Annotated in this window: 50 protein-coding genes and 5 tRNA genes (2 of these 55 only partly in view); 26 read left to right on the top strand and 29 right to left on the bottom strand. The window is 60.4% G+C overall.

The window, feature by feature from the left end:
• A protein-coding gene (locus AB5Y83_RS18275; RefSeq protein ID WP_005334898.1) for a DUF1090 domain-containing protein crosses the window boundary here: on the top strand, positions 1-354 show its 3' portion. The gene continues 39 nt to the left of window position 1, outside the view; only the last 354 of its 393 coding nucleotides appear in the window; its start codon lies beyond the left edge, outside the window; it ends in the stop codon at positions 352-354.
• 75 nt (positions 355-429) lie between these two features.
• On the opposite strand, the gene AB5Y83_RS18280 is transcribed toward AB5Y83_RS18275, so the two are convergent.
• The 7 genes from AB5Y83_RS18280 to astB form a co-directional block, all read right to left on the bottom strand.
• On the bottom strand, positions 430-678 hold the full coding sequence (locus AB5Y83_RS18280; protein WP_005334896.1) for a YfhL family 4Fe-4S dicluster ferredoxin: 249 nt from the start codon (positions 676-678) through the stop codon (positions 430-432).
• A 1-nt stretch (position 679) separates the two neighbouring features.
• Positions 680-2041, bottom strand: coding sequence for a tRNA 5-hydroxyuridine modification protein YegQ (gene yegQ / locus AB5Y83_RS18285; protein ID WP_368175706.1), 1362 nt, complete (start codon positions 2039-2041; stop codon positions 680-682).
• A gap of 278 nt (positions 2042-2319) precedes the next feature.
• The gene (locus tag AB5Y83_RS18290) at positions 2320-2610 is read right to left on the bottom strand and encodes a hypothetical protein (RefSeq protein ID WP_021229834.1); all 291 of its coding nucleotides are present in this window, start codon (positions 2608-2610) and stop codon (positions 2320-2322) included.
• A gap of 142 nt (positions 2611-2752) precedes the next feature.
• Positions 2753-2837 (bottom strand) — tRNA-Tyr (locus tag AB5Y83_RS18295).
• A gap of 44 nt (positions 2838-2881) precedes the next feature.
• Positions 2882-2966 (bottom strand) — tRNA-Tyr (locus AB5Y83_RS18300).
• Positions 2967-3005: 39 nt separating this feature from the next.
• A tRNA-Tyr gene (locus tag AB5Y83_RS18305) sits at positions 3006-3090 on the bottom strand.
• A gap of 241 nt (positions 3091-3331) precedes the next feature.
• Positions 3332-4669 (bottom strand): N-succinylarginine dihydrolase, encoded by a 1338-nt coding sequence (astB, locus tag AB5Y83_RS18310; protein ID WP_368175707.1) that lies wholly within the window; start codon positions 4667-4669, stop codon positions 3332-3334.
• A 355-nt stretch (positions 4670-5024) separates the two neighbouring features.
• On the opposite strand from astB, the gene topA reads away from it, so the two are divergent.
• Both topA and AB5Y83_RS18320 read left to right on the top strand, forming a co-directional pair.
• A complete protein-coding gene (gene topA, locus AB5Y83_RS18315) occupies positions 5025-7646 on the top strand; it encodes a type I DNA topoisomerase (protein ID WP_368175708.1) in 2622 nt (873 codons plus the stop codon).
• A 108-nt stretch (positions 7647-7754) separates the two neighbouring features.
• Positions 7755-7919, top strand: coding sequence for a hypothetical protein (locus tag AB5Y83_RS18320; protein ID WP_005334891.1), 165 nt, complete (start codon positions 7755-7757; stop codon positions 7917-7919).
• A gap of 16 nt (positions 7920-7935) precedes the next feature.
• On the opposite strand, the gene AB5Y83_RS18325 is transcribed toward AB5Y83_RS18320, so the two are convergent.
• The 11 genes from AB5Y83_RS18325 to AB5Y83_RS18375 form a co-directional block, all read right to left on the bottom strand.
• Positions 7936-8292: an MGMT family protein gene (locus tag AB5Y83_RS18325; RefSeq protein WP_368175709.1), complete on the bottom strand. Its 357-nt coding sequence runs from the start codon at positions 8290-8292 to the stop codon at positions 7936-7938.
• Between the two features lie 66 nt (positions 8293-8358).
• Positions 8359-9912 carry a methyl-accepting chemotaxis protein gene (locus tag AB5Y83_RS18330; RefSeq protein ID WP_368175710.1) on the bottom strand — a complete coding sequence of 518 codons (1554 nt, stop codon included), beginning with the start codon at positions 9910-9912 and terminating at the stop codon, positions 8359-8361.
• A 212-nt stretch (positions 9913-10124) separates the two neighbouring features.
• Positions 10125-11990, bottom strand: a complete 1866-nt coding sequence (locus tag AB5Y83_RS18335; RefSeq protein WP_113740427.1) for a beta-N-acetylhexosaminidase — start codon at positions 11988-11990, stop codon at positions 10125-10127.
• A complete protein-coding gene (locus AB5Y83_RS18340) occupies positions 11975-12847 on the bottom strand; it encodes a BadF/BadG/BcrA/BcrD ATPase family protein (protein ID WP_368175711.1) in 873 nt (290 codons plus the stop codon). Before AB5Y83_RS18340 ends, AB5Y83_RS18335 begins: the two co-directional genes overlap by 16 nt.
• Positions 12840-14573, bottom strand: a complete 1734-nt coding sequence (locus AB5Y83_RS18345; protein WP_368175712.1) for a glycoside hydrolase family 9 protein — start codon at positions 14571-14573, stop codon at positions 12840-12842. Before AB5Y83_RS18345 ends, AB5Y83_RS18340 begins: the two co-directional genes overlap by 8 nt.
• 114 nt (positions 14574-14687) lie before the next feature.
• Positions 14688-15680, bottom strand: coding sequence for an ABC transporter ATP-binding protein (locus AB5Y83_RS18350; RefSeq protein ID WP_005353824.1), 993 nt, complete (start codon positions 15678-15680; stop codon positions 14688-14690).
• Between the two features lie 11 nt (positions 15681-15691).
• Complete coding sequence (locus AB5Y83_RS18355) at positions 15692-16711, bottom strand: ABC transporter ATP-binding protein (protein ID WP_005334876.1); 1020 nt, start codon at positions 16709-16711, stop codon at positions 15692-15694.
• Positions 16708-17628, bottom strand: coding sequence for an ABC transporter permease (locus AB5Y83_RS18360; RefSeq protein ID WP_201933104.1), 921 nt, complete (start codon positions 17626-17628; stop codon positions 16708-16710). The genes AB5Y83_RS18355 and AB5Y83_RS18360 overlap by 4 nt, the downstream gene beginning before the upstream one ends.
• Position 17629: 1 nt before the next feature.
• Positions 17630-18613 carry an ABC transporter permease gene (locus AB5Y83_RS18365; protein WP_005334871.1) on the bottom strand — a complete coding sequence of 328 codons (984 nt, stop codon included), beginning with the start codon at positions 18611-18613 and terminating at the stop codon, positions 17630-17632.
• 118 nt (positions 18614-18731) lie between these two features.
• Positions 18732-20417, bottom strand: a complete 1686-nt coding sequence (locus tag AB5Y83_RS18370; RefSeq protein WP_005362139.1) for an ABC transporter substrate-binding protein — start codon at positions 20415-20417, stop codon at positions 18732-18734.
• A 415-nt stretch (positions 20418-20832) separates the two neighbouring features.
• Complete coding sequence (locus AB5Y83_RS18375) at positions 20833-24270, bottom strand: ATP-binding protein (protein WP_335864043.1); 3438 nt, start codon at positions 24268-24270, stop codon at positions 20833-20835.
• A gap of 249 nt (positions 24271-24519) precedes the next feature.
• On the opposite strand from AB5Y83_RS18375, the gene AB5Y83_RS18380 reads away from it, so the two are divergent.
• Positions 24520-24595 (top strand) — tRNA-Gly (locus AB5Y83_RS18380).
• Between the two features lie 57 nt (positions 24596-24652).
• Positions 24653-24726: transfer RNA gene (locus tag AB5Y83_RS18385), tRNA-Cys, on the top strand.
• Positions 24727-24774: 48 nt separating this feature from the next.
• Here AB5Y83_RS18385 and AB5Y83_RS18390 read toward each other — a convergent pair.
• Complete coding sequence (locus tag AB5Y83_RS18390) at positions 24775-25068, bottom strand: hypothetical protein (RefSeq protein WP_005347702.1); 294 nt, start codon at positions 25066-25068, stop codon at positions 24775-24777.
• A gap of 212 nt (positions 25069-25280) precedes the next feature.
• On the opposite strand from AB5Y83_RS18390, the gene AB5Y83_RS18395 reads away from it, so the two are divergent.
• From AB5Y83_RS18395 to AB5Y83_RS18435, 9 genes are all read left to right on the top strand, one after another.
• Positions 25281-25481: a YbfA family protein gene (locus tag AB5Y83_RS18395; protein WP_005334863.1), complete on the top strand. Its 201-nt coding sequence runs from the start codon at positions 25281-25283 to the stop codon at positions 25479-25481.
• Between the two features lie 432 nt (positions 25482-25913).
• On the top strand, positions 25914-26177 hold the full coding sequence (locus tag AB5Y83_RS18400; protein WP_005334862.1) for a DUF2282 domain-containing protein: 264 nt from the start codon (positions 25914-25916) through the stop codon (positions 26175-26177).
• Between the two features lie 72 nt (positions 26178-26249).
• Entirely contained in the window at positions 26250-27098 is an 849-nt protein-coding gene (locus tag AB5Y83_RS18405; protein ID WP_368175713.1) for a DUF692 domain-containing protein, read from the top strand.
• The gene (locus AB5Y83_RS18410) at positions 27091-27843 is read left to right on the top strand and encodes a putative DNA-binding domain-containing protein (RefSeq protein WP_368175714.1); all 753 of its coding nucleotides are present in this window, start codon (positions 27091-27093) and stop codon (positions 27841-27843) included. The genes AB5Y83_RS18405 and AB5Y83_RS18410 overlap by 8 nt, the downstream gene beginning before the upstream one ends.
• The gene (locus AB5Y83_RS18415) at positions 27840-28283 is read left to right on the top strand and encodes a DoxX family protein (protein ID WP_139741053.1); all 444 of its coding nucleotides are present in this window, start codon (positions 27840-27842) and stop codon (positions 28281-28283) included. The genes AB5Y83_RS18410 and AB5Y83_RS18415 overlap by 4 nt, the downstream gene beginning before the upstream one ends.
• 97 nt (positions 28284-28380) lie before the next feature.
• Positions 28381-28863, top strand: a complete 483-nt coding sequence (locus AB5Y83_RS18420) for a GNAT family N-acetyltransferase (RefSeq protein ID WP_268011163.1) — start codon at positions 28381-28383, stop codon at positions 28861-28863.
• Between the two features lie 179 nt (positions 28864-29042).
• Positions 29043-30338 carry a PAS domain-containing methyl-accepting chemotaxis protein gene (locus AB5Y83_RS18425; protein WP_216949059.1) on the top strand — a complete coding sequence of 432 codons (1296 nt, stop codon included), beginning with the start codon at positions 29043-29045 and terminating at the stop codon, positions 30336-30338.
• A 161-nt stretch (positions 30339-30499) separates the two neighbouring features.
• Positions 30500-31054, top strand: a complete 555-nt coding sequence (locus AB5Y83_RS18430; protein ID WP_005334841.1) for a DUF3332 domain-containing protein — start codon at positions 30500-30502, stop codon at positions 31052-31054.
• 87 nt (positions 31055-31141) lie between these two features.
• Positions 31142-32515 carry an HD-GYP domain-containing protein gene (locus tag AB5Y83_RS18435; RefSeq protein WP_139463454.1) on the top strand — a complete coding sequence of 458 codons (1374 nt, stop codon included), beginning with the start codon at positions 31142-31144 and terminating at the stop codon, positions 32513-32515.
• A gap of 77 nt (positions 32516-32592) precedes the next feature.
• Here AB5Y83_RS18435 and AB5Y83_RS18440 read toward each other — a convergent pair whose 3' ends face one another.
• The 6 genes from AB5Y83_RS18440 to AB5Y83_RS18465 form a co-directional block, all read right to left on the bottom strand.
• A complete protein-coding gene (locus AB5Y83_RS18440; RefSeq protein WP_021229852.1) occupies positions 32593-33651 on the bottom strand; it encodes an FUSC family protein in 1059 nt (352 codons plus the stop codon).
• Positions 33652-33713: 62 nt separating this feature from the next.
• On the bottom strand, positions 33714-35477 hold the full coding sequence (locus AB5Y83_RS18445) for a bifunctional molybdopterin-guanine dinucleotide biosynthesis adaptor protein MobB/molybdopterin molybdotransferase MoeA (RefSeq protein WP_368175715.1): 1764 nt from the start codon (positions 35475-35477) through the stop codon (positions 33714-33716).
• Positions 35474-36118 carry a molybdenum cofactor guanylyltransferase MobA gene (gene mobA, locus AB5Y83_RS18450; RefSeq protein WP_368175716.1) on the bottom strand — a complete coding sequence of 215 codons (645 nt, stop codon included), beginning with the start codon at positions 36116-36118 and terminating at the stop codon, positions 35474-35476. The genes AB5Y83_RS18445 and mobA overlap by 4 nt, the downstream gene beginning before the upstream one ends.
• On the bottom strand, positions 36090-36785 hold the full coding sequence (locus AB5Y83_RS18455; protein ID WP_368175717.1) for an ATP-binding cassette domain-containing protein: 696 nt from the start codon (positions 36783-36785) through the stop codon (positions 36090-36092). The genes mobA and AB5Y83_RS18455 overlap by 29 nt, the downstream gene beginning before the upstream one ends.
• 34 nt (positions 36786-36819) lie before the next feature.
• The gene (locus tag AB5Y83_RS18460) at positions 36820-37521 is read right to left on the bottom strand and encodes an ABC transporter permease (protein WP_005347674.1); all 702 of its coding nucleotides are present in this window, start codon (positions 37519-37521) and stop codon (positions 36820-36822) included.
• Between the two features lie 129 nt (positions 37522-37650).
• Entirely contained in the window at positions 37651-38493 is an 843-nt protein-coding gene (locus AB5Y83_RS18465; RefSeq protein WP_368175718.1) for a substrate-binding domain-containing protein, read from the bottom strand.
• A gap of 255 nt (positions 38494-38748) precedes the next feature.
• Here AB5Y83_RS18465 and AB5Y83_RS18470 point away from each other — a divergent pair, with 255 nt between their 5' ends.
• A complete protein-coding gene (locus tag AB5Y83_RS18470; RefSeq protein ID WP_123172582.1) occupies positions 38749-40104 on the top strand; it encodes a sigma-54 dependent transcriptional regulator in 1356 nt (451 codons plus the stop codon).
• A gap of 25 nt (positions 40105-40129) precedes the next feature.
• Entirely contained in the window at positions 40130-42232 is a 2103-nt protein-coding gene (locus tag AB5Y83_RS18475; RefSeq protein WP_270804101.1) for a HAMP domain-containing sensor histidine kinase, read from the top strand.
• Positions 42233-42312: 80 nt separating this feature from the next.
• Here AB5Y83_RS18475 and AB5Y83_RS18480 read toward each other — a convergent pair whose 3' ends face one another.
• The 3 genes from AB5Y83_RS18480 to AB5Y83_RS18490 all read right to left on the bottom strand — a co-directional run bounded on the left by AB5Y83_RS18480 (position 42313) and on the right by AB5Y83_RS18490 (position 45464).
• The gene (locus AB5Y83_RS18480; RefSeq protein WP_368175730.1) at positions 42313-43179 is read right to left on the bottom strand and encodes a substrate-binding domain-containing protein; all 867 of its coding nucleotides are present in this window, start codon (positions 43177-43179) and stop codon (positions 42313-42315) included.
• A 15-nt stretch (positions 43180-43194) separates the two neighbouring features.
• Positions 43195-44052 (bottom strand): formate dehydrogenase accessory sulfurtransferase FdhD, encoded by an 858-nt coding sequence (locus tag AB5Y83_RS18485; RefSeq protein ID WP_368175719.1) that lies wholly within the window; start codon positions 44050-44052, stop codon positions 43195-43197.
• A 215-nt stretch (positions 44053-44267) separates the two neighbouring features.
• A complete protein-coding gene (locus AB5Y83_RS18490; RefSeq protein ID WP_338772206.1) occupies positions 44268-45464 on the bottom strand; it encodes a RelA/SpoT domain-containing protein in 1197 nt (398 codons plus the stop codon).
• Positions 45465-45713: 249 nt separating this feature from the next.
• On the opposite strand from AB5Y83_RS18490, the gene AB5Y83_RS18495 reads away from it, so the two are divergent.
• From AB5Y83_RS18495 to AB5Y83_RS18535, 9 genes are all read left to right on the top strand, one after another.
• The gene (locus tag AB5Y83_RS18495) at positions 45714-46280 is read left to right on the top strand and encodes a DUF3305 domain-containing protein (RefSeq protein WP_368175720.1); all 567 of its coding nucleotides are present in this window, start codon (positions 45714-45716) and stop codon (positions 46278-46280) included.
• Positions 46273-46872 (top strand): DUF3306 domain-containing protein, encoded by a 600-nt coding sequence (locus AB5Y83_RS18500; RefSeq protein WP_368175721.1) that lies wholly within the window; start codon positions 46273-46275, stop codon positions 46870-46872. Before AB5Y83_RS18495 ends, AB5Y83_RS18500 begins: the two co-directional genes overlap by 8 nt.
• 103 nt (positions 46873-46975) lie before the next feature.
• Complete coding sequence (locus AB5Y83_RS18505; protein ID WP_368175722.1) at positions 46976-48748, top strand: 4Fe-4S binding protein; 1773 nt, start codon at positions 46976-46978, stop codon at positions 48746-48748.
• Between the two features lie 9 nt (positions 48749-48757).
• Positions 48758-49375 carry a molecular chaperone gene (locus AB5Y83_RS18510; RefSeq protein WP_368175723.1) on the top strand — a complete coding sequence of 206 codons (618 nt, stop codon included), beginning with the start codon at positions 48758-48760 and terminating at the stop codon, positions 49373-49375.
• 100 nt (positions 49376-49475) lie between these two features.
• On the top strand, positions 49476-49679 hold the full coding sequence (locus tag AB5Y83_RS18515) for a transcriptional initiation protein Tat (RefSeq protein WP_005303194.1): 204 nt from the start codon (positions 49476-49478) through the stop codon (positions 49677-49679).
• Between the two features lie 23 nt (positions 49680-49702).
• Positions 49703-52579 carry a formate dehydrogenase subunit alpha gene (locus tag AB5Y83_RS18520; RefSeq protein WP_368175724.1) on the top strand — a complete coding sequence of 959 codons (2877 nt, stop codon included), beginning with the start codon at positions 49703-49705 and terminating at the stop codon, positions 52577-52579.
• A 4-nt stretch (positions 52580-52583) separates the two neighbouring features.
• A complete protein-coding gene (gene fdh3B, locus AB5Y83_RS18525) occupies positions 52584-53243 on the top strand; it encodes a formate dehydrogenase FDH3 subunit beta (protein ID WP_005353752.1) in 660 nt (219 codons plus the stop codon).
• Positions 53240-54211: a formate dehydrogenase subunit gamma gene (locus AB5Y83_RS18530; RefSeq protein WP_368175725.1), complete on the top strand. Its 972-nt coding sequence runs from the start codon at positions 53240-53242 to the stop codon at positions 54209-54211. Before fdh3B ends, AB5Y83_RS18530 begins: the two co-directional genes overlap by 4 nt.
• A 159-nt stretch (positions 54212-54370) precedes the next feature.
• Entirely contained in the window at positions 54371-54781 is a 411-nt protein-coding gene (locus AB5Y83_RS18535) for a DNA breaking-rejoining protein (protein ID WP_236293357.1), read from the top strand.
• Positions 54782-54868: 87 nt separating this feature from the next.
• On the opposite strand, the gene AB5Y83_RS18540 is transcribed toward AB5Y83_RS18535, so the two are convergent.
• Positions 54869-55633 (bottom strand): ABC transporter substrate-binding protein, encoded by a 765-nt coding sequence (locus tag AB5Y83_RS18540; RefSeq protein ID WP_236293355.1) that lies wholly within the window; start codon positions 55631-55633, stop codon positions 54869-54871.
• Between the two features lie 274 nt (positions 55634-55907).
• On the opposite strand from AB5Y83_RS18540, the gene AB5Y83_RS18545 reads away from it, so the two are divergent.
• A protein-coding gene (locus tag AB5Y83_RS18545; protein WP_075114855.1) for an NAD-dependent malic enzyme crosses the window boundary here: on the top strand, positions 55908-56694 show its 5' end (the start). Its footprint extends 929 nt past the window's final position; the window shows 787 of its 1716 coding nt (coding positions 1-787); its start codon is at positions 55908-55910; its stop codon lies off the right edge, out of view.

Here is a 56694-nt window from a genome sequence, read left to right on the forward strand (position 1 = left end):
GGTCAGGCCTTTGGCAGTGAGGCGGTCGGTTGCAAGGCCCGTCTGCAGGCCGTCAACGACCAGCTGGTGTTTGCCAAAGCACACAACAACGCTGGGCAGATTGCCGGGCTCGAACAGGCAGCGCGCAATATCAAGGCCAACTGTACCGATGAAGGTCTGCTCAAGGAGCAGAAAGAGCGGGTTAACAAACTGCGCGGCGAGGTGGACGAGCGCCTGCTCGAGCTGCAGGAGGCGAGAGTCAGTGGCAAACCGGAGAAGATTGCCAAGCGGCAGGCCAGGCTGGAGGAGTCCCAGACCCGGATGCTGGAGGCCCAGCGGGAGCTGGACAAACTGATCCGGCTGGTCGGCAAGTGATAGCCAGCCGCTGCACGCAGGATCAAAAAAGGCCGATTACTCGGCCTTTTTTTCGTTTTACGGTCTGTGCATCAGCTACTGCCTGTGCATCCGCACAAACTTCTCCATCAGCTGATCTTCGGTCTCCACATGAGCGGGATCCCAGATGATGCAGTCGATAGGGCAGACACTGATGCAGGTCGGCTTCTCATAGTGACCGACGCACTCGGTGCAGCGACTGGGGTCGATCTCGTAGATCTCCTCACCCAGGCTGATGGCCTGGTTGGGGCACTCGGGATCGCACATGTCACAGTTGATGCACTTGTCGGTGATGAGCAGCGCCATCTCAGGCCGCCGTGTGCGGGTTGCGGGTATCCTGGCTGTCGCCCAGATTGCGCAGCAAAATGCCGTAGTTCACATCCAGATCTTTCGGGACCGGCACATAGACCACGTGACCGTTGCCCGGCGCGGTATCGATAAGCTCGCCCTTGCGGTTCTCCATCTGCTCCAGATTGAAACGGACGTTGCCCTGCGGGGTCATCAGCTCCAGATTGTTGCCCACCAGGAACTTGTTCTTCACCTCGACCTCGACCATGTCACCTTTGCGTCCGGTGATTTCGCCGACAAACTGCTGGGTGTCGGAGACGGAGTAGCCGTAGTCGTAGTTCTGGTATTCGCTGTGGTTGTGACGGCGCAGGAAGCCCTCGGTGTAGCCGCGGTGGGCCAGATTTTCGAGGGTGCCCATCAGGCTGCGGTCGAACGGACGACCCGCCACCGCATCGTCGATGGCCTTGCGGTAAACCTGCGCGGTACGGGCGCAGTAATAGAAAGACTTGGTGCGTCCTTCGATTTTCAGGGAGTGAACGCCCATCTTGGTCAGTCGCTCGACGTGCTCGACGGCGCGCAAGTCCTTGGAGTTCATGATGTAGGTGCCGTGCTCGTCCTCGAACGCGCTCATGTACTCGCCCGGGCGATTGGACTCTTCCAGCAGCACCAGGGCATCAGTCGGCTTGCCAAGGCCTAGCGTGTTGTCCGGACGCACTTTGATCGGCTCCTGACGGTGGACGATCTGGCCCACGTCATCTTCTTTACCCTCGTGCACCTTGTACTCCCAGCGGCAGGAGTTGGTGCAGGTGCCCTGGTTGGGGTCGCGCTTGTTGATGTAACCGGAGAGCAGGCAGCGGCCCGAGTAGGCCATGCACAGGGCGCCGTGGACGAAGACTTCCAGCTCCATCTCCGGCACCTGTATGCGGATCTCTTCGATCTCGTCAAGTGACAGCTCGCGCGACAGGATGGCGCGGGTCAGGCCCATCTGATGCCAAAACTTCACCGTCGCCCAGTTGACCGCGTTGGCCTGCACCGAGAGGTGAATGGGCATATCCGGGAAGGCTTCACGCATCATCATGATGAGACCTGGGTCAGACATGATCAGCGCATCCGGCTTCATCTCCACCACAGGGCGCATGTCGCGGATAAAGGTCTTGAGCTTGGAGTTGTGGGGCTGGATGTTGGCCACCACATAGAACTGCTTGCCCAGCGCATGGGCTTCGTTGATGCCCAGCTGCAGGTTTTCGTGATCGAATTCGTTGTTGCGCACCCGCAGGCTGTAGCGCGGCTGGCCCGCATAGACGGCATCGGCGCCATAGGCATAGGCGTAACGCATATTCTTGAGGGAACCTGCGGGGGAGAGCAATTCTGGTTTAAACATGGCGGACTCTTTATATCTGATTGCAAATCAGGACGATGCCACCTGATGGCATCGTAGTGGTTGAGTTGCGGTGCAAGATGCCCTCCGAGAGGAGGCTCAATGTAGCGCGACCCGATGACGGCATATCCGGGGCCTATCTACAGACGATGCGCCGGATATTCGGGGTGCGAGATTGTACTCGCACCCACGTCATCATGCAATTTGGCAGGAATATCCTGTGAATGGAAAATCAGTTTTTGGGTAATCTTTGATGGTGGGTTAGCGATAGTTGCTGATGCTCAATTATCCAGTGCGAGTTGAAAAGCGGGGAACTGTTCACTCATAAAATTGCGGGGGCTGTGGCCATTGCCTGCGCTGGCCAGCCATTCCCAATCCAGTTTTGGCGAGCCCGCTTTGAAGCGTTGATAGGCAACGCCCTGATGAATGGTCAGAAAGAGGGTCGTGGGGAGTCCCAGCTTGTTGCTGTAGCGCACCATCAGATCGCCCTGATAGTCGTTGCTGATTCTGACTTTGAGCGCCTGCAGTGTCAGACCGGTGGCGTGACCATGCTCGTCCCAGACTTCAAACATGATGTGAACACTCTGATGTCGATGATGCCACGATGAGCAAGATGGGATGCAATTGCAACTGTCAGATCTGACAAGTCCGAAAAAGTGTGAGGGGAATGGCAGAAAGCGAAAACCCGGCGCGAGGCCGGGTTTTCTTGAATGATGGTGGAGGGAGAAGGATTCGAACCTTCGAAGGCAGAGCCGTCAGATTTACAGTCTGATCCCTTTGGCCGCTCGGGAACCCCTCCACAGGGGCAAAGCAAATTGTATTCAGCCATTGCAATCAGGGAAATGGTGGAGGGAGAAGGATTCGAACCTTCGAAGGCAGAGCCGTCAGATTTACAGTCTGATCCCTTTGGCCGCTCGGGAACCCCTCCACGGGGTATTTCCTGATTTTCACTACTTTTGCACTTGAATGGTGGAGGGAGAAGGATTCGAACCTTCGAAGGCAGAGCCGTCAGATTTACAGTCTGATCCCTTTGGCCGCTCGGGAACCCCTCCCCAAGTGCGAGGCGCATACTATCAGATCCAGAGGCTTTGTGAACCCCTTGATGAGGCATCTGGCAGTAAAAAATGACTGTTCGTCGATTTTTTGATACATCCAGCTCAAAATTCAAGCTTATCAGCAAGTTGTGCGCTGCTTTTCTGCACAAAACAGCATCCGTGCAAGCTGGCGAGTGCGCTGAAGATGAGGCAGATAGCAGAAGACCGCCAGCGTTGGCGGTCTTGCCTGGCATCACATCTAGCGCTGGAACGGGTAGACCGAACCCAGTTTCAGGATCTGGGTCAGCTCGTCCAGTGCGCTGCGGGACTCCTGCACCAGTGCCGGATCCCGCAGGTCATCGAGGGTCAGGCGGTCGCGGTAGTGGCGATCGACCCAGCCATCGAGGCGGGCAAACTGGCTGTCGTTGATAAGGCAGGCCGGATTGACCGCAGCGAGTTCCTGATCGTTCATGGCGACCCGCAGTCGCAGGCAGGCCGGGCCGCCACCATTACGCATGCTCTGTTTCACATCCATATAGTGGACCGCCTTGATCGGAGTCTCCTGCGTCAGCAGCTTGCCAAGATAGGCCGACACCGCCGGATTATCGCGGCACTCGGTGGGGGCGATAATGGCCATCTCGCCGCTCGGCAGGGTGAGGATCTGGGTGTTGAACAGGTAGGATTTCACCGCATCCAGCACGGATACCTCGGCGGTTGGCACTTCGATAAAGTGCAAATTCCCCTCGCCAAACTTGCCGCGGATCTCGGTCAGTACCGCTTCGGTGTTGAGGAACGCTTGCTGGTGGAAGAAGAGCACGTTCTGGTTGCCCACCGCGATCACATCGTTATGGAATACCCCCTGATCGATCACCTCCGGGTTTTGCTGAATAAACACCACGCTCTCCTCGCCAAGGCCATGCAGGCGGGCGATGGCCTGGCTTGCTTCCAGAGTCTGGCGGGCCGGGTAGCGCTTCGGCGCCGGGCGGGAGTAGTCAAAGGCGCTGCGGCCATAGACAAACAGCTCGACCCCCGCCTCGCCATAGGCACGGCAGAGGCGGGTGTGGTTGGCCGCCCCCTCGTCGCCGAAGTGGTCATTCTCCGGCAGATGGAGGTGGTGGCTGAAGTGGCGATCGTTGTTGAACACTCCGCGCAGGATACGGCCCGTGACGTCGGGCTCCAGGGAGCGGTGAAACTTGTTGGTCAGGTTGGCGGGGGTGAAGTGAATGCGGCCATCCTGGGTATCGGCACTGGGAGAGACGGTGGCGGCGTTGGCTGTCCACATGCTGGAGGCTGAATAGCAGGCAGCCAGTACGGCGGGAGCCTGTTTGGCGGCCTGTTCCAGCGCCCGGGCATCGTTGCCGGTGAAGCCGAGGCGGCGCAGGGTAGCGAGGTCGGGACGCTCTTGTGGCGCCAGTACCCCCTGGGTCATGCCAAGCTCGGTCAGCGCCTTCATCTTGCGTAGCCCCTGCTTGGCGGCCTCTTTCGGATTGGAAGCCTCCTGGGCATTGCTCTGGGAGGCAACATTGCCGTAGGAGAGGCCGGCATAGTTATGAGTCGGGCCGACCAGACCGTCGAAATTGACCTCGAAGTGCTTCATTGAGTACATCCTTTCGATTTTTATGATGGGTAGCGGTTCCTTCCGCGCACAATGCGTCGGGGTTGGGCCATTATAAAGAGATTTTATGTTTTTGTAACAAGCCGGTAACCAGCAGACGTTTTTATGTCGTTTCAGATATAAAAAGAGGGGCGGTATGGCAGAAAATTGAAAAAGCGGTTGCGTCCGGCCTGTTGCCTTCGCATTAATAAATAAAGAAGCAATAAAAGAAGCCGTGTGGTTCGGGCTGGTCAGGCAAATTTGCTCACAAGATTGCTTTTTCGCGCCAAATCTCTTATACAGCCCCACAAAACCGCACACCAACCCCGTCGGGTGCAATGAGGATAATAGTTACAGCATGGGCAAATCACTGGTCATAGTGGAGTCTCCGGCCAAGGCCAAGACGATCAACAAATATCTGGGCAAGGACTACGTGGTGAAATCCAGCGTTGGTCATGTTCGCGATCTGCCCACCAGCGGCAGCGCCAGCACCGAGCCCAAGAAACCTGTCATTCGCGGCATCAAGTTAAGCGAATCCGAGAAGGCTGCCAAGGATCGCAAGGCCCTGTTTGCCCGGATGGGTATCAATCCGACCGCTGGCTGGCAGGCCAACTACCAGATTTTGCCCGGCAAGGAGAAGGTGGTCAGCGAGTTGCAAAGTCTGGCCGAGAAAGCCGACACCATCTATCTCGCAACCGACTTGGATAGAGAAGGAGAAGCGATCGCCTGGCACCTGCGCGAGATCATCGGTGGCGACGACAGCCGCTACAAGCGCGTGGTGTTCAACGAGATCACCAAGAGCGCCATCAAGGAGGCGTTTGCCCAGCCGTCCGAACTCAATATTGACCGCGTCAATGCCCAGCAGGCCCGTCGTTTCCTCGACCGCGTGGTGGGTTACATGGTTTCCCCGCTGCTGTGGAAAAAGCTGGCCCGTGGTCTCTCCGCCGGTCGGGTACAGTCCGTTGCGGTGCGTCTCATCGTCGATAAAGAGCGCGAAATCAAGGCGTTCGTTCCGGTCGAGTTCTGGGATCTCAATGCCGACCTGCTGACCGCCGACAAGAGCGATCTGCGGATGGAAGTGGTCAGCCGCAACGGGGCTGACTTCAAGCCCGTGACCCAGGCCGAGACCTTTGCCGCTGTCGCAGCCCTGGAAGGGGTCGACTACAAGGTGGTGAACCGGGAAGACAAGCCGACCGGCTCCAAGCCATCCGCGCCGTTTATCACCTCCACCCTGCAGCAGGCGGCCTCTACCCGTCTGAGCTTCGGGGTCAAGAAGACCATGATGATGGCCCAGCGTCTCTATGAAGCGGGTTACATCACCTATATGCGTACCGACTCCACCAACCTCAGCAAAGAGGCGGTTGAGGCGGTGCGTGAATATATCGGCGAGCAGTATGGCGCGGCCTATCTGCCAGCCGAGCCGAATCTGTATGGCGCCAAGGCCAATGCTCAGGAAGCGCACGAGGCGATCCGCCCCTCCAACGTACAGGTGACAGCCGAGATGCTGGAAGGGATGGAGCCGGATGCCATGCGTCTGTACGACCTCATCTGGCGTCAGTTTGTCGCCTGCCAGATGACCCCGGCTCAGTACGACTCTTCCACCCTGACCGTCAAGGCGGGTGAGTTCGAGCTCAAGGCCCGTGGCCGTACCCTGCGCTTCGCAGGTTGGACCAAGGCACTGCCGCCGATGGGTCGCAAGGGCGAAGATAGCCAGCTGCCTGCGGTCACCGTGGGCGAGGTGCTGAAACTGGTCAAGCTGGATCCGCGCCAGCACTTCACCAAGCCGCCTGCCCGTTTCACCGAAGCGGCGCTGGTGCGCGAGCTGGAAAAACGTGGCATCGGCCGTCCGTCAACCTATGCCTCCATCATCTCCACTATCGTCGATCGCGGTTATGTACGGGTCGAGAGCCGCCGTTTCTTCGCCGAGAAGATGGGCGAGATTGTCACCGATCGTCTGGTGGAGAACTTCGTCGAGCTGATGAACTACGAGTTCACCGCCAAGATGGAAGACAAGCTCGATGGCATCGCCGAAGGGAGCTTGGAGTGGAAGAAGGTGCTGGACGCTTTCTACGCCGAGTTTACCCAGGAGCTGGAGAAGGCTGACAAGGCGCCCGAAGAGGGCGGCATGCGTGCCAACCAGATGGTGATGACTGACATCGACTGCCCGGATTGCGGCCGCAAGATGGGTATTCGTACCGCCACCACCGGCGTGTTCCTTGGTTGCTCCGGCTATGCTTTGTCGCCGAAAGAGCGCTGCAAGAAGACCATCAACCTGGTCTCTGCCGACGAGTTTGTCTCCGCCACTGACGGCGAAGAGGCGGAAACCGAAGCGCTGCGCGCCAAGCACCGCTGCGGTGTCTGTGGTACAGCGATGGATGCCTACATCATCGATGACAGCCGCAAGCTGCACGTCTGTGGTCGCAACCCGGACTGCGATGGCTACGAGATCGAGAAGGGCCAGTTCAAGCTCAAGGGCTACGAAGGGCCGAGCATCGAGTGCGACCGTTGCGGAGCCGAGATGCAGCTCAAGAACGGCCGTTTCGGCAAGTACATGGGCTGCACCAACGAGACCTGCAAGAACACTCGCAAGATCCTGAAAAATGGCGACATCGCGCCGCCGAAGGAGGATCCGGTGCCGCTGCCGGAGCTCAAGTGCACCCAGTCCGATGCCCACTTTGTGCTGCGTGACGGGGCTGCCGGTCTGTTCCTGGCGGCCAGCAACTTCCCCAAATCCCGCGAGACCCGCGCGCCGCTGGTGGAAGAGCTCAAGCGCTTCAAGGATCGCATCTCCGCCAAGCACAAGTATCTGGCCGGTGCCCCGCTCACCGATCCGGACGGCAACCCCGCTATTGTGCGCTTCAGTCGCAAGACCAAGGAGCAGTACGTGATGAGCGAGGTCAACGGCAAGGCGACCGGTTGGACCGCTCACTACGACAACGGTACCTGGCAAGAGAGTTTGCCAAAGGCTAAAAAAGCCTGATGAAAAGAGGCCCCGATAAGGGGCCTCTTTGCTTATGGATAGCGGTATACTGAGACAGCTGCAAGGAGTGCAGCTGTCGTCAATCGCGAAGTAGACAAGGAGGTTGAGATGGAGATTAACGAGATCCGGCCAGGCATGAGCTGCATGACCCGGGAAGGGGCGGCCTATGTGCTGGAGGTTGACCGGCAGAGCCTGCTGGTGCTGCTGCAGCGCGCGGATGAGACCATACCGGTGCAGGTGCGCAGCGACGAGATCCTGGCGCCGCTGGAGTGATCCAGCGGTGATCCCCTCAAAACGGCAGTAGAAAAATCAGCTCGGCCAGATCGGGCTGCCATTGCCACTCCTTCATTCTGACCCGCCCACCGATCACCACGACCCCTTCTTGCTGCAGGCGTCCCGTCTGTTCGGCAAAGCCTGGCGACCCTTTCGGTAACGAGATGGTGCCCGCTGCGCCCAGCACCCGATGCCACGGCAGTACCTTGTCGGTTTCCCGCAGCACTTTGCCCACCAGTCTTGCCCGTCCTGGCAACCCGGCCAGATCGGCCACCTGACCATAGCTGACCACCCGGCCTGCCGGGATCAGGGCGATGATCGCTTCGATACGGGCCGTTTTGTTCAATGGGGATGGACTTGGTTCAATGCTCATAGACCCGATTCGTCAAAAACAACAGAAGCGCCATTGTGGCGCTTCTGTCATGGGGCTGGCAATGATTCAGCCGAAGGTCTGGCTAAGCCCCTTCAGTTGCTTGGCCCGTTCCAGCAGAGCCTGACTGGAGTGATCGACATCCAGCATCTTCTGACTGTTGGCGTGGGAGTACTCGGAGATCTGGTGGATGCTGCGGCTGATCTCCTCCACGACCGCTTGTTGCTGCTCTGCAGCGGTGGCGATCTGGGTGGAGTGTTCGGTGACCAGCTCTATCTCTGCCAGCACGGTATGGAGGCTGCTGGCGCCCTGGCGGGTCATCTCGGCACATGCGCGGGTCTGTTGCAGGTTCTCCTGCATCATCCCCTTCCAACGTCCCAGCGTGTGCTGGATCTGCTTGATGCTGCCCTGGATCTGCTCGGTCGCCTTGTGGGTGCGGGTCGATAGAGTACGCACCTCGTCTGCGACCACCGCAAAACCACGGCCCTGCTCCCCGGCGCGAGCGGCTTCGATAGCGGCGTTGAGGGCCAGCAGGTTAGTCTGCTCGGCGATGCCCTGGATCTCGCCCATGACACTGCCAATCCGTTCGGATTCACTGGCGAGCTCTACCGCCGAGTTGAACGCCAGCTCTGCCTGTTTGGCGAGCTGTTCGATCTGTTGCTCGGTCTGGTTCAACTGTTGGTTGGTTTGTTCACAACGATTGCGAGCTTCGTTGACCTGACCGTTGGAGTCTTGAATGTTGCGGGCGATCTCGTGAGCTGTGTTGGCCATTTGAGTCATAGCTGTAGCCATCTGCTGGGTCTGGGCATCTTGCTCGTTGATATCGAGACAGGCCTGATGAGAGGCCTGCTTCAAATTGATGGCCAAGGTTTGCAGAGGTGCCGTGGCATCGTTGATCCGCCCCAACACGGTTCGGATGCGGGCCTGCAGCATCTTGATATGAAAATCGGCAATGGCGCCGGGGTTGTCACCGGAGTAGACCAGTCGGGTCAGACTGTCGTATTCACGGCCCAGTTGCTGCAGATAGTGGGGCAGGGCAAAGAGCTCGCGCCAGTAGGCTCCGCCAATAAGCAACAGGGGCAGCAGCATCAGCAGGACGGTCATGGCCCCTTGGCTGGCGAAGGCCCAGCCCATCAGGCCGAGCAGCAGCAGGGTGATGGCCGGGGTGCGCACTTTGACAAGAGAGGGGAGGTTGCTGCTGTTGCCGCGCTCGGCCTTGAGCAGAGCTTGGTAGGTCTGAGCAGCGATGCGCTTGAATTGGGGCTCGGGCTTGCAGCGTACCGACTGGTAGCCGCTGATCCTGTTGCCTTCATAGATGGGGGTCACATAGGCATCTACCCAGTAGTAACGACCATCCTTGCAGCGATTCTTGACGATGCCGCGCCAGGGTTTGCCCTCCTTGAGGCGGGCCCAGAGATCGGCGAAGGCGGCCTTGGGCATGTCGGGGTGGCGTACCAGATTGTGGTTGTGACCGACCAGCTCGTCGGCGCTATAGCCGGCGATGGTGCAAAAAGCCGGATTGGCATAAGTGATCACCCCGCGCAGGTCAGTGGTGGAGACCAGTTGTACGTCGGCAGGAAACTCCACTTCGCTATCCAGGGTATGGACATCTCTGCGGGCCATAGGAATACGCTCCGATGTTCTTGTTGATAATGTTGTCGTTGTTATTGTGGCAGATCTGGAGGTGGCCGCAGGCTCGCGCCAGCAGGAGGCAGACCAGCTTCATTGGGGGCTGGATTTTGCCAATAATGGCGGATGAATGGTAGGGGGAAGTTGATGTTTTGTTGGCTAATCGTAAAAAAGGCGGCCGATTGGCCGCCAAAGTAGAGACAACATTACCTCTGTGGCATCCGGTAGCGCACCTGCAACTGATCGAGGATCTGCAGCTGACCCGGCAGGCGGGCGGCGAAGTGCTCCCAGCCCTTGTGGGCGGGATCGCTCCAGGCCACCTCGGCCGTGGCCAGCATGCGCGGGAACAACATGTAGTCGAGACGATCACGGCTGGTGATCAATTCTGACCACAAGGGGCTCAGCACCCCGAGGATGTTATCGTTGGCATGGAAATCTGCTGGGGCAGGATCGCAAGCATAAACCTGCTCCAGATTGAGGGTCCCCGCCCAGTAGAGGCCGGGTTCATGAATATCGGCGCTCCAGGCCAGATCCAGATAGAGGAACTGGGCGGGCGCCATCACCACCGGATAACCGGCTGCGGCAGCGTCCAGCCCCGCCTGAAAGCTGGTCCAGGCACAGATGGCCGCTTTGCGGCTCACTTTGTCGCCATGCAGTATTTCCTCCCAGCCAATCATCTGTTTGCCTCTGGCGGCCAGATAGCGCTGGCAGTGGCGCAGCAGATGGCCCTGCAGCTCGCGGCAGTCGGCGTAGCCCTGTTCGGTCATCAGCTGCTGGCAGGCGGGGCTGTCGGTCCAGACCCCGGTCGGCACCTCGTCACCCCCCATGTGGATCTGCGGGCCGGGGAAGAGTTCGCACACCTCGTCCAGCACCGCCTCCAGAAAGCGGTAGGTGCCGGGCAGGGCGGGGTTGAGCACGTTGTCATCGAAATGCTGGACCGAGCGGTAGCGGGAGTGATCCGCCGTTTCGATCAGCAACTCGGGCAGCGCCTTGATGGCGGCGTGGCAGTGGCCCGGGATGTCGATCTCGGGAATGACGGTGATGCCGAGCTCAATGGCATAGCTCACCAGCTCCTTCACCTCGCTCTGGGTGTAGTAGCCGCCATAGGGTTCGGCACCGCCGCTGAGCTGGGGGTCGATCGCCAGATCGTGGCCGCGCCAGGCACCCACGTCGGTCAATGCCGGGAAGGCCTTGATCTCGAGTCGCCACCCCTCGTCATCGGTCAGATGCCAGTGGAAGCGGTTGAACTTGTAGAGGCTCATCAGCTTGAGCAGGCGCTTGATGGTTGCCGGAGTGTGGAAGTGGCGGGCGCAGTCGAGAAAAATGCCGCGAAAGCCAAAGCGCGGGGCATCCTCCAGCGTGACGCAGGGCAGGCTCTCCCCATGTTGCAGATACCACTGGGCCAGCGTGACCAGCCCATAACGCCAGCCCGCTTCGTCGGCGGCGGCAATCACCACCTCCTGCGGCGTGATGGTGAGTTGATAGGCTTCGGGGGCCAGTTTGGCCTCGGTCAGCCGGATTTCAGCGTCGTGATCCTGCTCCAGCGCCAGCGACGTCAGCTCGTTGAAGTGGGCCAGCAATTTCGGTACATCGCGGGGAGCGCTGACATGAGCCCGCTCGGCCAGCCGGAAGTTCCCCTCCAGCAGTACCAGATGGGCCGGTTGTGGCACTATGCCGGGCTGGGGCTCGACATCAGGCAGGTCGGAGCGGGTTACCGGCGGGTTCTCCAGTCCGAGATCCTGCGCCGCCAGCGTCACCGGCAGCAGCTGGGCACCCGTGGTCGCCTCCGGCAGGCTGAGAAAGAAGCCCTGCGGCATGTCGGAGAGCTTCTTGATGGGCGTCTGGCGGCAGCAAAAGCGCAGCTCGCAGCTGCCAGCGTTCGGGACAATCACCTTGTAGCTGCCGCTCTGGCGCTCCAGCTCCCCCCCTTGCAAGGAGTCGGGGTCGATATGGCGAGCCAGACAGAAGTGCAGTTTCCACTTGGTATCAGGCATGAGTGAGAGGGTGAAGGTGAACCAGACATCCTCGCCGTCACGTCGGGCGACCTGGGTGTGGATCAGGGGTGTAGACATGGAAAATCCTCTGATTGGGCAAACAGGATGGCGCCATCGAGCGCATCTGCCTGGGGGGGGATCAGGTTGAGCTGGCCGAGACGGGGAGCGAGGCGGGTGCCAATCCCCCCCAGCAGGGCGATCTGTCTGGCACCGAGCTGGGTCATTCCCTCCAGCAGGATCTGCAGTTGTTCGCAAGTTTCGTCCAGCAGCTGGTTGGCGAGCTCGTCGCCATCGCTGGCGGCATCGAATACCCAGGGGGCAAAGTGGCCATAGTCGGCCGGAATGGCGCGGGCGGCCCAGCGAACCACCTCGGCTTGATCCCGCTTGAAGCGATCCATCAAGCGGATGGCGAGGGTGCTGGGGGGCAGAATGCCGTCGTGGCAGAGCAGGGATTGCTGGATGGCGCGCAGCCCCAGCCAGGCGCCGCTGCCTATGTCTGAAATGGGGAAGCCGCGGCCGGAGCAGGTGCGGATCTGCCCCTCCTGATAGACCAGTCCCACCGAGCCGGTACCGGCGATGAGGATGGCCCCCTCACGGCCGCCAAAGGCGCCGAGGCAGGCACCGAAGGCATCGGAGGTGAGCCTGACGCTGGCGAAAGAGAAGGGCATCTCGAGCAGGGCGTGATAGCAGTCGGCCAGCTCGGCGGAGGCGAGCGCCAGCCCGACCCCCATCTGTTGTTCGCACTCGATAGCGATCCCGGCGGCAAGGCGGGCGCTGGCGATGGCGGCCAGCACATTGGCGTGGGCATGGGGGATGCCCAGCTCCAGATTGGAGCCGGCTGAACGCCCCTCTCCGAGCAGCTTGCCCGCCCGATCCCGAATGCGGGCGCGGGTGTGGGTGCCCCCGCCATCGACGCCTACCCAGAACTCAATCATGGCGACCTCCCTGCTCATATCGATCACTCAGCGCACTCTGCCAAGTGATGGCCAGAGCAAACCAGGCAGCGTGGGGGATCCACTGCTCGCCCCAGCGCCAGTTCTGATCCAGCCGATCCTTGTACTCCTCCGGAATAAAGGCCACGTTGTTTTCGTCATCAAACCCTGAGGTGATGCCGTTGCAGATCCCCCCCTGCGCGTTGGGATACCCGGCGGTATAGGCGGGGTTGTTGATTCCGTGGCCCGCCAGCATGCAGGCGTTGAACGGGTTTTGCCCGAGGATCCAGTCGAGTTGGCGCTGGCCATAAGTGAGCAGCGGCTGGCTCTGGCGGGGGAAGTGGCGGGCGCCAGCAAAGGCCATGGCCGCCAGAGAGGCGAGGCGGGCATTCTCCCCCTGCCACCAGTAACCGGATTCGTTGTTGTGGGGCATAAAGAAGCTGACGCGCGGTGCTTCATCCACCCCTTTCACATATTGGCGGGCGAGGGAGAAGGGGTTGCCCGCGCGGGCGCAGAGCGCCAGCTCGGCGGCCAGCGCCTGTTCCACCACGGTCTGTGCTTGGGCCTTGTGCTCTTGCTCCGGCTCTACGCCCAGATATTCCAGCAGCGCCAGCACCGGCAGGCCCGCCTCGGCGGCGTGATAGTAGGGGCGCGAGCCATCCTCGTTAGCCGACCAGTAGTGACCCAGCTCAGGATGGGAGCGCTGGCGGGCGCAGAGCTTGCTGGCGCGGGCTCTCGCCTCATTCAGCCACTCGTTGCCGAAGGTGCGGGTCAGCTCCACCGCTGCCAGCAGGGCGCAGTAGTCGTCGATGATGTTCTCGACCCCGTCATCAAGGTAGGCAAGGTTGTGTTCGCACAGATGCAGGTAGCCGCGTTTGGCGGCCTCGGCATAGCGGCTGGCATCGAAGTCGCCGCTGACGCTCTCGCGGGCGGCGCGGGCCAGCGCGGCGATGGCCATGCCGCCCCCTTGGCGAAAACCCGCCTGCCAGTTGGCGGATTTGATCCCCTGTTGGGTGGCATAGGCGCACAGCTCGCGCTGGGCGGGATCCTTGCTCCACTTGTCGAACAGGGTCATGTAGAAGAAGCCCGACTCATCCTGCATCCGGCAGAGGAAATCGGCGCCGTGCAGCGCCTCGTCATTGAGCCGCTTGCAGAGGTTCACCCCGTCGATATCGCGGCGCGGGGCCAAGAGTTCCCGGCACTTGAGCAGAGCCCACACCACCATGGGGGTCTGCTGGGGGTTGAGGTAGTTGGCGTAGGAGAGGTGGCTCAGGTACTTGCTCATGTCGCCGCTGGCATCGAACCAGCCGCCGTGCACATCTTTGTGCTGGTCGGAGCCAAACAGGCGGGCGCTGCGGTCGGCCCGATCAAAGGTGCCGCTGGCGCGCTGCCCCTTGAAGTAGTGAATGACATCGGAGAGGCAGCGGCTGGCCAGCAGATCCTGGCCGATGGCAAAGCGGGTCGAGCGGACTATGCCTTGGGCAGTGATCGCCTCCAGCCGATAGTGGCCGAGCTCCTTGAAGGCGGAGAAGTCGGCACGCCAGTAAGCGCGGCCCTGCCAGCCGGGGACGCTGCCAGCTGGTTGCAGTGGGGTTTCAAACAGGATCTGGCCATCATCAAGGCGTTGCAGCCTGACATAGCCGCCGAGATCAGGGGCGGGGGAGGTTTGCAACAGGGCGACCTTGTGTCCGTCGCACTCGTAGCCCACCTGATTGATCAAGAGTTCCATCAACTTCTTACTCCTGTGGTTCACCGCCGGGCGGTGAGGCACATCACGGGGCTGTGGCCGCCCCGTATCGAGGCATGGCCGGACAGGGTTGTCCGGCCGGTCTAAGGCTCACCCTCACTCGTAGAGGTAGCAGCGCACGAAGTGGTTGTCGGCAAGCTTGGTGATGGGGGGCAGCGCCTCCTTGCAGCGGGGCATCGCCTGATTGCAACGCCCGGCAAAGGGGCAACCGCAGGATTCCGGCGTCCAGAGCGGGATCTCCCCCTTGCGGCCTCCTTCCAGCTCGGCGTGGATGCTCTTCTCCGGGTCGGGCACCGCCGAGATAAGCAGCTGGGTGTAGGGGTGCTGCGGGTGGTGCAGGATCTCGTCCACCTCGCCCCACTCCACCATGTGCCCCACATACATCACCGCCAGATCTTCCGCCACATAGCGGGCGGTGGCGATGTCGTGGGTGATGTAGAGCATGGAGACGCCGAGCTCGTTCTTCATCTGCTCCATCAGGTTGAGGATGCCGATGCGAATGGAGACGTCGAGCATGGAAGTCGGCTCGTCCGCCAGCACAACCTCCGCCTCCACTGCCAGATTGCGGGCGATGTTGACCCGCTGGCGCTGGCCGCCGGAGAGCTGGTGCGGATACTTGGCCGCCGTCGCCTTGGCGGGGGTCAGGCCGACCTTCTCCAGCAGGGCGTAGACCATGTCGGGCAGCTCTTTTTTGTCGATCACCTTGCTGTGCAGCAGCAGGGGGCGGGCGATGTGGTGATAGATGGTGTGGGTCGGGTTGAGCGAACCGAACGGATCTTGCCACACCATCTGCACGCTCTGGCGATAGTCCAGCAGGGCGGTGCCTTTGTTGAACTCCTCCAGATCGTGGCCGCGATAGAGAATGCGCCCGGCACTGAGCTTGTACATCTTGGCGATGATCTTGGCGATGGTGCTCTTGCCGGAGCCCGACTCCCCGACCACCGCCAGGGCGCGGCCCCGGTGCAGGTTGAAGGTGATGTCGGAGAGCGCCCGCATCTTGCCACTCTTGATGGCATTGGAGTTGATGGGGAAGTCCTTGTAGAGGTGCTGGACTTCGATGATGGGTGCATCGGTTTTGGCGATTTGCATGACAGACATCCTTAACAGCCAGCGGCCTTGTCCAGATAGATCACGGAATCTTGTTGCAGTCCCTGCTCCTCATAGAGGTGGCAGGCGGTCTGTTGCCCGGGGCGGATCTCGGCCAATCTGGTGTACTCCTGACGGCAGCGATCGTGCACCTTGCCGCAGCGGGCCTGAAAGCGGCAGCCGACCGGCACCTCCAGCAGGTTGAGCGGGGTGCCCGGGATCCCCTCCAGCACCTTCTTCGGCCCGTGCAGGGGCGGGAAGGAGTTGCCGAGCCCTCTGGTATAGGGGTGCAGCGGCGCGGTCAGGATCGCCTTGGAGGGGGCGACCTCCACCAGTTCACCGGCATACATGATGCCGATGCGATCGCAGAACTCCACCATCAGGGAGAGGTCGTGGGTGATGAACAGAATGGAGAAGTTGAACTTCTCTTTCAGGGCATAGACCTTCTGCAGGATCTCCCGCTGTACCACCACATCGAGCGCCGTGGTCGGCTCATCCATGATGAGCAGCTCGGGGTTGAGTGCCATGGCGATGGCAATCACCAGCCGCTGGCGCATGCCGCCGGAGAACTGGTGCGGGTAGTCTTTGAGCCGGCTCGGGTGGATATCGACGATGGTGAGCAGCTCCTGGGCGCGCTTGATCGCCTCGTAACGGGTCATGCCGGGGTTGTGGGCCAGCAGCACGTCGCAGAACTGCTCCTCCATCCGCAGTACAGGGTTCAGGGCGTTCATGGCGGACTGGAACACCACCGACACCTGTTGCCAGCGATAGGAGCGCAGCCGCTCGTCGTTGTAGTGGAGGATATTCTCTCCCTTGAACAGGATCTCGCCACCGCTGATGTAGGCGGGCGGCTTGTGCAGCCGGGCCACCGAGAAGGCGACGGTGGACTTGCCGCAACCCGACTCACCGGCGAGGCCGAAGATCTCGCCCTGTCTGATATCGAAGCTCACCGAGTTGACGGCGCGCACGTCGCCATTTTCGGTGATGTAGTCGACGCAAAGATTGCGTACTGACAGCAGGGGATGCTTGTTCATGCTGTCTTCTCCTGTGCTGTGGCAACCGGTGTGGTGACCGGTGTGGCCAGTTTGTTCCAGCGGTTGAGCCCTTTGTGGGAGCGCAGCTGCGGGTTGGCAATCTCGTCGATGGCGAAGTTGAGCAGGGCCAGACCGGCACCCAGGGTGGCGATGGCAAAGCAGGGGGCCAGGATCTCCCACCAGGCGCCGACCAGAATGGCGCTGGAGGTCTGGGCGTTGTAGAGCATGATGCCCCAGCTCACCACGGTCGGGTCGCCAAGCCCCAGGAACTCCAGGGTCGCTTCGGTGACGATGGCGTAAATGATGGAGCCGATGAAGCTCACCCCGATGATGGAGATGAGGTTGGGCAGGATCTCCACCAGAATGATGCGCCAGGCCGGCTCGCCCAGCACTTCTGCGGCGATGACGAACTCCTTCTCGCGCAGGGCCAGAGTCTGGGCGCGGATGACCCGCGCGCCATAGGCCCAGGAGGTCAACCCTATTATCACGGCAATTACCGCCGGTGACGCCTCCCCGATAAAGCTCGCCAGCACCAGTAGCAAGGGGAGGTTGGGGATCACCAGTACCACGTTCATCAGGAAGGTGAGGCACTCATCCACCAGACCCCCGAAGTAACCGGCGGTGATGCCAATGGCGACGGCCAGGGTGCAGACCAACAGACCGGCACTGAAGCCCACCAGCAGCGAGATACGGGCGCCGTTGGTGAACTGGGCCCAGATGTCGTGGCCCATGCGGGTTGAACCCATCACGAACTCGGCACTGGGCGGCTGGTGCGGGCGAGCCACCCGTTTGGTCGGCTCGTTGCTGGCCAGAATGGGGGCAAAGAGGGCCATCAGTACGAAGGCAACCACGATGGCGAGGCCACAGGCAGCCTTCTTGTTGCCCAGCAGGATTTTGAGAATGGTCGGCATACGCATCTTATTTGCCTCCTGTACGCAGACGGGGATCCAGGAAGACGTAGAGCACGTCGGCCAGGAAGTTGAAGCTGAGCATGGTGATGGTCATGATGAGCAACTGCCCCTGAATGAGCGGGTAGTCGCGGGCCAGAATGCCCTGATAAAGGGTCAGGCCCAGGCCGGGATAGTTGAAGATAACCTCGGTGATGAGAGAGCCACCGATGACGAAACCGAGCGCCATGGAGAGGGCGGTGACGCTGGGCAGAATGGCGTTGCGGGCGCCGTAGTTGAAGATCACCCGGTTGCTGGAGAGCCCCTTGGCCTTGGCCATGGTGATGTAATCCTCGCCCAGCAGGTTGATCATGTTGTTGCGCATGGTGATGAGAAAGCCCCCCACCTGTACCACGGCCAGGGTCAGCACCGGCATGATAGCGTGGGTCATGATGCTCTTGATGTGTTCCCAGCCCCAGTCAGCCTTGATCTCCGGGCTGTAGGCGTAGCCGATGGGCAGCCACTCGAGGCTGACCCCGAACAGGAACAGGGCGAGCAGGGAGACCACCACCGGTGGAATCGCCTGCATCACCAGGGTGAGCGGGGAGAGAATGCTGTCCATCCGGCCGCCGCGATACCAGGCGGCGAAGATGCCGACGATGGAACCGAGGGAGAAGCTAAGGATGGTGGAGGTGCCGACCAGAAACAGGGTCCAGCCGATGGCACGGCCCAGCACGTCAGAGACCTGCTGTGGGTAGAAGCGCACCGAGGTGCCGAGATCCCAGGTGAAGACACTCTTCACATAGGTGAGAAACTGGGTACCGATGGGGCCGTCGACAAAGCCGAAGGTGGCTTTGAGGGCTTCCAGGGCGGCGGGTTCCATCATGGCGCCAGCGCGGGCAAACATCACGGAGACAGGATCCCCTGGCATGGCACGGGGTAACAGGAAGTTGATGGTGGCGGCTACCAGAAAGGCAACCAGGTAGAAGGAAAAGCGTCTCAGTATGAATCCCATGATGGTACCTTTTACTGCAAGTCTGCCCCGCGTCGGGTATAGCTACCCCAACCCCGGCAAAGCTGGGCAAGAAGGGGATTAACGGGGAAGATGGCCCCCCGCAGGGGGCCGGGATTGTTTAGCTGTTTGGCTTGAGGGACAACACGTGCAGCAGACGCTCAGGGGTGTCCGGGTGGAGCTGAGGTTTGGCTACCGGGTTATCAGCACTGAACCAGCCGTTGAAGCGCTTGGTGCTGTACTCATACCAGGTCGGGTTGTTGAAGACCGGAATGATGGTCTGGTTGGCACCAACACGATCCTGGATGGCGAACATGATCTCCTTCTGCTTGGCCGCATCGGCGGTCTGGGTGAAGTCATCGATCAGCTTGTCGAGTTCGGGGTCCTTGTAACGGGGCGCGGCGAAGCGGTTGCCACGGTCACCCATGTTGCGGGAGTGGAACGCGGTCTCGAAGTACTTGTGCGGGTTGGCACCGGCAAAGTAACCCTGCAGGGCGACATCGAAGTCACCGGTGATCAGGTTCTCGGTCCAGACGGTCGCTTCCGGAGTCGCGGTCTTGGCGTTCAGGCCCAGCGCCTGCAGCCCTTCTACACCAATCTGAACTGTGTTGACCCAGTCGGTCCAGCCGTTCGGTACCAGTACCTTGAACTCGATCTTTTTGCAGCTCGGGGTGTCGAGGAACTTGTCGCCGTCACAATCCTTGTAGCCTGCCTCTTTCAGCAGGGCCTTGGCCCCTTCCAGATCGAACTTGTTGTACTTGCCGTACTTCTTGTCCACTTCCGGGTTGTTCCAGGAGTCAAAGGCTTTGCCCAGACCTGACGGGTACTCGTTGACGGTGGGGTAGCCGTAGCCCGCGATATCCACCATGGACTGGCGGTCCATCGCCATGGAGAAGGCGCGGCGGAAGTTGATGTCGTTGAAGGCTTCGTTATTGCCCGGGTTCTTGGTCTGGAAGTTGACGTTGAACGCCACGGTACCGGAGGCCGGGAACCAGTATTTGTTGTTCTTCGGATCGTTGCCGACGTAGAGGCGCTCGATATCCGGTACGAAGGAGCCGAACCAGTCGATGTCACCCTTCATGACAGCAGCCAGCACCTGGTCGTTGGTGGCCATCTGCGGCATACGCAGACAGTCGATGGCGAGGTTGGCGTTATCCCAGTAGTGCGGGTTGCGGCACTGGGTGTAGAGCTGGGCAGAGAAGTTGTCCACTTCGGTGAAGGGGCCAGTACCAACCGGCTTGTCGTTGGTGAAGGCAACCGGATCTTTCACCGATTTCCACTGATGCTCCGGCACTATGGGTACCAGCACCAGATCATTCACCACGTTGGTGTTGACCTCGGTCAGGTCGAATTTGACCTTGTTGGGGGCCAGCTTCTCGACGCTCTTGATCTGGGTCCAGATTGAGCGCTCATCCAGCGCCTTGTTGGCCTTGACCAGATTGAAGGAGAAGATGATGTCATCGGCATCAAAGGCTTCGCCGTCAGACCACTTCACGCCGTCACGCAGATCGAAGGTGACGGATTTCAGGTCATCGCTGAACGCATAGTTGGTGGCCAGACGATAGACGGGTTTGCCCCCTTGCATATCGTTGAAGATCACCAGCGGCTCATAGATGAAGTGACGGGTGGTGTGCAGCAAGCCCGCTTGCAGGAAGGGGTTGAAGTTCTTGACCCAGGCGGTTTCCTGCTGTGCGACCATGGTCAGCACGGTTTTGTTTTCTGCGGCCATGGCGTTACCGGCGGCACCGGCAAGCATCATGGTTCCCAGCATTACAGCGGTAGAGATTTTGGATACTTTGGCAAGCATATGTTTTCCTTTCTTATTTTTTGGCATTCCCGAGGGTTCGCCTTGTTTTGTGTGAGCACCGGTTTCGCATGCTGATGAAATCGGCCCTCTGTGTTGGTCAGGTGTCTAACCTTTGTCGTTCTGTTTTCCAACGCCCTAAGCAAACCAGAATTAACAGGAAAACAACAACTATTGATTTCGTTGTTTTCGTAAAAATTGACGGTGTTACGTCAATCTCGTCAAAATGCTTTTTTATCTGTTTAAAATCATTGATTTGCGTTATTTGCTCTCGCGTAAAAAGTGGCTGTGAAAATGGCGTATATGACAAATTTGTGAATTGGATCTGCTCTCGGTTTCGGGGTCGGGCGGGGCTTTGTTTTGCATAAAAAGAAACCAGATTGCCAATTGTGATCCGGCGCCCGTTTAGGGCGCCGTGTCACGGCTTGCGGTTGGCGAGTTGACGCAGGGTCTGGGCGCTGTGCTGCAACTGCTGGCGCTGGTGGTCATTGAGCGGGCAGTGGCCCAGCACATACTCGGTGGTGGCCACCACTGTCTTCCAGCGTGGCGACTTGGGCAGGGTGTCCAGACTCAGGTATTTGTCGAGGGTACGGGTCTGCGGGCTGGATCTGTCCATATAGACCCGCCACAGCTTGCTCTTCTCCGCCAGCACGATTTTGCCCTTGCCGGTCCCCTGCTGCCAGGCATCCAGGGTGAGCTGCATGGTCTCTACCAGCGCACGGCGCAGCGGCTCGTCATCCTGCTGGCGAATAAGGTCGTCGGCCAGCGAACGGAACTCGCCACCCAGGCGGCTCAGCTCGCCCAGCAGCTGTTCATCTTCGATGATGGCTTGCCGCGAGAGGTTCTTGAGGGCGTTCTCCAGCGCCATTACCCGGTTCTCATCCTGACGCAGTTCGGTACTCAGAGTGAGGGCGAAAGCGGCCTGTCCTCCGAGCGCGATGGGCAGGGCACGGGCGTTGAGTACATCTTTTTGCCCGGCCACCAGAAACTCCAGATTGTGTTCCCGCTCGCTGGCAAGGTCGGGCCACTGCTGTTGCAGCGGGGTGGCTAGCCACTCATTGAGGGACTGCCCCTCCATGGCTTCCGGCTCCTGTCCCAGCAGGCGCGCCAGCACCCGGGAGGCAAACAGCACTGTGCCCTGCTCGTCGATAAAGATCATGGGGTCGGCCCCTTCGCCGAGCAGGGCCAGCAGGCGCTGCTGATCCTGATGCAGCCGATCCTGCAGGGTGAGGCGATGTTCGATCTCCTGCTTCAAGAGCCGGTTTTCCACCAGTGAGGCGCGTCCGGCCTTGGCCTCGAGCAGTGCCTTGACCCGGGCAAACAGCTCCTCCTTGCAGAAGGGTTTGACCAGATAGTCGTTGGCACCGGCCCCGAAGCCCTCCTCGATATCCTTGGGTTGGTTAAGGGCGGTGAGCAGCAGCACCGGCAGCATATCTTTCGGGTGTTGCTGGCGCAGGCGACGGCAGACGTCAAAACCGGAAAGGGTCGGCATCATCACATCGAGCAGGATGAGGTCCACCGGCTCCTCGGCCAGCTTGGCCAGCGCATCGTGGCCATCGCTGCTGGGCAGAATGCGGTAGCCGCAGGGCTGCAGCAGATGGCGCAGGATGTGCAGGTTGATGGGCTCGTCATCCACCACCAGAATGAGCGGCGCACCCTCGGGGGAAGGGGGCAGATCGTCGCTCTCCCAGTCCGGTAGGATCAGCGGTTGCTGGCGCACCAGCTGATGCTCGATCTGGCGGCTGTCGAGGGTCAGATTGGCCGCTTTGCCGGTGGCAAGGGGCAGGGTAAAGGCGAAGGTAGAGCCAACGCTCGGCTCACTCTCGACGAACAGCTCGCCCCCCATCAGGTGCACCAGCTGGCGGGTGATGGAGAGGCCAAGGCCGGCCCCCTGCTTGCTTACCTCCGGGCTCATCTGCACCAGTGGCTCGAAGATATGTTCCAGATGATCGGGGGCGATGCCGATGCCGGTGTCGGTGACCTTGATGCGCAGGAAGTTGTTCTCGACGATGGCACTGAGCACCACCTTGCCCTGCGGCGTGTACTTGATGGCGTTACCCACCAGGTTGTAGAGCACCTGTTCGAGCCGCTGCTCGTCGGCCAGCACCGGCGGCAGTTCGGCTGGGCTGATATCCACCAGAGTGAGGGGTTTGGCCTGCACCAGATGCTGGCAGAGATCCAGCACCAGCCGGATCACCCCTTTTGATGAGACGGGCTGGGAGTGGATCTCCAGCTGGCCGTAGCGCATCTGATGGTAGTCCAGCAGATCGTCCACCAGACGGGCTAGGCCATCGGCGCTCTTGATGATGAGGCCGAGCTGCTTTTGCTGCCCTTCGGTCAAATCCTGCTGGCTGGCGAGCATCGACTCGGCCATCCCCTTGATACCGTGAATAGGGGTACGCAGCTCGTGGGAGGTGTTGGCCAGCAGTTCATCCTTGAGCTTGTCCGCCTGCTGCAGGCTGAGGTTCTGCTTGTGAGTCAGCTTGACCTGCTGTTGCAGCTCCTGGGTCTGCTGCTCGATCAGTTCGATCTTGTCCTTCACAGAGCGCTGCATATGGCGAAACGCCTCGGCCAGCCGGTCGATATCATCGCCGGTGCGCTCGATGGCGATGGGGTGATCCAGCGCGCCGTCGGCCACCTGCTCGGCTGCTTCGGTCAGCGATCGCAGCGGCGCCGTGATGGAGTGGGAGAGCCAGCGGGAGAAGAGGATCAGCAGCAGTACCGAGCCCGCGCCCAGCACAATTACCAGAGTTTCCAGCTGGCGGATCGGGGCATAGGCTTCCCGGGTGGAGATCTCGGCTATAAAGGCCCACTCGGTATCGAACACCTTCACCTGGGTGTAGGCGGCCAGCACCTCGTCATCCTGATAGGAGTGGAACAGCCCGACACCCTGCTCGCCGGAGAGCGTCTTGGTGATGAGTGGCGTTTGCAGCGGCCGGAAGTTGGGGCTGAAGCTGTTCTCGACGCTGAACTCCGGCGCCAGCCAGGCATCGGCGCGCATCCGCTTGTCAGGGCCGATGAGGATGGTCTCGCCGGTCTCGCCTAGCCCCTCCCGCTCCGCCATGATCTGGTTGAGCTTGTCCGGCAGCAGCTCGAAAATCACCACACCGCGCACATAGTCGTATTGCATCACGGGGGCCGCCATGTAGGCGACCACCTGCCCAGTCAGCTCGTTGCGGCCAAAATCGGTGAATTCGAAGATCTGCTGCGGCTTCTGGCCACCATCAAGGCGTCGTTTGATCTTGGCGAAGGTCTGGCCCAAGCCACTGCCCTGGTAGGGGCCGGAGAGCAGATTGGTGGCAAAGTTAGGGTGCTTGGTGACCGAATAGACCACATCACCGTTGAGGTCCACCAGAAAGATGTCGCTGTAGTTGGACTTGCGCACCATGTCGGCATAGCCGCGATGAAAGCGCTGGTGCACCCGGCCATACATCTCGTCGGCGAGGATCAGCGCCGTGATGGAGGGTTCGATCTCTACTTGGCTGTCCGGTTTGCGCAGTTGATCCCAGGAACCGGGCAGATAGCGGGCCTGGGCGCGGCTGCGGGCCTCCTGCGGCGTGGTGCCCAGCTTCTCGAAGGCGCCGGTAAAGCCATAGAAACGGCCGATACTGTTGCCGGCAAAATCCTGCTGGGAGAAGTTGATGATCTGCTCTTTGAGGTTGTTGAAGTAATCCTCGAGCTGACTCTTCTTGATATTACGAACGGAGACCAGATGGTTGGAGGTCTGGGTGGTGAGATCCTTGCCGTGGCTGTATAGGAAGAAGAGGGTGATGACCAAAAAGGGCACCATGCCCAACATGAAAAAAGCCAGCATTAACTGCGGCCTGAGCCCACGAAGCGTGAAGATCCATTTCATCTTGTGATTTTCAATTGAGAATCCGGTTATTAAGCCGCACAAGTCTCGAACGAAAGCGTAATCATTTCAACGACTTTATCCCAAATTCGCTTGGTGGGTCACAGCTGGCTGGAGAAAAATGCAGCAAGGCGTTTAAACCCTGAGCAAACAGTCTGCATCAGGGTTTTAATTGCGAAAAAGGGGTTGTGCTGGCGCTCGTGGTACGTATAATGCGCCTCGTTGTCAGGCAACTGGCACGAAAGCAGTAACGCGGGAATAGCTCAGTTGGTAGAGCACGACCTTGCCAAGGTCGGGGTCGCGAGTTCGAGTCTCGTTTCCCGCTCCAATTTTCCATCACACCAACGATGGAACTCACTTTCAAGACAATCAGTCTTGTCAGCATGGCGCGTTAGCAAAGCGGTTATGCAGCGGATTGCAAATCCGTTTAGTCCGGTTCGACTCCGGAACGTGCCTCCATATTCTCTCTGTTTATCTCAATCATCACTCTTCGAGTCTGAGCCTTGGTCAGTATCCTTGCTGTACCAGTAACTGTTCGCAGCCAGCCTGTTTCCACTCGCGCTCGAGATAGTGGCTCACATCCGCCATGTTTTGCCCCCGATATTGAAACTGCACCTCGGCACTGTGCTGGTTGAGATCCGCAATCCGTTGCTTCAGTGTGCCGCATTGCCACAGGCTGACGGTGGGCACGCCCCGTTCGGCCAGCACGATGGCATCTTCCCGATTCAGTTGCCACTCCTCCAGTTGTGCCCGTGTCAGGGCAACCATCAGCACCAGCAGTGCCACTTCCGGCAGTTTCATGCGTGTCTCCCTACTGCATGTTTTTCCCCTGATAACTGTGGCAAAGCGCACGATTTTCGCAAGTTTGTTAACTGTTGGTTAATGACGTAACCCGTTTTCAGTATTTCCCATTTTTCACCATTTTTTTATAAAAAAATGCGTTGGTGATGTAGTAATCCTACATGGAGTGGGGTAATCTTTGCTCAGTGGTCTTACCAGTAAGGAGTTACATCATGTTTCATCCCTTTTCCCTGACTCAGATTATTCTTCGTCGCATTTATGTATTGCTGGTGGGCATTCTGGCTTTCCCCGTGATGCTGTTTCGCAGCGATCGTGCCCGCTTCTACAGCTATCTGCACCGGATCTGGAATAAAACCAGCACCAAACCTGTGTGGCTCAAAATGAGCGAGCGTGGCGAGCGGATCTTCTACTAAACCCCATTCGCACCATGTGCAAAAAGAGACAGCCAAAGCTGTCTCTTTTTTTATCTGTTTGCCGCAACTCCTGGCTCCCAATACCACTCAGATTGTTGATTTTTTGTTTCTTTAAGGTTGCGTCCAGCCCTGCCTTTGGCGGGGCTTTTTTATGTCTGACGCATCTCTTTTGATGGAACCAGTGAAGAAGATTAACGGGATGAAAGCACCATATGGCACTTTTCTCGTTCATAAATTGGTGGTCGTCGAGAAATTTTCAATGATGAAATAGCTTTTTAAAATCAATTGATTGAGTGTTTGCCTTTGGGTTTTTTAACTATTTTTGTGTTTTTTTGAAAGGGAATATCCCGTTTGCCGGTTCTATTGCAGGTACCCGGTTGCGACAAATCGGGGATATCAGCAACATCCAACGACATCAAAAGGAACATGAACATGAATGTTAAAAAAAGCACTGCTATCGCCTCCGCCATGACCGGTCTGCTGGCGCTGGGCGCCCAATTTATCGCGGCACCAGCAATGGCTGCCGATGAAAAGGAGAAGTGCTACGGCGTGGTCAAGGCCAGCAAAAATGACTGTGCGACCAAGAGCAGCTCCTGCGCCGGTACCGCCAAGGAAGATGCTCAGGGTGATGCCTTTGTGGTGATGCCCAAAGGGCTGTGCGAGAAGCTGGTCGGCGGTTCGCTGCAACCCAAGTAAGAGACATCGGGCAGGGGATAGCCAACGGGCCGCCCCCTGCATCTTCTCTGATTGGTGAAAGTGAGTCTTGCGATGAACCCTTTGATTGGTATCGGATTACGCTCTCCCCATTACGACGAGATCCGGCAAACCCTGCCGGCAGTCGGTTGGCTGGAGGTGCACAGTGAAAATTACTTCGAACGGCACAGCCAGGGTTTTCAGGTGCTCGCCGAACTGGCGCAACACTACCCCGTCAGTCTTCACGGTGTTGGCATGTCCCTCGGTTCTGCCGACCCGCTCGATCCGCACCATCTGCAGCAGTTGTCGACACTGGCCGCGGCGATCAAACCGGTACGGATCTCCGAACATCTTAGCTGGGGCAGCATTGGTGGGCGTTACTTCAACGATCTGCTGCCGGTGCCCTATACCCGAGCCTCCCTGCGCAACATGAGCGACAAGATCCAGCAGGTACAACAGACCCTGGGTTGCCGCATGTTGATTGAAAATCCCTCCTCCTATCTGCAACTGCCCGGGGAGATGAGCGAGTGGGAATTTCTGGCCGAGCTGCAGCAGCGCAGCGAGTGCGGCATTCTGCTCGACCTCAACAATCTCTATGTCAGTGCCTTCAATCACGGTTTCTCTTGCGATGAGTATCTGGCGGCGATCGATCTCGCCACCGTCGGGGAGATCCATCTGGCCGGTTATACCGAGAAACAGCTGCCGGAAGGCTCCCTCTATATCGATACCCACAGCGCCCCTGTGGTGGAGCCGGTCTGGGAGCTCTATCGCCAGATCTGCCGCAAGCAGGCCATTCCCACCCTGATTGAGTGGGATCTCGAGATCCCGCCGCTGCCGGTCTTGCTGGCAGAGGCGGCGCAGGCCAGTGCCATTCTGGATGAGGCGTGCGCCATGAGTGCGCCACGGGAGGTGGCCCATGGCTGAGCTGGCACAGCTGCAACAGCATTTCGCCGAGGGTCTGCTGGGGGCGCCTGACGCTATTGCTCCTCAGATCAGCTCCCGGCTCTTTCCTGCCGAATCTGTGCTGCAGGTCTATCGCAACCACTTCATCCTGAGCCTTGGCGAGGTGCTGGCGAGCAGTTATCCCGCCGTCAAGGCCATGGTCGGGGATGATTTTTTTGCAGCGGCGGCCCGTAGCTTCGTATTGGCCGAGCCCCTCAGGGAAGGGAGCGTCATGCACTATGGCGCCGGGTTTGGTCAATGGTTGGCCCGCTTGCCGACTACAACCGGACTGCCCTGGCTGGAGGCGCTGGCGCAGTTCGAATGGCAGCTTGAGCGTGCCAGTCTGCTGCCGCTGGAATCACGCTGCTGGCCAGCCGAGCGTCTGGCCGCATTATCGCCGCAACAATGGGAGCGGCTGCGACTCTTGCCAGCCACGGATCTGCTGCTGGTTGCCAGCGATTATCCGGTGCTGGCCCTGTGGCAGATGGCGCTGCACGGTGGCGAAGCGGTGGAGGTGCTTGATGCCCCCGTCTGGTTGGCATTGAAGAAACAGCCGGATTGCCGGGTTGCCCCCTTGCCCCTGACGGCTGGTGAGTGGGCGCTGCTACAGGGATGTCTCGCCGGTACGGCGCTGGTCGATCTGCTTGCGGCCGACCCTGCGGCCAGTGAACATCTCACTCGCCTGATAACCCTTGGTCTGCTGGTGGATATGGAGGTAATGCCATGATGGCAAACAAATGGCTGGCGCTGGCCAGCTCAAGTGGTGATTTGCCGCGCTGGAGCAGTACCGGTGTGCTGTTGCTGGCGCGGCTTTGGGTCGCGTCGGTTTTTATCACTTCAGGCTGGCTCAAGCTGACGGCGTGGGATTCCACCCTCTATCTGTTTGAATCCGAGTATCAGGTGCCCCTGCTGCCCTGGTTGTGGGCTGCTTATCTGGGTACGGCGACCGAGCTGCTGTTGCCGCTCTTCCTGCTGGCGGGGCTTTTTACCCGCCCGGCCGCCTTGCTGCTGTTTGGCTTCAATATCATGGCGGTGATCTCCTACCCGACCCTCTGGGCGGGTGGTTTTTACGATCACCAGCTGTGGGGCTGGATGCTGCTGACCCTGATCATCTGGGGCGGCGGGGTGCTGAGCCTGGATCACTGGCTGACACGTCGCAGCCATTGATTTATCAGTGATTTCCCCAATGACAAAGAGCGCCACAAGGCGCTCTTTGTCATAATGACGGCCGGCGAAATTTCCCATGAGAGAAAAGGAGCAGCCAATGATTATTCGTCAGGCAAGGGCCGCAGATATTCCCGCACTGGTGGCGCTGCGCATGGAGCTGTTTTGTGAGGTCGGTGAGCTGGTGACGCCGCAGGCAGACCCGGCCTTGTGGCAGGCCACCCTTGACTATTTCACCCGGGCGATGAGTGAAGAGAGTGCTTTATCCTGGCTGGCTGAGGCCGATACGCAGGAGGGCTGCAAACAGATCGTGGCAGCAGGGACGCTGGTATTGTTTGAACGGCCACCCTATCCCGGCAATCTGGCGGGGATGGAGGGGTATCTGCTCAATATGTATACGCGGCCACAATGGCGCCAGCAGGGGATCGCCACAGCGCTGCTCGATGCCATTACTGCCTTCGCCAGATCGCGTCAGCTGGGCAAGGTGTGGCTCCATGCCAGCGAGCAGGGGCGCCCTCTCTATGAGCGGATCGGCTTTGTCGCCAATCCGGCCTATTTGGAGTGGCAACCGGCGGTGGAATAAGGATTGCAGCTCTGCATGAGTGGCGTTTGGTCGGTGAATTTGATTTACAGCAATAAATATGGCGTCAGATGGGATCGCGGCAACGCCGCCAACTATGCTGATGGAGCACGCCACCATTATCTTATTGATCCACTGCGTGGTTTGGCCATGGTGGGTGCCAGTCTGGAGGATACGTTTCGATGTTCAATAGCAAACTGAAAGCCGAGTTGCAGCAGTGCCAGGATCAACTTCTGGAACAGCAGGGATTTTTCGACGCAGTGCACGGCAGCGTGGCGACCATCACCTTTACGCCGGATGGCACTGTGCTGGCCGCCAATGATCTCTTTCTCAACGTGGTGGGCTTCAGTGCGCCCGAGGTTATCGGCCAGCATCACCGTATCTTTTGCGACAAGCTCTATGCCCAGAGCAGCGACTATCAGCAGTTTTGGGCGGACCTGAAGCAGGGGCGCTCCCGTACCGGGGTGTTCCAGCGCTTCAACAAACGGGGCGAGGCGATCTGGCTGGAAGCGACCTATTTTCCGGTCAAGTTGCGGGGCGTGGTGACCAAGGTGATCAAGATCGCGGCCGATATTACCGAGCACCACCTGCAACTGCTCAGCCAGCAGGCGGTGGTGACGGCGCTGGATCGGTCGCTGGCGGTCATCGAGTTCACCCCCAGCGGGGATGTGATTGCAGCCAACGGTAATTTCCTCCATACCATGGGCTATACCCTGGCTCAGGTGCAGGGCAAGCATCACCGCATCTTCTGCGACGATCAGTTCTATCGAGACCAGCCCCACTTCTGGGATGAGCTGGGCCGTGGTCAGTTCAAGTCCGGTCTCTTCTGTCGTCAGAACAGTCACGGTAGCAAGGTGTGGCTGGAGGCAACCTACAACCCTATCCTGGATGACAACCGCCGGGTGGTGAAGGTGATCAAGTTCGCAAGCGATATTACCGAGCGGATCAACAAGAGCGATGCGGTGCGGGAAGCGGCCATGCTGGCCCACGATGCGGCCCGGGAGACCCTGAACTGCGCCGAGCGTGGCGCGGGTCTGCTCTCCTCGGTGGTCGATACCTCCAGCCTGATTGCCAGCCAGCTGACTCACAGTATCGGCCTTATCAACCAGCTCAACGAGCAGTCGCGCAGCATCGAGGCGATCGTCTCCACCATCAGCAGCATCGCCGATCAGACCAATCTGCTGGCCCTTAATGCGGCCATTGAGGCGGCGCGGGCGGGGGATCAGGGTCGTGGGTTTGCGGTGGTGGCTGACGAGGTTCGCCAGCTGGCGGCCCGCACGTCTCTCTCTACCGACGAGATCGCCAAGGTGGTACAGAACAACCGGGAGCTGACCGCCAAGGTCACCTCCGAGATGTCCGACGTCGCCAGCAGCGCCGAGCTTGGCAAGCAGCAGGTGGGTGAGGTGAACGAGGTGATGAGCGACATCCGCCGGGAGGCGAACAACGTCTCCAGCACCGTCTCTGATCTGGCCATCTGAACCCCCTGACTTCCTGTCATGCCGGGACATTGACTCAAATTTGAGCAGTCAGTGCCCCAATCTGAACCCCTCCTGTATCGCCCCGCCATTGTGAATTGTCCTCTTCTGGCCCCTTGATTAGGCTTGCCGCCTCATTTATTTCAGAGCAGGAACAGAACACGATGGCATTACAACAGAAGGGGCGGGCAATGGCCCTGCTGGTTATGGTCGCGAGCATGGGGCTGGGCGGCTGTATGGGGCAGATGGGGCTTTCCGGTATGGTCACCAAGGGCAACCTGAGCGTGGTGGATAACCGCTACGCTCGTGCCGGAGTCTTTATGCTGCTCTCCCCTGTCTACGGTCTGGCCGCGACCGCTGACCTGTTCGTCTTCAATACCATCGAGTTCTGGTCTGGCAAGAACCCCATCACCGGCAAATCTCCGGCTGTGGTGGACATGAAGGCCAATCCGGTGATCAAGGTGAACCAGCATCTGGATCCGGCCCTCAAGAAGGTGCCGCTGGCCATGCTGCCACAAGGGGTGCGCGAGGTAGAGATCAGCTACCCGGACGAACATACCGCCCAGATGGAGGTGCACTATCTGGATGGCCGCCGCAGCATGATGCGTGGCGAGAAGCGTGGCGAGCTGATGGATATCTACTTCGATGGCCGCTTTGTCTCTACCCTGAGCCGTGCGGAGCTGGAAGAGCGGGCGAATCAGGGGAAGGCTGCTGCCTAAATTCAACTGAATCCAGATCGATCCAGCTTCAGATGGGGTATACCTAATCTGCTGGCAAAATCGCCATGATGTCTAAGGGAGTAGACTATGACGGTGAATGGATTGCGATTGGCGGAGTTGATTGGTTCCCTCAGTCATGCGCTCGATATGACTGAGGGGCAACCAAGAGGACACTGCATTCGTTGCTGCTGGATAGGTTCCCGTCTGGGGGAGCGGCTGGGACTGGACGCCCGGCTGCGCCATGATCTCTACTACACGCTCCTGCTTAAGGATCTTGGGTGCAGCAGCAATGCCGCCCGCATCTGCGAGCTCTATCTCACCGACGATCTTCACTTCAAACGCGATTTCAAACTGGTGGATGGCTCCCTCTCCGAGGTAGTCAACTTTGTGCTGGGCCACACCGGCTTGCAGGCGGATCTGCTGGGACGTTTTCGCAGCCTGTTTCATATCTTTCGCAACGGCGACCAGATTGCCAACGAACTGATCCAGACCCGCTGTCATCGGGGGGCAGATATCGCTCGCCAGTTGCGTTTCAGTGACGAGGTGGCCGATGGCATCCTCTCCCTCGATGAGCACTGGAATGGCAAAGGTCGGCCCCTGCAACTGGCAGGCGAGGCGATCCCGCTCTTCTCCCGCATTGCCCTGCTTTGTCAGGTGGTGGATGTATTTCACGCGGCCGCAGGTCCGGATGCGGCGCTCAAGGAGCTGCGCGAGCGCAGCGGCAGCTGGTTTGATCCGGCGCTGGTTCGCGAATTTGAAGCGCTGGCCGACGAAGAGTTCTGGCAAGGGCTGGCCGATCCCCGACTGACCGAGTGGGTGCTGGTCCACCCGGCCGGGCAGGGGGAGGTGGCGCTGGATGAGGATTATCTGGACGAAATCGCGGCGGCCTTCGGGCAGGTGGTGGACTCCAAAAGTCCCTACACCGCGGGTCACAGCGGCAGGGTGGCGCTCTATACCGACATTCTTGCCACCCAGATGGGGTTGTCCGAACCGCGTCGACGCTGGCTCAAGCGGGGAGCCCTGCTCCATGATGTGGGCAAGCTCGGGGTGAGCAACGCCATTCTCGACAAGCCGGGCAAACTCGATGCGCAGGAGTGGGCGGCGGTGCAGATGCATGCCGCCTACACCGAGGAGATCCTGAGCCGCATCGGCGCCTTCGAGGAGTTGGCACAAGTGGCGGGCGCCCACCATGAGCGGCTCGATGGCAAGGGCTACCCCAAGGGGCTGAAAGGGGATGAGATTACCCTTGAGACGCGGATCATCACCACAGCCGACATCTTCGATGCCATCACCGCCAAGCGCCCCTATCGCGGCGCCATCCCTGTGCCGCAGGCGTTGGAGATGATGGCGGAGAATCTGGGCACAGCGATAGACCCCGACTGTTTTGCCGCCCTGCAGGCGGGTATTCAGGATTTCTCCCTCTACCTCACCACCGAGCAGCCGCTGGCCAATGCCAGTTAAGATTTGCTGCCTTCATGGCCCAAGTGGCCAGTCAGACAGCAAAACGCCCCGCCACTGCGGGGCGTTTTGCATTGGGTTTAGTCGGGCTGCTTGCGATGGGGCGGGGTGAGGATCAGTCCCAGCAGGCGGCGCAGGTGGGTGAGCTGTTCGGTCAGCTGGACGTTGAGCCAGAGGTAGCCATTGATGGCGGCCTCGGTATTGGGGGGGAGCGATACCTGGGTCGCCACCTCGTGCAGGCGGGCGATGGCGGCATCGGCCCCGCGCCCGTCACCGGTTTGCATCATCAGGGCAAGCTGGTTGATCGCCTCCTCGGTGGCCAGATGGCAGGCTTGCAGCGCAGCCGTGCTCTGCATCAGGAAGTGGCTCTCCCGATCGTTCCAGTAGGTGTTGGCCAGCATCTCAAGAGTGCAGAGGGTGTTGCGCATGGTGACCTGCACCGCATCAAACAGGGCGACGCTGTGGCGTGTCTCCTTGGCCGCAGGGGCCAGCAGGGCCCGCAGTTTGCCGGTCTGTGCCAGCAGCTGGGAGAGATTGTGCTTGAGGCGCGGGCGCTCCAGCACATTGGGGGAGAGGTGAGTGTGATAGAGCCGCCCCGACTGCTGCAGGATCTGGTGCAGTTGCAGCCGCCAGTGGCTGTAGGCCCGCTGGGGATAGATGCTGCAAAAGAGCAGCGCCAGCAGGGAGCCCAGTATCACGTCGGCACTGCGCCACAGCGCCGTCTCTATGTCCCCCGGCATGGCCCCCATGGTGACTCCCAGGGTGATGCCGATCAGCAGCCCCACATAGGGGCGCTTGCCGAGGGCCAGATAGCCGCAGAGAAACATGATGCACCCGCACCAGATCAGGGTGAGTGGCAGGGAGTAGATCTCGAGATAGAGCGCCACCACCCCGCAACTGGCGCCGAAGATGGTGCCCACCACCCGCTGCAGGGCGCGGGAGAGCACATTGCCCCAAAACGAGATGGGGCCCATCACCACCACCAAGGTTATCAGCGGCCAGGTGCTCTCCGGCAGTTTCAGCTCGCGGGTCAGCAGAAAGGTGAGCATAAAGGCGAGCGCAATGCGCAGGCCATGGACGATCCGGTAGCGGCCATAGACCAGCAGATCGAGTCGGGAGAGGGGGGCATCAAGACGCACGGTCTGCCTCCTGTCAGGTGGGGGACGGGGCGCCGTGCATCCGGCCGACGCCCCGTCGGGATTTAGGCCAGTCGTCCCTGCAGGGGGTGGATCCAGACACGTTCGCCAACGGCGATCCCGGGTTGATCCGGTACGATTTCAATCAGGCAGTTGGCATCGGCCATGGAGCTGAGAATACCCGAGCCCTGTGGCCCTGTGGTGCGCACCCGCAACTGGCCGTTACGGTCCTGATGAAAGATGCCGCGCAGAAACTCGGTGCGCCCCGGGCGGCTCTTCATCTTCTCGTCCGCCAGTGCCGAGAGGCGCAGCGGCTGCCACCGCTTGCCTTGCAAGCGGGCGATAGCGGGCTCGACAAACTGCAGTACGCAGATCATCGCCGCAACCGGATTGCCCGGCAGGCCGAAGAAGGGGGTCTGCCCCAGCTTGCCAAAGGCGAGCGGGCGGCCCGGCCGCATCTGGATGCGCCAGAAATCGATCTGGCCGAGCTCTGCCAGCACCAGCTTGATAAAGTCGGCGTTGCCTACCGAGACCCCACCCGAGCTCAGCACCAGATCGGCGCTGGCGGCGGCCTGCTCCAGCTGCTGGCGCAGAATGGTTTTGTCATCGGGAATGATGCCAAGGTCCATCACCTCGCAACCGGCGGCACGGATAAGGGCCATCAGGGTGAAGCGGTTGCTGTCGAAGATGTGGCCGGGGGCGAGCTGCTCGCCCGGTGCCTGCACCTCGTCGCCGGTACTGAACAGCGCCACTTTCAGCGGGGTGCGCACTGTGAGACTGGCTTGACCGAGTGATGCCGCCAGCCCCAGCTGGGGGGCGCCAAGCCAGGTTCCGGCCGGGATGGCGACCGCACCTTTGGCGAGATCTTCGCCGGCGAGGCGCACATTCTGCCCAGCCCGGATCGGGGCGGTGACGGTGACCCACTCACCTTCAATATGTGTCTCTTCCCGCATCACCACGGTATCTACCCCGGGGGGCAGCGGGGCGCCGGTCATGATCTGCACCGCCTGACCGGCCAGCACAGGCTCGTGGCGCTGCTGGCCCGCCAGCACTTCCCCCACCAGCTGCCAGCGACCGGTGGCGAGATCGTCGCTACGAAGGCCAATGCCGTCCATCGCCGAGTTGGCGTGGGGAGGCACATTGATGGGGCTTATCAGATCGGCGGCCAGCACAGCGCCGTGGCACTGGGCCAGCGGTTTGTCGCTGCAGGCAGTGCTCGGGGTGAGGGCCGCCAGAATGGCGTTGCGGGCCGCCTCGACCGAGAGAAAGCCCTTGCCCGCCTCCGGCTCCTTGCTCTGGCAGCCGTCAAGCCAGCGGCAGACGAAGTCGGCGATGGCCGCCAGATCGTTGATATCGAGGCGGGGCAGACTTGTCTGCTGTTGTTCGCCACTCTGTTGGGGCTGATCGCTGGCCAGTGCGATGATGTCGCCGTCTTCGGGGAAGAGCAGCGGCTTGCCAATCTCGGCGCGGTGCAGCTCGATTTTCGGGAAGTGTTCGTGCTTGAACCCCTCGACCAGCAGCAGATCGAGCTCTGTCTGATCGAAGCTGGCCAGCAGCTGGCGAAAATCGGCTTCGGCCAGTTCCGTTTCAATGATACGGGCATGACGACGGCGGGAAGCGACCATCATCTGCTGGGCACCCGCCTTGCGCAGGCGGTAACTGTCCTTGCCCGGCTGGTCGATATCAAAGTCGTGGTGGGCGTGCTTGAGCACCCCGATGCGCAGGCCGCGATCCACCAGCAGGGGGATCAACTGCTCCAGCAAGGTGGTCTTGCCGGTGCCGCTCCAGGCGGCGAAGCCGAGCAGGGGAAGAGTGGGGGCCGGGGTCATGAGGTGACTCCTTGTTGGGGGTCGATAGCCGGGGCAAGCAGACGGGCCTCGTAGGCAGCCAGCTCGGCAGGGCTGTTGAGATTGATAAAGGCATCCGGCTGATCGGCAAAGCTCACCACCGCCATATGGTGGCGGGCAAACCAGATATCGATTTTGCGCTCTCCCTCTGCCAGCGCAGCGGTGAGGGAGGGGAGCAGGGATTTGTGCAGCAGGGCCACCACGGGTTGCAGCCAGTCGCCGTCGTGGGCCACTACCAGCTCGGTATCTGGGGTCAGGGCGGTGCGAAAGCGGCTCATCAGATCCAGCGGCAGGGCGGGGCCATCGCAGGGGACAAACAGCACCCAGTCGTGACGGGCGGCAGCAAGACCTGCCTGCATGCCCGCCAGCGGGCCGAGATAGTCGTTGTTGTCATCGCTGATGACCGGAGCCAGCGCCTGATAGCGGGCCTGACTGCGGTTGGCATTGATGAGGGTCTCGTCCACTTGGGGGCGCAGCCGCTCCAGTACGTGGACGATCAGCGGGCGTCCTGCCAGCTCCACCCATCCCTTGTCTTCGCCCCCCATCCGGGTGGCGCGGCCGCCGGCGAGGATCACTGCCGACACGGGAAAAGGGCTAGAGGGGGATTCGCTTCTTGAAGTCATGTCGCTCGATGATTTTTAAAGGGGTCGTCTCTTGCAGCTGGCCACGGGCGAGGGTCCATTGCCGCTCGCACAGGGAGGTCAATGCGTTGCTCTGGTGGCTGATGACGACCAGGCCGCTGCCATGTTCCCGCAGATCTTGCGCCAATGCGGCCATCAGGGCAACCGAATGTGTGTCCAGATTGGCGGTGGGCTCATCCATCAGCAGAAAGGCAGGTTGCAGCGCCCAGGCTCGAGCCATCGCCAGCCGTTGCCGTTCGCCACCGGACAAAATGCTGATGTGCTCCCGCGCCAGCCCTTCCAGCTCGACCCGGCGCAGGGCCTCGAACACCCGGATCTCGCTGCCGAGCTGTTTATCGAGCGCCCAGGCCACGTTGTCGTGCACCGTGCGATCGAACAGATAGGGGGTCTGGTGCAGATAGGTGACCCGGCCCGGCCCCAGATCCCGCTTGAGCAGCCGGTTGAGCCGATGTTGCCAGCGCCCCGGCAGATTGGTGTGGCCGCGGGTGGGTGCCAGCAGCCCCGCCAGGATTTTGAGCAGAGTGGTCTTGCCCACCCCGTTGGCTCCATGCAGCCAGATGGCATCCCCCGGTGCGATGGCGAGCCGGTCAATCTCGAACAGCTGGCGCTCGCCAAAGCGCATCGTCAGCTGGTGGGCGGTCAGGGCCATGGGGTACTCCTGTTGATACACAGTGGGGGCATGGTCAGTTCTTCAGATAGCTGTGGCCGCGACACGCGGTCAGCAGCAGGTTGAGCAACAGGGCGAGGGTGAGCAGCACTATGCCGAGTGCCACCCCCTGGGTGAAGGCCCCTTTCTGGGTCTCCAGCGCGATGGCGGTGGGGATATTGCGGGTGAAGTGCAGGATATTGCCCCCCACCATCATGGAGCAGCCCACCTCGGTGACGATACGGCTGAAGGCGCCGATGATGGCGGCCAGCAGGCCAAAGCGGCACTCGTGCATCAGGCCGATCAGCGCCTTGGGCCAGGAGACCCCCAGGGTCAGGGCGGTCTCCCAGGCACGCCGGTCGCTCTGGACAAACGCCGCGTGGGCCATGGTGGCGATCACCGGAAAGGCGATCAGCATCTGCCCCACCACCATCGCCTGCTGGGTAAAGAGCAGCTTCCAGTCGCCAAAGGGGCCGGCCCGCGACAGCAGCATGTAGAGCAAGAGGCCAATCACCACGGTCGGCACCGATTGCAGGGTATTGATGCAGGAGAGCCAGAGCCAGCGACCGGGCAGCGGCAGATAGGCCAAGGCAAAGCCCAGCAGCAAGGCGGGCAGCAGCACCAGCAGCAGGGCGATACAGGAGACGGAGAAGGAGACCCCCACCACCTGCCACAGTTCGGTGTCACCACTGAACAGCAGGGCGAGGGCAGCCAACGTAGTATCGAGCAGAGTCGGCATCAGACCTCTCTCTCATCGTGCAGGGCGAGGGCCGTCAATACGGTAGTGTCGAGCAGGGTCGGCATCAGGCGCCTCCCTCAGCGAACCGGGGGAGGGCCATCAAGGTCATCGCAGGGGTCAGGGTTGCCATTATTTCCCGTTGGCATCCGCCACAAACAGCGCCTGACCCGCCACCTTGAAGTCACCGATCAGCTTCTGGCCATGCTCGGAGACCAGCCAGTTTTTCAGGGTGCGGGCCCCTTCGGTGTTGAGATCCGGGTAGCGCTTGGGGTTGACCAGGATCACCTGATAGGGGTTGAACAGGCGCTTGTCACCCTCCAGCAGTACGGCGAGATCCAGCTTGCTCTGGTAGGCGAGCCAGGTGCCGCGGTCGGTCAGGGTGTAGGCTCCGAGCTCCGAGGCCATGGTCAGGGTCGGGCCCATCCCCTGGCCGATGGACTTGTAACCGGCAAACTCGGGTTTGACGTCAGCGGCTTGCCACAGGGTCTTCTCCTTGATGTGGGTACCGGACTCGTCACCGCGGGAGATAAAGGTCTGGCCTTTATCCTTGATGGCCTGCAGCCCCTTGGCTGCGTCGTGCAGTTTGCCGAGACCCGCCGGATCTTTCGCCGGGCCGACGATAACGAAGTCGTTGTACATCAGGTGCACCGGCTCGATGCCAAAGCCTGCGTCGACAAACTTCTTCTCGGCAGAGGGGGCGTGGGTCATCACCAGATCCGCGTCGCCGTTCTCGCCCATCTTCAGGCTCTGGCCGGTACCGGCCGCCATTACCTGCACCGGATAACCAGTCTCCTTGGTGAACTGGGGCAGCAGCCAGCCCAGCAGGCCGGACTGCTCGGTGCTGGTGGTGGTGGCGAGGCGGATCGGCGCTTTTGTGGCATTAGTATCCGCTTCGGCGTGGGCAGCACCGGCGATCAGCAGGCTGGTGGCGAGGGAGAGGGCAAAACGTTTGAGGCTGGTTTTTATCGTCATCGTGATGCAACTTTTTTCAGGGTGGCTGAGGAGAGGGCAAGAGTAAGCAAGCAGGGTGCCAAACTGTTCCTTTGCCGCTGCATTCACGGTTTGCCGTTTAAAAACAGAAGCTTATTAGAATCAATTAGGTGAGCTTGTTATCGCTTTTAATAATTGGTGTTGGTGCTTTTGATACGGTAAGGACAAAATGTCCCACTAAGGTTCCGGTTATCGGGACATTCACCGACCGTACGTGCATCCGAGGTACTTTTTTCCATGACACTCCCTCCCAGCCGCTGGTCTGCCCTCTCCCTGCTTATCGTTGACGATGAGCCCGGCATGCGCAGCTTTCTGGCCAAGGCGCTGGCCAAGCGTTTTGCCCAGATTGAGACTGCCGCCAGCGTGGAGGAGGCGGAAGCCCTGCGCTGCCGCCTTCACTTCGACCTTATCATCGCCGACATCCGGCTGCCTGGGCGCTCCGGCATCGAATGGCACGAGGCCATCGACCCGGCCACTCGGCGCAGCGACATCATCTTCATGACCGGTTTTGGCGATATGGAGACCGCCCTCAAGGCGCTGCGCCTCGGCGCCAGCGACTTTATCCTCAAGCCCTTCAACCTCGATCAGATGGTGCAGGCGGTGGACAGAGTCATCGAGCGCCGCCAGATGGAGCGGGAGAACCTGCTGCTGCGCCGGGAGGTGAGCAAGCTCTTCCCGCCCACCCTGATTGGCGACAGTGCCAAGACCCGCGAACTCAAGACGCTCATCGCCAGAGTGGCGCCCTCCAACGCCGCCGTGCTGGTGGAGGGGGAGTCCGGCACCGGCAAGGAGCTGGTGGCCCGCGCCCTGCATCAACTCTCCGGCCGTATGGGGGCCTTTGTGCCCCTCAACTGCGCCTCCATCGCGCCGGAGCTGCTCGAAAGCGAGCTGTTCGGCCATGTGCAGGGGGCCTTTACCGGCGCCCGCAAGGGGCGCGACGGCCTGTTCCGGGTCGCCCATCAGGGCACCCTGTTTCTCGACGAGATCGGCGAGATGCCCCTTGCCATGCAGGCCTCATTGCTACGGGCGCTGGAGCAGAAGGCCATCCGCCCGGTGGGGGCCGAGCGCGAATTGGCGGTGGATGTGCGTATCGTCGCCGCCACCAACCGCAACCTCAAGGCCGAGGTGGAGGCAGGCCGCTTTCGCGAAGATCTCTTCTATCGCCTCAACGTGGTGGCGCTGCCGGTCGCCCCGCTGCGGGAGCGGATCGACGATATCCCCGCGCTGGTGCACCACTTCACCCGCCAGCTCACCGCCGAGATGGGGATGGGCTCTTTGAGCTGGACCCATGAGGATGTGGTAGCGATGCAAGCCTACCCCTGGCCCGGCAACGTGCGGGAGCTGCGCAACCTCATCGAGCGCTGCCTGCTGCTGGGCAAGCCCCCGGCGGATTACTGGCTGAGCAGCAAGCCCGCCGAACAGGGCGCGAGCGAGGAGGGTTATCCGCTGGCGTGGCCGCTGGCGGAGGTAGAAAAAGCCCACATCCTGCAAGTGGTGGCGAGCCATGATGGCAACAAGTCGGCTGCCTCCCGGGTGCTCGGGGTGGCGCGCAAGACGCTGGATCGCAAATTCAAGGAGTGGGCCATCGAATGAGGAAGGCTGACTGGATGGGGTGGCGATGAAACTGACCCTGCTCTCCCGCTGCATGCGCGCCCTGTTGCCCCGTTGCGTGCGCACCAAAGTGCGCTGGCGCCTGCTGCTGCTCACCTCGGTACCCATCATGCTCACCCTGGTGGGCATGATCGCGCTCACCCTCTACTGGACCCTCACCTACAGCTGGCAAAACCTGCTCACCACGGTGCGCAGCGATCTCGGGGTGGCCCATCACGCCATCACGGTGCAGCAGCAGCGCCAGACCGAGCATCTGGAGCATCTGCGCGATGCCTGGGCCTTTCAGCTTCGGCTGCGGGAATCGCCGGATCAGCTGCATGACTGGGTGATGCCGCTGGCGGCCAACTATGGTCTCGATTTTCTGCGCTTGCGCCGTGGCCCCGAGCTGGATCAGCTGACGGCGCAGGAGCGCGCCGCCCTCACGGCCGGACGCAGCGTCAGCCACTTCGTGGTCTGGTCGCAGCAGGAGATGCTCGCTCTCTCCCCGCAACTGGCCAAGCGGGCTGTGTTGTGGCAGCGGGATGGCACCAAGGTGGTGGAGAACAGGGGGCTGATCAGTCTGTCACTGACCCCTGTGATGGGCCGCGACGGCTCCCTTTGGGCCATGCTGGAGGGGGGCGAGCTTGTCAACGGCAGCACCCGGCTGGTGGATGAGCTCAAGGGTCAGGTGTTTGCCAAAAATACCCTGCCGGATGGCAGCGTCGGCACCGTCACCCTGTTTCTCGACGATCTGCGGGTGAGCACCAACGTACCGGTCAGCAGTAGCCGTCAGGTGGGGCGGGCGGTGGGCACCCGGGTCTCGCCGCCAGTGCGCGATCAGGTGCTGGGACGGGGGGAGATGTGGGTTGACCGCGCCTTCGTCCACGACGCCTGGTATGTATCTGGCTACGAGCCGCTGCTGGGAGCCAGGGGCGAGCGGCTCGGCATGCTCTATGTCGGTTTTCTCGAGTGGCCCATTATCCGCACCTACCTTACCAATCTGGTGGAGCTGGGCTCCGGCGTAGTGCTGCTGTTACTGCTCTCCGGCCTGCTGGTCTATCGCGGCGCGCGGGATCTCTTCTCCCCCATCGAGCGGATGCACAAGGTGGTGCGGCAGGTGCAGGCCGGGGAGTCGGCTCGCATCGGCCCGCTGGCCCTCGACCCTGACCACGAGCTGGCCCAGCTCGGTCGCCAGTTCGACGCCATGCTGGACAGGCAGGAGGCGCATCAGCAGCAGATGGCTCGCAGCGCCGACGAGCTGGAGCAGAAGGTGGCCGAGCGTACCCAAAGCCTCGAGCTCAAGACCGCCGAGCTGGAAGATCATATTCATATGCTGACCGAGGCGCGCCAGCAGCTGCTGATCAGCGAGAAGCTGGCGGCCCTTGGCGAGCTCTCCGCCGGGGTGGCCCACGAGATCAACAATCCGCTAGCGGTGATCCTCGGCAATGTGGAGCTGATGAAGCTGGAGCTGGGGGAGGCGGCCGAGCCGGTCGGCGAGGAGCTGGCGCTGGTGCTGGCTCAGATCGAGCGCATTCGTGCCATCACCCGCAGCCTGCTGCAATACTCTCGCCCTGGCGATTACGAGACGGCGCCGGTGTGGCAGCACCTCAATCCCATCATCGAGGAGAGCCTGACTCTGGTGCGCTCTGCCCTGCGTCAGCAGCAGGTGGAGCTGGTGGCCGATCTCAGGGCCCAGCAGCCCATCGAGGCGGATCGCCAGCAGCTATTGCAGGTGCTGATAAACCTCTTGGTCAACGCCAGCCACGCGCTGGGGGAGCAGGGGGAGATCCGGGTCGAGAGCCGCGACTGGGTAGATGAACTGGGTCAGCTGCGCGGGGCCGAGGTGCGGGTGATCGACAACGGCAGCGGCATCGAGGCGGCCATTATCGACAAGATCTTCGACCCCTTCTTCACCACCCGTGCCACCGGCACCGGTCTGGGGCTGGCCCTGAGTCACCGCATCATCAGCCGCTGGGGTGGGGAGCTCTTGGTGGACTCCACCCCGGGGCAGGGGAGCTGCTTTACCGTGCGGCTGCGCAGCCACGCTCTGCTGCCCAGCGGCAGCGAGCCCGCGAAACTGGAAGGGTGGCGCATCGCACTCAATGCCGAGGGGCGTGAGACAAGCGATTGAGGCTGTTATAAAAAGGCCCATTATAAAAACAGCCCGTCAACATGGTTGACGGGCTGTTTTGTCTGTAGGTGAGTGGTTATTTACTGCGGGCTCCACACCAGCTTGCCACTCTGGCTCAGGTCATAGCCGCCGAGGCGGGCCGCCAGCTCGCGCCCCTCGGGGGATTGCAGCCAGCCGATCAGCTGTTGCAGCAGGGTGCGAAAGAAGACCCCCTGCGGCATCACCAGATCGAAGCACTCCTGCGACAAGGGCATAAAGCCGAGGCCAAACTCGGTGGCTGTACTCTGGGCGCCGGGCCCCACATCCGCATCGCCGCGGCTGATGGCGGCGGCCAGCTCCCGCTCGCTGTTGACCTCAATGGTGCGCTCCAGCCGGGTCAGCGACTCGCCTTGCGTTTGCAGCCACTCCTGCAGAGCGCGCTGGCTGCCAGCCCCCTCCTGACGCATGGCCCAGAGCCAGTCGAGCGCCTCTTTCGCCTCCTTGGGTTGAAGCCCCTGGCGCAGCACCAGCCCCTGCACCCGCCTGAATCCATGAACGATCACCCATTGCCGGTGGCCCTGATACTGCTGCACCAGCGCCGGGTGGCGCAGGTGCGCCTCCTCGGCCTGCCCCCAGTGGATGGCGCAGAGATCCACATGGCCGCGGGCCAGCATCGCCAGCCCCTGACGGGTGCCACACGGGGTGTAGCCTACCAGTGCCTGGGTGCCGAGCTGCTGGGCCAAGCGGCTGCTGGCGTAGTGCAGCAGCACGTCGTCCGAGCCTGCCAGCAGCAGCCGGTCGTTCATCACCCCCTCGTGGCAACTACCGAGCAGCCAGCGGTCGAGCAGGGAGCGGGGAAACAGCCACTTGCCGGTCGCCTTGGTGGCGGGGATACGCGCCTCGTTGGCGAGCTGGTAGACCTTCTTCTCGTTGAGATCGAGGTATTCCGCCACCTGCTTGACGTTCATAAACTCATTCATGGCTTAGTCCCGCATCCCGCGACCGGCCGAACCGGGCGCCAGCACCGGCGGCTTCTCGTCCAGCACCATATGGTCGTGACCGCTGAATACCTCGAAATGGCGCCCCTTGGCGCGGGCAATCATGGTGATGCCGAGCTGGCGGGCGAGATCCAGCCCCATCTGGGTGACGCCGGAGCGCGACAGCAGCACCGGAATCCCCATCTGCGCCACCTTGATCACCATCTCCGAGGTGAGCCGCCCGGTGGTGTAGAAGATCTTGTCGTGGCCACTCTCGCCGCGCATCCAGAGCTCGCCCGCCAGGGTATCCACCGCATTGTGGCGCCCCACATCCTCGACAAAAGAGAGGATCTCCGCGCCGCGACAGATGGCGCAGCCATGGACGGCACCGGCCATCTTGTAGGTTTCGTTATGGGCCGACAGGGCTTTCAGCAGGGCGTAGAGGGTGCTCTGTTTAAGCTCGGGCGCCGCCAATACCACCCCTTCGAGCTTCTTCATCACGCTGCCATACATGGTGCCTTGACCGCAGCCGGAGGTGACCGTCTTCTTCTCCAGTGACTTGTCGAGATCGTCGGCTTGCTGGCTGCTCACCACGGCGGCGGCCTCGCTCTCCCAGTCGACGATCACCGACTCGATGGCCGAAATATCCTCGATAAAGCCCTGATTTTTCAGATAACCCAGTACCAGTGCCTCGGGGCGCGCCCCCAGTGTCATCAGGGTCACTATCTCCTTCCAGTTGAGGTAGACCGTCAGTGGCCGCTCACAGGCGATTTGGCGGGTGTTCATTGTGCCCTGCTCATCCATCACCTCGACGGCCATGGTGAGTTGGGCGGCAGCATTGCTTTTGATAAAGGTCGGTGTCATGGGCCCCTCGCGACCGGTTGCCGGGATCTAAGGGGAGGGATACAGCAAGTTTTGTTCCAAGTATTATGTTGTTGATATGAAGATGAGAAATCCCATTTTTATAAAAATATATAAAGGGATGATTCCATATTTTAAAATTATATTTATTGAAACTGAAGGAATAATGCCATGGTATAAAACAACATATTATAACCATGGCTTTATGAGGTGAGCTATTATTTTACTGGTGTTTTTTTAGGTTTTATTTTTGCGCCGACTTCGTTATTGTTATTTTTTGACGAAGATAGATTGAAATTGTGTGTAGAAGATGTTGCTAGGTTTATATTGCTAACAATTTTATTGGTTAATAAAGCAGCATCCTCTATAACCTTTTTCTGCTTCTCACTTAGAGTGCCAAGCATAGCTGCAGAGGGAATATTTGCATTAAGGTGTATAGGAATATTCCTGTTCAGAGTTGACAGAAATGCATCATTATCCATCAAAGACGCCATTCTATTTTTCTTTTCAACAGCATGCTCGAGCTCAGAAATTAATGCTGATTTATCTGCGTTGTCATCACTTAAGTCTTTTAATTGACTGAATAAGCTTTTTATTTTATCTTCATTTACACTATTTTCAGCTTTTGTTTCATCATATTCTCTCTGTAGTTTTTCAAGCATTTCTGTCCTATCTTGCAGCTCTTTTGCCAATTGCTTAGCAAAAGACCCCATTTCATCAGCACTACCGGAAAGTCGATTGAAAATTTGAAGAAAATTAGAAACATGCTGATTATTAGAGAAGTTTGGGTATCTAACGACATGATCTATTTCACTCCATCCCTCTTCAAAGATAGTCCTCACCTGCACCTCAGTAAGTAATATTTTATTAAGTGGCTGAGATGTGAATATATAATGAATGGAGCGATATCCAGCTGGGTGTGGCTTTTTATCGAAAATATCTAAAACTGAATCTTGAACATCTCCTTCTCTATGATAATAAATAGGTTTCTCGATGTGGCTCCAGTTATCTCTTAAGTAAGAGTCAATATCCAAATAGTCATCTTTAAATAAATGGAGTGCTCTAACTCCGACTAAATCAGTTACTATTTCATGATAGTTGCATACACTTATTGATGTATATTTTTCATTGTAAACATTAGAATCAGGATTTCTCTTTCTAACTATTTTTTCCATCAAGTGCTGAGGGTCTTTAACTCTCCATCTGACAGAATGAACTTTATTGCAACCTTGAATGACCTTAGCAAAAAACTCTGCTGATTCTTTTCTGGCATCAAACAGACGCTGATGGTCTAATCCTATTGCCATTAAGTCATCCCAACAAATATTTGCTTTTTCGAAGTCACTGCTTGATATTTTATTCCTTTGACAAAAGGAATCTTGAGTTAAGTTATTTATATTTTGTATGTTTTCCATTTTCATCCATTTAAAATTGATTAAGTTGTCATTATTAAGTTTACAGTAATTGATTAATTGGGGTCGAGTGAATATTTCTTTAGAATGTGGACAGTCGCTCGATTTTTAACCTCCCCCTATTGAGTTGCCTTGGCCCCACTCTTGCTATGTCTTATCCCATTGATGGCTGTGGCCGCCCTGAATCTCCTGCCGTGATCCGCCCCGAACTGGGTGGTTCAAGGGGGAGGGCGGCCCGGCAGAGACCTTCTGATGGGAGCCGTGACAGTGCAAGAGACAACCAAACCCCTCTCCCCGCAGCGCTGGCTGCAACTGGAGTTAAAGGCCATCGACAGCCAGGTTGGCCGCTGGCAGAGCCGCCGTTTTGAGATAGCAGCGCTCCACCCCGCTGAACCTGAGGCTGCCGGTGCCTTGCCCCTTACCCTGTTTCGCGATGAGCGGGGGGATTATCGCTTTAATTTGAGCTCCGGCTCGCCCCGCCTGTTTGTCACCGGAAGCCGTGTGGACACTGGCTTTGTGGCCGATGGCCTGACCCTGAGCCAGACCGTGGCCGCCGCCTATATGGATGGCGAGCGGCAAGTGCTCTCCTGCCCGCTACCCGAGGCGCTGCAAGCCTGGGTGGAGGCCTTTATCGGCCGCCACGGCGAGCTGCTGGAGGCCCGTCGCAAGGGCAAAAAGGGCAAGGGTCGGGCGCAGGATCAGCTCGGTGTCGATAGCCAGGATCAAGCCAGCTGTGGCGCCGTCAAAGCCACCAGCCCCGATGGCCGCGAGCGTGGCTGCAATGCCGAAAACATTGCCGGAAACAATGCCCATGAGTGACTTCCTCAAGCGCTGGTCGTCTCGCAAGAGTGAGGCGCGCAAGCATCAGGCATTGCAGCCAAGAGAAGAGGTCATTTCTGAGGCTGTTACCGTGCCAATCGAAGGTAGTGGTGAAGGTGAAATATCAGATACCGCGCTGGATAGCCCCGTAGTCAGCACTGACAAGGGGAGCTGCGAATCCCTTGCCGTTGAGGGGGCAGAGAGTGGCGAGCCGCCGCTAACAACAGCCCAGCCGGGCAAGGCCAAACTACCCGACAGGGAGGCGCTGCGGGCCATGTTTCGCAGCCACAAGCCGGATGGGCTCGACGACTACACCCAGGATTTCAGTCAGCCCGAATTGCTGCCCGCGGCCCTGACCGCCGGGCTGCGCAACTGGCTGGTGGATCAGGTAATCGCCCCGGAGAGCGAATCGGCCAACCCGGCCAACGGATCCGCTGAACCGCTGGCGCTTGTCAGCGAACCTGCCGCCGAGCAGCCCGAGCGGGCTGATAACCATTCTCAAACCCACACCGACGATCGGGACATTTTGGTTTCCTGTGGTGGACAAAATGTCCCAACCAAAGGTGGGGGAATGGAACCCTCAGGATCCTGACTCCCTGTCAGTCACTTTTTTTCCGGGGGAGTTGGCTCGCCTCTTGCTCTCTCGGCTTACCAACAAGCGCCCATCCCATGAGGTGGCGCGCACAGGAGCGTATGTGAGCACTGAACAAACATTGCCAAATCTGGCCCCAAATCTAGCCTCCAATCTTGCCCATGGGGCGGGGGCGGCCGAGCATAACGCGCGCGCTCGCGCCTATGCCCTGCAGCATACGGTCAAGACCGACAACCTGATCCCGGCCACTGTCTCTTACCAGAGTCAGGGGCGTCTGCTGCTGGTCGGCCCGGAAGATCGCATTCGCCGCGCCGCCAGCCTGCTGCCTGCCGGGGTGAAGCCCACCCTGCTGGTGACCGAAGCGGTCCATGATGCCGAGGCGGCCGATCTCGAAGCCATTTTCGATGCCACCGCATCCCTCGCGGCCCTGACCCTGCGCGAACCGAGCCTGACAGGGTATCTGGGGCAGTTCCAGCTCACCGGCCTCAATGGTCAGGGTGAGCGGGTTGATCTGGCGGCGCTTTGCTTCCCACAACAAGGCTTTCCACAACAAGCGACTGTTGTCAGTGAACAGCCACGGGAACCGCGCTTCGACCTGGTGGCCGATCTGGGCCGCGCCCCGCTCTTTGCGCTGGAGCGCCCGCCGGTGGGCTATCTGCATCTTGCCGATGACCTAGGGCTGGCCGAACGGCTTGTCGAGATCTGCGCTCTGACCGGTATCTTCGACAAGCCGCGCTATTTTCGCCTCGACCCCGAGGCCTGCGCCTTTACCGCCCGCGGCGTGCCCGGTTGCAGCCGCTGCCTCGATGTCTGCCCGACCGATGCGCTCAAGCCCATCAATGGTCGCATCCAGATCGATCCCCATCTTTGTCAGGGCTTTGGCAGCTGTGCCTCTGCCTGTCCGACCGGAGCGATTGCCTATCACCAGCCCGACGCCAACACCAGCGGCGACTACCTGCTGCGCCTGCTCAAGCACTACCGCGAGGCGGGGGGCGAAGCGCCGCAGTTGCTGATCGCCGGTGAAAGCGAGCGCGAATGGGTGGAAACGGAACTCATACGACTGCCCGCCAACTGGCTGCCAGTCTGGGTGGAGGAGAGCGCGAGTTTAGGCATCGAGAGCTGGTTTGCCGCCCTCGCCTATGGCGCCAGTGCGGTGCGCATTGCGCTGGGTGACGATGCCCCCGAAAGCGTCCGTGCGCTGGTTGAGCGGGAACTGGCGAGCGCCGCCGTGCTGCTGGAGGGCGCCGGTCTTGCTGCCGATCGCATTGCTCTGTTTAACCCGGATGCCGAACAAGATAAGCCGATCTCCTGTGAACCAGCCGTTGCCCTGTTGGACAAGCCGCTCAAAGGAGACAAACGGGAAAACCTGTTTGCCGCCTTCGATGTCCTCTGGCAGGCCAACGAAGGGAGCTGCGAGCCGCTGGCGGTGCCTCATGGCGCCCCATACGGCAGCGTGGAGCTGAAAGAATCTGACTGCACCCTCTGCATGGGCTGCGTGGCGGTCTGCCCGAGCCGCGCCCTGCATGCGGTGGGTCATGCGCCGGGCCTCAACTTTATCGAGCAGGATTGCATCCAGTGCGGCATGTGCGAAAAGGCGTGCCCCGAGCAGGCCATCGTGCTCACGCCCCGTCTGCAACCCGTGCCCGAGGCGCGCCGCGCTGTGCAGAGCCTGAAAGCCGAAGAGGCCGCCTGCTGCATTCGCTGCTCCAAGCCGTTCGCGCCCGCCTCGATGATCCGCCGCATCCAGCAAAAACTGGCCGGTCACTCCCACTTCCAGAACGAGGCCGCCCAGCGGCTGCTGATGTGCGAAGACTGCCGGGTCAAGGATGTGTTTGCGGCGCTGGCGGCGGATCCCGTCTCCCAGCTCAAGGTGTGAGGGCCAGTGATGAGTGAACAACATAACGAAAAGGCTGGCGAACTGACCATGACAGAACTGGAACAGAGCAGCGCCGATCTCTACGCCCTGCTGGCAAGCCTCTGGCGCGCCGCCCCCCGTGGCGAACAGCTCGCCTGGCTGCAAGGGTTGCAGCCGATGCTGGGCCCCTTTGCCAGAGGGCTCGGGCTGGTGCAGCTGGCGGCCAGTAGCCACCACGAAAACGAGCTTGCCGAGGAGTATCAGGATCTCTTTATCGGGCTGGGGCGCGGGGAGATAGTGCCGTTTGCCTCCTGGTATCTCACCGGCTCATTGATGGAGCTGCCGCTGGCGGTGCTGCGCGCAGATCTGCAGTCCCTCGGTTTCGAGCGCCAGAGCGGAGTGTGCGAGCCGGAAGATCATCTGGCCGCCCTCTGTGAGGTGATGGCGGTACTGATTGGCGAGCAGCACCCGGAGCGCAACCACTTCTATGAACGCCACCTTGCCCCCTGGGTACTCGCCTGCTGCCGCGATCAGCAACAGGCGAAAGGGGGCAGCTTCTACCGGGCGGTCGGGGCCCTTGCCGAAGATTTCTTCAAGCTGGAAAACGAATTGCGCCTGCCGTTTGGTGCCTGCGTGGTGCCGGGCTGAACGCCCTATCCACCCACAACAAAACGAACAGACGAGATATCCCATTGGACGCGAAGCTGGCGCGCAGGCGCTGGCAAGAACAACAACAGAGGTCACAAGAATGAGCGATGAACAGCTGAAAGACCCGTCCCGCCGCAATCTGATCAAGGGAGTTGGCGTGGTCGCCACCATAGGCGTGCTGGCCGGTGCCACCGGTCGGGTGGTGGGCAAAGAGGTGCTGACCCACGACACCGAGCCTGACAAGGGCTATCGGGAGACCCCCCATGTTCACGACTTTTATCGCACCCTGCGCGGCACCGACTGAGCCGGATCAGTGAAGGAGAACTCATGAAACTGACAAAACGTGCCGAGCTGCCCCAGGCGGGCGAGCAGGGCAATGAGGCCATTCGCGGTCAGGGGCTGACCCGTCGCGCCTTTATGGTCAACTCCGGTCTGGTGGCCGGTGGCGCCGTGGCCGCCGGTTGGCTGGCCCCGGCCATGATGCAGCGGGCCGAGGCCAAAACCGTGGCGGCCGGGGTGCCGGTCGAGGTGAAGCGCACCATCTGTTCCCACTGCTCGGTGGGCTGCGGCGTCTATGCCGAGGTGCAGAACGGCGTCTGGACCGGTCAGGAGCCGGCCTTTGATCACCCCTTCAACCTTGGCGGCCATTGCGCCAAGGGGGCTGCCCTGCGCGAGCACGGCCACGGTGAGCGTCGCCTCAAGTACCCGATGAAGCTGGTGGGTGGCAAGTGGCAGCGCATCAGCTGGGATCAGGCCATCGAAGAGGTGGGCAACGAGGTGCTGCGCCTGCGCAAGGAGTCCGGCCCCGACAGCGTCTACTGGCTCGGCTCCGCCAAGCACTCCAACGAGCAGGCCTACCTGTTTCGCAAAATGGCCTCTCTGTGGGGCACCAACAACGTGGATCACCAGGCGCGGATCTGCCACTCCACCACGGTCGCGGGTGTAGCCAACACCTGGGGCTACGGCGCCATGACCAACAGCCTGAACGACATGCACAACAGCAAGTCGATCATGTTTATCGGCTCCAACCCGGCGGAGGCCCACCCGGTCGCCATGCAGCACATCCTGCTGGCGAAAGAGCGCAACGGCTGCAAGATTTTGGTGGTCGACCCGCGCCGTACCCGCACCGCCGCCAAGGCGGACATGTACCTCTCATTGCGCCCGGGCACCGACGTCGCCTTTATCTGGGGCATGCTCTGGCACATCTTCAAGAACGGCTGGGAAGACAAGGAGTTCATCCGCACCCGCGTCTATGGCATGGACGAGGTGCAAAAAGAGGTGGCGCGCTGGACCCCGGCGGAAGTGGAGCGGGTGACCGGCCTCAACGAACAGCAGGTCTATGGCGCCGCCAAACTGCTGGCCGACAACCGCCCCGGCTGCGTGGTCTGGTGCATGGGCGGTACCCAGCACACCACCGGCAACAACAACACCCGTGCTTACTGCATCCTCGAACTGGCCCTCGGCAACGTGGGCAAGAGCGGGGCGGGCACCAACATCTTCCGCGGTCACGACAACGTGCAGGGTGCCACCGACTTTGGCGTCACCTCCGACTCATTGCCCGGCTATTACGGGCTGGAAGAGGGCTCCTGGAAGCACTGGGCTCGGGTGTGGGATGTGGATTACGAGTGGATCAAGGCCCGTTTCGACAACAAGGCCTACAACGGCAAGCTGCCGATGAACAACAACGGCATTCCTGTCTCCCGCTGGGTGGACGGGGTGCTGGAGAACGCCGATCTCATCGAGCAGGGCTCCAACATCCGCGCCATGTTCTACTGGGGCCATGCGGTCAACTCCCAGACTCGCGGCCCCGAGATGAAGAAGGCGATGCAAAAGCTCGACATGATGGTGATTGTCGACCCGTATCCCACCGTCGCCTCTGTGATGAACGATCGCACCGACGGCGTCTACCTGCTGCCGGCCACCACCCAGTTCGAGACCTATGGTTCCGTCACCGCCACCAACCGCTCCATGCAGTGGCGTGACAAGGTGATTGAGCCTCTGTTCGAATCCAAGGTCGATCACGAGATCATGTATCTGCTGAGCAAGAAGCTAGGTTTTGCCGACCAGCTGTTCAAGCACATCAAGGTCGAGAACAACCAGCCACTGCTGGAAGACATCACCCGCGAATACAACCGCGGCATGTGGAGCGTGGGCTACACCGGCCAGAGCCCGGAGCGGCTCAAGGCGCACCAGCAGAACTGGCACACCTTCCACAAGACCAACCTCAAGGCCGAGGGCGGTCCGGTCAGCGGCGAAGTGTATGGTCTGCCGTGGCCCTGCTGGGGCACCCCTGAGATGAAGCACCCCGGCAGCCATATCCTCTACGACACCAGTATTCCGGTGTCGGAAGGGGGTGGCGGTTTCCGCGCCCGCTTCGGCATCGAGTATCAGGGCGTCTCGCTGCTCGCCGAAGACTCCTGGCCGAAAGGGAGCGAGGTGGAAGACGGTTATCCCGAGATCACTGCCGACCTGATGAAGCAGCTCGGCTGGTGGGATGAGCTGACCGAAGCCGAGAAGAAAGAGGCCGAGGGCAAGAACTGGAAGACCGATCTCTCCGGTGGTATCCAGCGGGTCGCCATCAAGCATGGCTTCGTCCCCTACGGCAACGCCAAGGCGCGCTGCGTAGTGTGGACCTTCCCGGATCAGGTGCCCAAGCACCGCGAGCCGCTCTACACCCCGCGCCGGGATCTGCTGGCCGACTACGCCACCTGGCCTGATTCGAAGAGCCTGTGGCGCCTGCCGACCCAGTACGTCTCGGTGCAGGAGAAGGATGTCAGCAAGGAGTTCCCCATCATCCTCACCTCCGGCCGTCTGGTCGAATACGAGGGGGGCGGCGACGAGACCCGCTCCAACCCCTGGCTGGCTGAATTGCAGCAGGAGATGTTCATCGAGATGAACCCGGCGGATGCCAACGACGTCGGCGTGCGCGACGGTCAGGATGTGTGGGTCGAGGGGCCGGAAGGGGGCAGGGTCAAGGTGAAGGCGCTGGTGACCCCGCGGGTCAAGCCGGGGCTCGCCTTTATGCCGTTCCACTTCGGCGGCCACTTCGAGGGCAAGGATCTGCGATCCAAATATCCGGAAGGGTCTGACCCCTATGTGCTGGGGGAGTCGGTCAACATAGTCACCACCTATGGTTATGACCCGGTCACCCAGATGCAGGAGACCAAGGTCACCCTGTGCCGTTTTCGCAAAGTAGGAGCCTGATCCCATGGCCAGAATGAAATTCATGTGTGACACCAAGCGCTGCATCGAGTGCAACGGCTGTGTGACGGCGTGCAAGAACGAGAACGACGATGCCCTCGAGTGGGGCATCCAGCGCCGCCGGGTGGTGACCCTCAACGACGGCCTGCCGGGGGAGACCTCCATCTCGGTCGCCTGCATGCACTGCACCGACGCCCCCTGCATGGCGGTCTGCCCGGCCGACTGCTTCTATCACACCGACGACGGCATAGTGCTGCACAACAAGGATCTCTGCATCGGTTGCGGCTACTGCCTGTTTGCCTGCCCGTTCGGTGCACCCCAGTTCCCGAAGACCGCCGCTTTTGGCGATCGGGGCAAGATGGACAAGTGCACCTTCTGCGCCGGTGGCCCGGAGGAGGATCACAGCGAGGCGGAGCGCCAGAAGTACGGTGCCAACCGCATTGCCGAGGGCAAGCTGCCCATGTGTGCCGAGCTCTGCTCCACCAAGGCGCTGCTGGCGGGGGATGCGCAGGTTATCTCCGATATCTTCCGCGAGCGGGTTGCCTATCGCGGTGCTCCTCACGCAGCTTGGGGGGCTGATGAACAGGCGCTCTATCGCGACGCCAGCAAACCTCACGATGGCAGAGGCAAGGGGCTCAAGCTTGGCAAGCAGGAGGATGGCCAATGAGACACTGGCTGACAGCGCTGCTGACGGCCTTGCTGCTGTTCAGCGCGCCCGGCTTCGCTGATGCGCAGAAAGAGGCGGTCGGCTTTGCCGGCGCTGATTACTGGCGGGCGGTGAAGGATGGGCAGGAGGGGGTGACCACCTCCCGCTCACCGGAGCACGGGGTGCTTATCTCGGTGCCGGGCCAGCTCTGGTTCGAGGTGAAGACCAAGTGGGTGTCGCCGCTCGGCGCCATCGCTATTTTCGGGTCGCTCGCCATGTGTGGCCTGATGTACCTGGTGGTGGGGCAGACCAAGCTCTCCAAACCGCGCACCGGGCGCAAGCTCAAGCGCTGGAGCAGGCTGGATCGGGCGCTGCACTGGACTACGGCGGCCATGTTTCTGACCCTCTCCGGGTCGGGGCTGGCCATCATCTACGGCAAGTACTTCATCAAGCCGGTGGTGAGCCTCGGGGTGTGGGAGAACTGGATCTGGTTCGCCAAGGTGTTCCACAACTATGTGGGGCCGCTCTTCTTCCTCTGCCTGATGGGCGTGCTCATCAAGTGGTTCCGCCACAACATCGTCAACATGGTGGATGTGCAGTGGTTCATGAAGGCAGGCGGCATGCTGGGCCCCCACAAGGGGAGTCACCCCTCGGCGGGCTTCTCCAACGGCGGTGAGAAGGCGATCTTCTGGCTGCTGATCTGGTTTGGCGGCATTGTGGTGGCGACCGGGCTGTTCCTCGACTTCCCCATCTTCGGCCAGCTGCGCCGTCAGATGGAGTGGGCCAGCTTTATCCATATCGTAGGCGCCTTGATCCTTATCTGCGGTTTTATCTTCCATATCTACATGGGCCTGTTCCAGCTGGAAGGGGCGCTGGAGGGGATGGTGACCGGCGAGGTGGACGAGACCTGGGCCAAGGAGCACCACGACCTCTGGTATGAAGAGGTGAAACACACTCTCGATGAGCCCAAGGTGGGCAAATCAAGCTGATGGTCGACAAAGAGTAAAGAGAAGGGGCGCAGCGGCGCCCCTTTTGATGGTGGGTCGATCGTGATGGCAAATTGATTGAGCGATGCCGCAAACGGCGATGGTTTTTTGGGCCACCTTGAGCAACAGTAACAGGGGTTCCATTCACACAAGGGATGACAAATGATGAGAAAAGCATGGCTGGCAGCGGTATGTGCATCTGCGCTCTTCGGTGGTATTGCGGGCGTGGCGCAGGCGGCTGACGGGATCAAGACCCAGCAGGTGCAGTTCAAGAAGGGGGAGTCAGGGGCAACCATCAACGGCACCATTCAAGGTAGCCAGACCCTCGATTACAAGCTGACGGCCAACAAGGGCCAGAGCATGGTGGTGATCCTGACCGGCAAGCCCTACTTCAATATTTTGCCGCCGGGCAGCAAGGGGGAAGCGATTTTTGTTGGCTCTCGTGACGGGAACAACTTTGAGGCAACCCTGCCCGCCAAGGGCACTTATACCATTCGGGTCTACCAGATGGGGGCGGCCGAGAGCAGCAAGGCCAAGACGCTGTTCAAGCTGGAGGTGGGCATCAGCGGCTAATGCCGGCCGCTGACAAGCATCACAGAGGTGGTGGCCACAAAGGGCCGCCACCGTTGTTTTATCCCCTCTGTTTTTGCCTCGCCAAGGTCAATATTCCCCCCGGGCCAGCCGCTCGAAGTAGCGCTGATAACGTCCGCTGGCGATGGCCTGCTGCAACTGCTGATTGAACTGATCCCGCAGTTTGGCTGAATCCGGCATCTTGCGCGGGAACATCACGAAGCTGTCGTTGCGCAGAAAAGGGGTCTGACTGTGGGTGATGAGTGCCGCGCTGGCGGGGTCGAGCTGGCTCTGCAGCTCGGCCAGACCGACTCGCAGCTCTTGCGGATAGAGGTCGATCCGTCCGCGCAGCAGCTTGCCGAAATTCTGCTTCACGTCGGTGACTTTCTGTTGGGTTACCTTGCCATCGGCCACCATCTTGTCCAGCTCGGGCCCGTAGCTGTAGGCGATATCGCCCCCCAACCGCATGCCGATGATCTGCTCAAGGCGCTCGGCCCGCAGTTGCCGTGATTTGAGGGAGAAGAAGACAAACTGCTCCTGCAGCACCGCTTCGCTAAACAGAAAATCCTGCTCCCGCTCCGGTTTGTGCATCCAGACGGCGGTGGCATCGTAGAGCTGGCTGTTGGCCGCCAGCGAATAGACCCGACCCCAGGGGGCGAAGTGGAACTTCACCTCATAGCCCGCCTCCTTGAACAGATCGCTGATGAGGTGGGCCACGGGACCGTGCTGTCTTGATTGCTCGGAGACGAAAGGGGGCCATTCACCCACGATGATGTTGAGCACCCGGCCCGGTGCGGCGAGAGCCGATTGGCTGGTCAGAAACAACCACAGAGCAAGCAGCGGGATCAGGCGCATGGCAGGAAGAAGGGGACGCAGGCTGGCAGAGGCGAGGGCATCAGGTCACTCCCGGCTGTGATGCGGTGAAAGGGGCTGGGTTGCCCGCAATGCTAACATGAGTCTCATTCCTTGCCGTGGATATTTGTCTCGCCGGGGCCGCCGGACGCCTATTTTGGCCGCAGGGTATGGCCAAGCTCACAAAATGAAACAACTAAACGTCATATGATTGATTTCATTATGAGTCTTGCTCTCCTGCCGAACGGCAACTTCACGTAAATCAAAGAGAATGACTATGGCTACCGGACAATATCTGCTGTGGAAAGATGCACAGGGACAGGATTTTCGCCCCGTTGCACTGACCGGCACTGATCTGCTTAACAATCGATACCTCAACAAGGGCACGGCCTTCACCGAACAGGAGCGGGCCGATTTTGATCTCGATGGTTTGCTGCCGCCTCAGGTGCAAACTTTTGAAGCCCAGCTCGAGCGAGTGTATGAGGGGTTCAAGAGCGCTTGCAGCGATATCGAGAAGTACCAGAACCTGCGTGCCCTGCAGGATCGCAACGAGACTCTCTTCTATGCCCTGTTGTCACGCCATGTGGAGGAGATGACTCCCTACATCTATACCCCGACCGTGGGCAAGGCGTGTCAGGAGTTCAGCCACCGCTTCCAGAAGCCGCGCGGCCTCTACATCACCCCGGACAACGTGGATGACATGGGCAGTCAGGCCCGTCACTTCGATGCCAAATCGATCCGCATCATAGTCGTCACCGACAGCCAGGGCATTCTGGGGATCGGCGACCAGGGTGTTGGCGGCATGGGCATCCCCATCGGCAAGCTGGCGCTCTATACCCTGGGTGCCGGTATTCACCCCGCCTGCTGCATGCCCATCGCGCTGGATGTGGGCACCGACAACCAGAAACTGCTCGATGACCCCATGTATCTGGGCCGCCCCCACAAGCGTATTCGCGGCAAGGAGTACGAAGAGTTCATCGACAAGTTCGTGCAGGGGGTCAAGCGCCACTTCCCCAACGCCGTGCTCCAGTGGGAAGACTTCAGCAAATCCAATGCTTTCAACA

The organism is Aeromonas sp. R5-4 (assembly GCF_040908215.1).
Lineage (GTDB): Bacteria > Pseudomonadota > Gammaproteobacteria > Enterobacterales > Aeromonadaceae > Aeromonas > Aeromonas veronii.

What these genes read in the sequence shown, in the direction of transcription:
- AB5Y83_RS18280 (WP_005334896.1), bottom strand. Translation starts at nt 678, where the DNA reads ATGGCGCTGCTCATCACCGACAAGTGCATCAACTGTGACATGTGCGAT.
- yegQ (WP_368175706.1), bottom strand. Translation starts at nt 2,041, where the DNA reads ATGTTTAAACCAGAATTGCTCTCCCCCGCAGGTTCCCTCAAGAATATG.
- AB5Y83_RS18290 (WP_021229834.1), bottom strand. Translation starts at nt 2,610, where the DNA reads ATGTTTGAAGTCTGGGACGAGCATGGTCACGCCACCGGTCTGACACTG.
- astB (WP_368175707.1), bottom strand. Translation starts at nt 4,669, where the DNA reads ATGAAGCACTTCGAGGTCAATTTCGACGGTCTGGTCGGCCCGACTCAT.
- topA (WP_368175708.1), top strand. Translation starts at nt 5,025, where the DNA reads ATGGGCAAATCACTGGTCATAGTGGAGTCTCCGGCCAAGGCCAAGACG.
- AB5Y83_RS18320 (WP_005334891.1), top strand. Translation starts at nt 7,755, where the DNA reads ATGGAGATTAACGAGATCCGGCCAGGCATGAGCTGCATGACCCGGGAA.
- AB5Y83_RS18325 (WP_368175709.1), bottom strand. Translation starts at nt 8,292, where the DNA reads ATGAGCATTGAACCAAGTCCATCCCCATTGAACAAAACGGCCCGTATC.
- AB5Y83_RS18330 (WP_368175710.1), bottom strand. Translation starts at nt 9,912, where the DNA reads ATGGCCCGCAGAGATGTCCATACCCTGGATAGCGAAGTGGAGTTTCCT.
- AB5Y83_RS18335 (WP_113740427.1), bottom strand. Translation starts at nt 11,990, where the DNA reads ATGTCTACACCCCTGATCCACACCCAGGTCGCCCGACGTGACGGCGAG.
- AB5Y83_RS18340 (WP_368175711.1), bottom strand. Translation starts at nt 12,847, where the DNA reads ATGATTGAGTTCTGGGTAGGCGTCGATGGCGGGGGCACCCACACCCGC.
- AB5Y83_RS18345 (WP_368175712.1), bottom strand. Translation starts at nt 14,573, where the DNA reads ATGGAACTCTTGATCAATCAGGTGGGCTACGAGTGCGACGGACACAAG.
- AB5Y83_RS18350 (WP_005353824.1), bottom strand. Translation starts at nt 15,680, where the DNA reads ATGCAAATCGCCAAAACCGATGCACCCATCATCGAAGTCCAGCACCTC.
- AB5Y83_RS18355 (WP_005334876.1), bottom strand. Translation starts at nt 16,711, where the DNA reads ATGAACAAGCATCCCCTGCTGTCAGTACGCAATCTTTGCGTCGACTAC.
- AB5Y83_RS18360 (WP_201933104.1), bottom strand. Translation starts at nt 17,628, where the DNA reads ATGCGTATGCCGACCATTCTCAAAATCCTGCTGGGCAACAAGAAGGCT.
- AB5Y83_RS18365 (WP_005334871.1), bottom strand. Translation starts at nt 18,613, where the DNA reads ATGGGATTCATACTGAGACGCTTTTCCTTCTACCTGGTTGCCTTTCTG.
- AB5Y83_RS18370 (WP_005362139.1), bottom strand. Translation starts at nt 20,417, where the DNA reads ATGCTTGCCAAAGTATCCAAAATCTCTACCGCTGTAATGCTGGGAACC.
- AB5Y83_RS18375 (WP_335864043.1), bottom strand. Translation starts at nt 24,270, where the DNA reads ATGAAATGGATCTTCACGCTTCGTGGGCTCAGGCCGCAGTTAATGCTG.
- AB5Y83_RS18390 (WP_005347702.1), bottom strand. Translation starts at nt 25,068, where the DNA reads ATGAAACTGCCGGAAGTGGCACTGCTGGTGCTGATGGTTGCCCTGACA.
- AB5Y83_RS18395 (WP_005334863.1), top strand. Translation starts at nt 25,281, where the DNA reads ATGTTTCATCCCTTTTCCCTGACTCAGATTATTCTTCGTCGCATTTAT.
- AB5Y83_RS18400 (WP_005334862.1), top strand. Translation starts at nt 25,914, where the DNA reads ATGAATGTTAAAAAAAGCACTGCTATCGCCTCCGCCATGACCGGTCTG.
- AB5Y83_RS18405 (WP_368175713.1), top strand. Translation starts at nt 26,250, where the DNA reads ATGAACCCTTTGATTGGTATCGGATTACGCTCTCCCCATTACGACGAG.
- AB5Y83_RS18410 (WP_368175714.1), top strand. Translation starts at nt 27,091, where the DNA reads ATGGCTGAGCTGGCACAGCTGCAACAGCATTTCGCCGAGGGTCTGCTG.
- AB5Y83_RS18415 (WP_139741053.1), top strand. Translation starts at nt 27,840, where the DNA reads ATGATGGCAAACAAATGGCTGGCGCTGGCCAGCTCAAGTGGTGATTTG.
- AB5Y83_RS18420 (WP_268011163.1), top strand. Translation starts at nt 28,381, where the DNA reads ATGATTATTCGTCAGGCAAGGGCCGCAGATATTCCCGCACTGGTGGCG.
- AB5Y83_RS18425 (WP_216949059.1), top strand. Translation starts at nt 29,043, where the DNA reads ATGTTCAATAGCAAACTGAAAGCCGAGTTGCAGCAGTGCCAGGATCAA.
- AB5Y83_RS18430 (WP_005334841.1), top strand. Translation starts at nt 30,500, where the DNA reads ATGGCATTACAACAGAAGGGGCGGGCAATGGCCCTGCTGGTTATGGTC.
- AB5Y83_RS18435 (WP_139463454.1), top strand. Translation starts at nt 31,142, where the DNA reads ATGACGGTGAATGGATTGCGATTGGCGGAGTTGATTGGTTCCCTCAGT.
- AB5Y83_RS18445 (WP_368175715.1), bottom strand. Translation starts at nt 35,477, where the DNA reads ATGACCCCGGCCCCCACTCTTCCCCTGCTCGGCTTCGCCGCCTGGAGC.
- mobA (WP_368175716.1), bottom strand. Translation starts at nt 36,118, where the DNA reads ATGACTTCAAGAAGCGAATCCCCCTCTAGCCCTTTTCCCGTGTCGGCA.
- AB5Y83_RS18455 (WP_368175717.1), bottom strand. Translation starts at nt 36,785, where the DNA reads ATGGCCCTGACCGCCCACCAGCTGACGATGCGCTTTGGCGAGCGCCAG.
- AB5Y83_RS18460 (WP_005347674.1), bottom strand. Translation starts at nt 37,521, where the DNA reads ATGCCGACTCTGCTCGATACTACGTTGGCTGCCCTCGCCCTGCTGTTC.
- AB5Y83_RS18465 (WP_368175718.1), bottom strand. Translation starts at nt 38,493, where the DNA reads ATGACGATAAAAACCAGCCTCAAACGTTTTGCCCTCTCCCTCGCCACC.
- AB5Y83_RS18470 (WP_123172582.1), top strand. Translation starts at nt 38,749, where the DNA reads ATGACACTCCCTCCCAGCCGCTGGTCTGCCCTCTCCCTGCTTATCGTT.
- AB5Y83_RS18475 (WP_270804101.1), top strand. Translation starts at nt 40,130, where the DNA reads ATGAAACTGACCCTGCTCTCCCGCTGCATGCGCGCCCTGTTGCCCCGT.
- AB5Y83_RS18480 (WP_368175730.1), bottom strand. Translation starts at nt 43,179, where the DNA reads ATGAACGTCAAGCAGGTGGCGGAATACCTCGATCTCAACGAGAAGAAG.
- AB5Y83_RS18485 (WP_368175719.1), bottom strand. Translation starts at nt 44,052, where the DNA reads ATGACACCGACCTTTATCAAAAGCAATGCTGCCGCCCAACTCACCATG.
- AB5Y83_RS18490 (WP_338772206.1), bottom strand. Translation starts at nt 45,464, where the DNA reads ATGGAAAACATACAAAATATAAATAACTTAACTCAAGATTCCTTTTGT.
- AB5Y83_RS18495 (WP_368175720.1), top strand. Translation starts at nt 45,714, where the DNA reads ATGGGAGCCGTGACAGTGCAAGAGACAACCAAACCCCTCTCCCCGCAG.
- AB5Y83_RS18500 (WP_368175721.1), top strand. Translation starts at nt 46,273, where the DNA reads ATGAGTGACTTCCTCAAGCGCTGGTCGTCTCGCAAGAGTGAGGCGCGC.
- AB5Y83_RS18510 (WP_368175723.1), top strand. Translation starts at nt 48,758, where the DNA reads ATGAGTGAACAACATAACGAAAAGGCTGGCGAACTGACCATGACAGAA.
- AB5Y83_RS18515 (WP_005303194.1), top strand. Translation starts at nt 49,476, where the DNA reads ATGAGCGATGAACAGCTGAAAGACCCGTCCCGCCGCAATCTGATCAAG.
- AB5Y83_RS18520 (WP_368175724.1), top strand. Translation starts at nt 49,703, where the DNA reads ATGAAACTGACAAAACGTGCCGAGCTGCCCCAGGCGGGCGAGCAGGGC.
- fdh3B (WP_005353752.1), top strand. Translation starts at nt 52,584, where the DNA reads ATGGCCAGAATGAAATTCATGTGTGACACCAAGCGCTGCATCGAGTGC.
- AB5Y83_RS18530 (WP_368175725.1), top strand. Translation starts at nt 53,240, where the DNA reads ATGAGACACTGGCTGACAGCGCTGCTGACGGCCTTGCTGCTGTTCAGC.
- AB5Y83_RS18535 (WP_236293357.1), top strand. Translation starts at nt 54,371, where the DNA reads ATGATGAGAAAAGCATGGCTGGCAGCGGTATGTGCATCTGCGCTCTTC.
- AB5Y83_RS18540 (WP_236293355.1), bottom strand. Translation starts at nt 55,633, where the DNA reads ATGCGCCTGATCCCGCTGCTTGCTCTGTGGTTGTTTCTGACCAGCCAA.